The sequence below is a fragment of the Pseudomonas sp. BRG-100 genome, from assembly GCF_000737955.1.
GTDB lineage: Bacteria > Pseudomonadota > Gammaproteobacteria > Pseudomonadales > Pseudomonadaceae > Aquipseudomonas > Aquipseudomonas synxantha_A.
The window spans coordinates 2,989,958-3,041,453 of the sequence record NZ_JPRX01000001.1; the positions used below are offsets into that span (position 1 = coordinate 2,989,958).

The window sequence follows — 51,496 nt, forward strand, 5'->3', positions numbered from 1 at the left end:
CATCGGCAACGGCACTGCCAGCCGCGAAACCGATAAGCTGGCCGCCGAGCTGATCAAAAAATACCCGGCCATGAAGATGACCAAGGTCATGGTCTCCGAGGCGGGTGCTTCGGTGTACTCGGCTTCGGAGCTGGCGTCCAAGGAGTTCCCGGACCTCGACGTGTCGATCCGTGGCGCCGTCTCCATCGCCCGTCGCCTGCAAGACCCGCTGGCCGAGTTGGTGAAGATCGACCCCAAATCCATCGGCGTCGGCCAGTACCAGCACGACGTGTCGCAGCTTAAACTGGCACGCGGCCTGGATGCGGTGGTGGAAGACTGCGTAAACGCCGTGGGCGTAGACGTGAACACCGCTTCAGTAGCGCTGCTGGCGCGAATCTCGGGCCTCAACGCGACCCTGGCGCAGAACATCGTCAGCCATCGCGACGAAAATGGTGCGTTCAAAACCCGTGCTGCGCTGAAAAAAGTCGCACGCCTGGGTGAAAAAACCTTTGAACAAGCGGCCGGCTTCCTACGCGTGATGAATGGCGATAACCCGCTCGACGCCTCGGCGGTTCACCCGGAAGCCTACCCGCTGGTGCAACGCATTGCCGCCGAGACCGACCGTGATATCCGCTCGCTGATCGGCGACGCCGCCTTCCTCAAGCGTCTGGATCCAAAGAAGTACACCGACGAAACCTTCGGTGTGCCGACCATCACCGACATCCTGCAAGAGCTGGAAAAACCTGGCCGCGACCCACGTCCCGAGTTCAAGACCGCCGAGTTCCAGGACGGCGTCGAAGACCTCAAGGACCTGCAACCGGGCATGATCCTCGAAGGTGTAGTGACCAACGTGACCAACTTTGGCGCCTTTGTGGATATTGGCGTGCATCAGGACGGTTTGGTGCATATCTCCGCGCTTTCGGAGAAGTTCATCAAGGACCCGCGTGAAGCGGTCAAAGCCGGTGACGTGGTCAAGGTCAAGGTCATGGAAGTCGATATCCCGCGTAAACGCGTGGGCCTGTCGATGCGCATGAGCGATACCCCGGGCGAGAAGATCGACGGTGCTCGTGGCGCTCGCCCAGGTTCGGCACCGCGCCAGTCGCAGAACAACGCGCCGCGCAAGGACGCTACGACTGCCGCGCCGAGCAACAACGCCATGGCATCGCTGTTCGCCAATGCCAAACAGTTGAAGAAGCGTTGATGGAAATCCCGGCGGGTTTGACCCAGAGCGCGTTCAGCGAGCTGATCGGCTGCCGCCTGCAACGCCTGGATGAAGGCGTTGCCGAGGTGGCCCTGACCCTGGAGCCGCACCTGCGCAACCGTGCAGGCAAGCTCCATGGCGGGGCGATTTTCAGCCTGGTGGACATCACGATGGGCCTGGCCTGTTCCAGCGCCCATGGTTTCGACCAGCAGAGCGCCACCATCGAATGCAAGATCAATTATATTCGCGCCGTCGAAGACGGTGACGTGCTGTGCACCAGCCGGGTAATTCACGCCGGCCGGCGCACGTTGGTGGTCGAAGCCGACGTGTACCAGGGCGAAAGACTTGTCGCAAAAGCGCAGGGCACGTTCGCTGTCCTATAGCTCCCTACCCTCGATTTGAGTTAATTTCGGCGCTGCGATAACAGCGTCGGAATTTTCTCGCTGCGCTGTAGCCCAATTCATGGAGTGAAGTCGGCATTTTCAGAGCGGGTCAAATCGACTCAGAACCAGGCGATCACGCCAGTTTCCACTTCACCCTTGTAGACCGTCCTGCCCACCCCCATATTGGGGCGACTGACGCGTGAAGGAATCCAACTTGAGCGAACTTCTCAACCGCCGCCTGGCCCTGCTCGGCAAGCGCGAACACCTCTCCCTGCTAGAGCAGTGCTTGCACGGCATCGAGCGCGAATGCCTGCGCGTCACCAGCGAGGGTCGCCTGGCGCAAACGCCGCACCCTGAAGCCCTGGGCGCTGCGTTGACCAACGAACAGATCACCACTGACTATTCGGAATCGCTGCTGGAGTTCATCACCCCAGCCCTGCCCAACCCGGCCGAGACCCTGGGCAGCCTGGACAAGATCCATCGCTTTGCCTACTCCAAGCTGGGCAGCGAATACCTGTGGAGCCCCTCGATGCCGTGCCCGTTACCGGCCGAGGAAGATATTCCGATCGCCTACTACGGCACCTCCAATATCGGCCAGCTCAAGTACGTGTACCGCAAGGGCCTGGCCCTGCGCTACGGCAAGACCATGCAGTGCATTGCCGGCATCCATTACAACTTTTCGCTGCCGGAACAGCTGTGGCCGTTGCTCAAGGAAGCCGAAGGCTTTGTCGGTACCGACCGTGACTATCAGTCCACGGCCTATATCGCGCTGATCCGTAATTTCCGTCGCTACAGCTGGCTGTTGATGTACCTCTTTGGTGCCTCGCCAGCCCTGGACGCCGGTTTCCTGCGCGGCCGCTCGCACCAGCTTGAAGTCCTGGATGCCGACACCCTGTACCTGCCCTACGCCACCAGCCTGCGCATGAGCGACCTGGGTTACCAGAGCAACGCCCAGGCCGGCCTGACGCCTTGCTACAACGACCTGGCCAGCTACACCGACAGCCTGCGCGAAGCGGTGGCAACGCCCTACGCGCCGTATGTTGAAGTCGGCACGCACAAGGATGGTGAGTGGGTGCAGCTCAACACCAACATCCTGCAGATCGAAAACGAGTACTACTCCAATATCCGCCCCAAGCGTGTGACCTACACCGGCGAGCGGCCTATCCAGGCGCTGATGGCCCGTGGCATCCAGTACATCGAAGTGCGTTGCCTGGACATCAACCCGTTCCTGCCGATGGGGATCGACTTGCCGGAGTCGCGATTCCTCGACGCATTCCTGCTGTATTGCGCGCTGAACGACAGCCCGCTGTTCGCCAACAACGAGTGCGGCAACGCCACCTCCAACTTCCTCAGCGTGGTCAAGGAAGGTCGGCGTCCGGGCCTGCAATTGCAACGTGACGGCCAGCCGGTGGACATGAAGGAATGGGCTGCGCAGTTGCTGGAGAAGATTGCACCGTTGGCTGCCTTGCTCGACGAGAGCCAGGGCATGACCGAACACAGCGAAGCGCTGGATGCCCAACTGGCCAAGGTCAAGGACCCGTCCCTGACGCCGTCGGCCCAGGTGTTGGCGGCCATGGCTGAACGCAAGGAAAGCTTTGCGCAGTTCTCTCTGCATCAAAGCGAAGTACATGCCGAATACTTCCGCAAGGAGCCTTTGGCGCCTGAGGAACAAGCGCACTTTGAAGAATTGGCCCGTGCGTCGCTGGCGCAACAGGCGGAGCTTGAGCAGAACGAAGTGGGCGATTTCGATGTGTTTGTCGGGTCGTACCAGGCCAGCATCCTCGCCATCAGCAACTAACCGGAGCTCTACTCAGTTCCAATGTGGGAGGGGGCTTGCCCCCTCCCACATTTGGTCATCACCGGTACAAACATTTGCTTCAACCTTTCTACTCATAAGCTAATTCGAAAAGGTTATTTATTTTCGAGTTCTTAGATCATTTAGTCTCCTCACACGCCGACTCTCGGCCGCCTGATTGAGGAGCTTCCCCTTGAAACTGCTGACCCCTCTGCGCTTGCTGGCCGCGTTGTCCCTGGCCGGTGCCAGTCTGTTTGCCCAGGCGGCGGACGTGACTATCGCTTACCAGACCACCGTCGACCCGGCCAAAGTCGCCCAGGCTGACGGGGCCTATGAAAAAGCTACCAACGCCAAAATCGACTGGCGCAAATTCGACAATGGCGCCGACATCATCGCCGCCATTGCCTCCGGCGACGTGCAGATCGGCTACCTCGGTTCCAGCCCGCTGACTGCCGCGGTAACCCGCAAAGTCCCAGTAGAAACCTTCCTCGTCGCCACCCAGATCGGCGGGGCCGAAGCCCTGGTGGCGCGCAACGGATCGGGGATCAACAGCCCGCAGGACCTGATCGGCAAAAAGATCGCCGTGCCCTTCGTCTCCACCGGCCACTACAGCCTGCTTGCCGCGCTGAAACACTGGAACATCGACCCGGCCAAAGTCACCATTCTCAACCTGGCGCCTCCGGCCATCATCGCCGCGTGGAAGCGCGGTGATATCGATGCCACCTACGTGTGGGACCCGGCTCTGGGCGTAGCCAAGGAAAACGGCAAGGTGCTGATCACCTCCGGCGAACTGGCCAAGTTCGGCGCGCCAACATTCGATGCCTGGATCGTGCGCAAGGATTTTGCCGAGAAGCACCCGGACATCGTCACCGCCTTCGCCAAGGTCACCCTGGATGCCTACGCAGCCTACCGCAAAGACCCACAAGCCTGGCTCGCCGACACCGGCAACGTCGATAAGCTGGTGAAACTCTCCGGCGCCAAGGCCAGCGATATTCCCTTGCTGCTGCAAGGCAACGTCTACCCGCTGGCCGCTGACCAGGTGACCCTGCTGGGCGCGCCGACCACCAAGGCAGTCACCGACACTGCTGTGTTCCTCAAGGAACAAGGCAAGGTCGATGCGGTACTGCCCGACTACGCCCCTTACGTCAGCGCCAAGTTCATTTCTAACTGATCCAAGGAGTTCATCGCGATGGCCTTGCTACAGCTGGAGCGCATCAGCGCACAGTACCCAGGCGCCCCGGAACCGGTACTGTCCGATATTTCCCTGGACCTTGGGCCCCAGCAATTGCTGGTCGCCCTGGGCCCCTCCGGCAGTGGCAAGACATCGCTGTTGAACCTGATTGCCGGTTTCGTCGAGCCTTCTGCCGGGCGGATTACCCTCGACGGTGTGCCGGTCAAAGGGCCCAGCGCCGAACGCGGTGTGGTGTTCCAGGACGACGCCCTGCTGCCCTGGCAGGACGTGCTGGCCAACGTCGCCTTCGGCCTGGAACTGGCCGGCGTGCCCAAGGCGCAGCGTGAAGTACGCGCCCGCGAAATGCTCGCTCTGGTGGACCTGGCCGGTTTCGACAGCCGGCGCATCTGGCAACTCTCCGGCGGCCAGAAGCAACGCGTTGGCCTCGCCCGCGCCCTGGCGGCCGACCCTCGCGTATTACTGATGGACGAGCCCTTCGGTGCGCTGGACGCCTTCACCCGCGAACAAATGCAGGAGTTGCTGCTGCAAGTGTGGCGGCGCACGGCCAAGCCGGTGTTCCTGATTACCCATGACATTGAAGAAGCGGTGTTCCTGGCCACGGACCTGATCCTGCTGGCGCCCAACCCCGGCCAGATCGTCGAACGCCTGCAGCTGGATTTCGGCCAACGTTACGCTGCCGGTGAATCAGCCCGCGCAATCAAGTCCGACCCGCGCTTTATCGAAACCCGCGAGCACGTGCTGGGCAAAGTGTTCTCCCAACGGCAGGTGTACGCATGAGCAGCTACGAACTTCCCGCCACCGCCAGCAAGCCGGTGGCACCCGCCGTTATCCCGTTACGCCGCAGCCTGAGCACACGCTGGATCAGCGCACTGACCCTGGTCGCTTTGCTTGCCCTGTGGTGGGGGGTGACCGCCACCGGTTTGATCGAACCTTTGTTCCTGCCGCCCCCGTCCGCCGTGTTGCAAAAAGGCTGGCTGCTGGCGACCACCGGCTACATGGATTCCACCTTGTGGCAGCACCTGGGCGCGAGCCTGAGCCGCATCGGCCTGGGCCTGGGTTTTGCAGTGCTGACTGCCGTGCCGGTGGGGATTGCCATCGGTGCCAACCGCATTGCCCGAGGCATTTTCGATCCGTTGATCGAGTTCTACCGGCCGATTCCGCCGCTGGCCTACCTGCCGCTGATCGTGATCTGGTGCGGCATTGGCGAGCTGTCCAAGGTGCTGCTGATTTACTTGGCGATTTTCGCCCCGATCGCCATCGCCACCGCAACCGGGGTGCGCACCGTCGACCCGGCCAAGCTGCGGGCTGCGCAGTCGTTGGGCGCCACCCGTGCGCAACTGATTCGCCATGTGATCCTACCCAGCGCCCTGCCCGATATCCTCACCGGTGTGCGTATCGGCCTGGGTGTGGGCTGGTCGACCCTGGTCGCCGCCGAGTTGATTGCCGCCACCAGCGGCCTGGGTTTCATGGTGCAGTCGGCGGCGCAGTTTCTGGTCACCGATGTGGTGGTGCTGGGGATCCTGGTGATCGCCCTGATCGCCTTCGCCATGGAAATGGGCCTGCGCGCCCTGCAGCGTAAATTAGTGCCCTGGCATGGCCAGGCACACTGAGTGAAGAATCTACAATGAGCAGCCTGACCGTTACCCCATTAAGTACCGCCCTGGGCGCCCAGATCAGTGGCGTCGACATCACTCAGCCGCTGGCCCCTGAACAGCGCGACGCCATTGAACAGGCGTTGCTCGACTATTCGGTGCTGTTCTTCCGTGATCAGCCAATCACCCCGCAACAACAGGCACGGTTCGCGGCCAATTTTGGCGACCTGCACATCCACCCGATCTACCCCAACGTGCCGGAACAGCCCGAAGTGCTGATCCTCGACACCGCGGTCACCGACGTGCGTGACAACGCCGTTTGGCACACCGACGTGACCTTTCTGCCCACGCCTGCCCTGGGCGCTGTGCTCAGCGCCAAGCTGCTGCCGGCGTTTGGCGGCGATACCTTGTGGGCCAGTGGGATTGCGGCTTATGAAGCACTGTCTGAACCGCTAAAGCGCTTGCTCGATGGCCTCACCGCCACACACGACTTAACCAAGTCGTTCCCGCTGGAGCGCTTTGGCAACACCGCCGAGGACCTGGTGCGCTGGGAGGCAACTCGCAAGAAAAACCCGCCGCTATCGCACCCAGTCGTGCGCACGCATCCGGTAAGTGGGCGCAAATCGCTGTTCGTCAGCGACGGTTTCACCACCCGAATCAATGAACTGGAAGCGGCCGAAAGCGAGGCCATTCTCAAGCTGCTGTTCGCCCACGCCACCCGCCCGGAATTCACCATCCGCTGGCGCTGGCAAGAGAATGACGTGGCGTTCTGGGATAACCGCGTGACCCAGCATTACGCCGTGGATGACTACCGGCCACAGCGGCGGGTGATGCACCGGGCTACGATTCTTGGGGATGTGCCGTTCTAGTCGCCACACCGAAAACCAAATGTGGGAGGGGCGGTGCGACGATTCGACTTGCTCCCGATGGCGGTGGTTCAGTCAGCTCATCCGTAGCTGACCCATTGCTATCGGGAGCAAGTCGAATCGTCGCACCGCCCCTCCCACATTTTTGACCCAGTTGTGTCAGTTATTCAGCAGTGGATGGCTTTTCCCACAAGTTGATCCCGCCTTCCTGCGCAAACCGATCAATCTCCGCCAGTTCTTCAGCGCTGAAGCTCAAGTTCTGCAACGCCCCGACGTTCTCGATGATCTGCTCCGGCCGGCTCGCGCCGATCAGCGCGCTGGTCACCCGTGGATCACGCAGGGTCCAGGCCAGCGCCAATTGCGCGAGGCTCTGGCCGCGACGCTGGGCGATTTCATTCAAGCCGCGCACATGAGCGATGTTGGCTTCGGACAGGTGTTGGGCCTGCAACGAACCACCACCCGGACGATTGACCCGTGCATCGGCCGGTATGCCATTAAGGTACTTGTCGGTGAGCAAACCCTGGGCCAGCGGCGTGAAGGCGATCACCCCAGCGCCAAGTTCTTCGGTGGTGTCGAGCAGGTCCTTTTCCACCCAGCGGTTGAGCAGGTTGTAAGCCGGTTGGTGAATCAACAGCGGCACTTTCCACTCTTTGAGCAAGGCTGCGATTTCGCGGGTTTTCACCCCGGAATAGGACGATATACCGATGTACAACGCCTTGCCTTGTTGCACAGCGGTGGCGAGGGCGCTGGCGGTTTCTTCCAGGGGCGTGTCGGGGTCAAAACGGTGGGAGTAGAAAATATCCACGTAGTCGACGCCCAGGCGTTGCAGGCTCTGGTCCAGGCTCGCCAGGATGTATTTGCGCGAGCCACCGCCCTGGCCGTAGGGGCCGGGCCACATGTCCCAACCGGCTTTGCTGGAGATGATCAATTCGTCGCGGTAGTGCTTGAAGTCTTCACGCAGCAAACGGCCGAAATTGATCTCGGCGCTGCCGTAGGGCGGGCCGTAGTTGTTGGCCAGGTCGAAGTGGTTGATACCCAGGTCGAACGCCGTGCGCAGCAAAGCTCGCTGGGTGTCGATCGGGGTGCTGTCGCCAAAGTTGTGCCACAGCCCCAGGGACAGTGCCGGCAGCACCAATCCACTGCGGCCTACGCGGCGATAGGGAATAGATTCATAGCGGTTTTCGGCAGCAATGTACGTCATCGAATCCTCTCTGGACTGAGGGTTAAAAGGCCCGGGAATAAGGTTATTCCCAAGCCTTTTAACCCGCTGAATCGCTTAAGTCTGCCTCTTCCTTTTACAGCAAAGACCTACTTGAGAGGAACGGTATCAGCGCACCAAATGCAGGAACTGCAGATGGCGCTCGTACTGGTCGAGGATGTCGTTGATGATCTGCTCCTTGGTATAGCCCACCAGGTCATAGTCCTGGCTACCCTCACTCAAGTGCACCTCCGCACGATAGTAACGGCGGTTGTTGATCTCTTTGGAACCCATGCCACCGCGGGCAAACGACGGCGTGAAATAGCCGCGCATCTGCACCTGGTAGATGAACGGATGCTCCTCGCCATGGCCGATTTCCAGGCTGACGCTGTCGTTGGACGGGTCCGGCTGAGTGACTACATTCAGGCCCTTCTCGACAAACACCGCCGTCACTTCTTCGATCGCCGGGCGCACCGTCGATTCAAGGAAGCGATACACCTCATCACGTGACGGGAAATGCACCGCCTGGCTCAAGCGCTGGCGCCAGCCGCCACGGCCTTTGCGTGAAGCCGATATTGGCGCCAGGGAATGCAACTGCGCGATCTGCTTTTGCGACTCCAGGTAAAACGCCTTGTGCAGCCCCCACATCATCAGCAGCAGAATCAGCGAGAACGGCAGCGAGGTCAGGACCACCGCAGATTTCAACGAATCGATACTGCCGGCGAACAGCAGGGCACTGGTCACCAGTGCTGTCATCGCACCCCAGAACACCCGCAGCCACTTCGGCCCGTCTTCATCAGCGTTGCCGCCTTTGGACGACAGGGTGGACAGCACCACCGTGCCTGAGTCCGCCGAGGTCACAAAGAACACAAAGCTGATAAACACCGTGACCGCAATCACCGTCTTGCTCCACGGGTAGGTTTCCAGCAGCAGGTAGAGGCTCATCGACGGGTCATCGATGGCCGACTGGCCCAGCGCGGCCATGCCATGGTTGAGCACTTGGTCGATGGCGCTGTTACCGAAGATCGACATCCACGCCAGGGTAAAGCCCAGCGGAATCAGCAGCACGCCAAACACGAATTCGCGGATGGTACGGCCACGGGAGATACGCGCAATAAACAGACCTACGAACGGCGACCATGCGATCCACCAGGCCCAGTAGAACACTGTCCAGCCGCCCAGCCAGTCGCTTGGCTTGTCGTAGGCGTACACATCGAAACTCTTGGTCGGCAGCGCGCCCAGGTAGTCCCCGATGTTCTGGATCAAGGTGTTGAGCAGGTGCTGGGTAGGCCCGGCGAATAACACAAACAGCAACAGCGCACAGGCCAGCAGCATGTTGATGTCGGACATCACCCGTACGCCCTTGTCGACGCCGGCTACCGCAACAATGATCGCCGCGCCCATCATCAACGTGATCAGGCCCACCTGGATCCACTGGGTGTGAGCAATGCCAAACAGGTAGTCCAGGCCGGAATTGAGGTGCAACACGCCAAAACCCATGTCAGCGCCCAGGCCGAACACCGTCGCGATGATACCGAAGCCATCCACCGCATAACCGATAGGGCCATTGATGCGCTTGCCGATCAGCGGGTACAGCGCCGAACGCAATGCCAGCGGCAGGTTATGCCGGTAGGCGAAATACGCCAGGGCCATGCCCACGAACGCGAACACACCCCAGCCATGCAGGCCCCAGTGCAGGAACAGCACCTGCATGGCCTGGCGCGCTGCATCGGCGTTCATCGCTTCGCCTTGGGGCGGCTGCACCAGGTGCGTCAACGGCTCCGAGACGCAGAAGAAGAACAGCGTGATGCTGATCCCGGCGGCGAACAACATGCCGGCCCAGGACAGGTAACTGAATTCGGGCTCGTCGTGGTCGGCACCGAGTTTTATCTTGCCGTAGCCCGATAGCGCGGTGACCACCACGAAGACCAGATACAGGGTCATCGCCAGCATGTAGTACCAGCCGACCGTATTGGCCGCCCAGTTTTGCGCCGCCAGCAGCCAGGCTCCGGCCTGTTGCGGGATAGCGATGACCGTGATGCCAAACAGCAGGATGAAGGTGGCGGCAAAGTAGAAAACGGGCGCATTCATGCGCACCATGCCGCTGGAAGGGGTGGACGATGCACTCATGAACGATGCACCTCAAGGTTGCGGGATATGGCTGTAAATAACGGACTCAGCAAAGGTAAGCCTCCTGTTGTGAGCGGGCAGCGAACCACCGGGTTTAACTTGAACGAACGTTCAAGTTAAACATGAATAGGCGGTCTGGGACTAATCGCAGGGCTGAGTGGTAGATGATTCCTACACTAGCTCAAGGATTGGTATGACGGATGAAGAAGGCAAATCGTTCAGCGACCCCACGTTGAAATACATACGAAATGTGGGAGCTGGCTTGCCTGCTCCCACACGGGTCGGCGGTTGGCTCAGGTATTACTTCTGCGCCCCATCGTCATGCTGCAAGTTCGCCTGAGTGATATTCGCCCCCGCCGGCACGCTGCGGGTCAGCCACACATTACCGCCAATGGTCGAGCCCTGGCCGATGGTGATCCGCCCCAAAATCGTCGCCCCGGCGTAGATCACCACATCATTCTCGACAATGGGGTGCCGCGGATGGCCTTTTTGCAGCTGCCCATCCTCATCGGCAGGGAAGCGCTTGGCGCCCAGTGTTACCGCTTGGTAGATACGCACGCGCTCGCCGATGATCGCCGTTTCGCCAATCACTACGCCAGTCCCGTGATCGATGAAGAAACTCGGGCCAATCTGCGCGCCGGGGTGGATATCAATGCCAGTGGCCGAGTGGGCGATTTCTGCACTGATGCGCGCCAGCAGCGGCAAACCTGCGCGATACAGGTGGTGGGCCAGGCGATGGTGAATCACCGCCAGGATGCCCGGGTAGCACAGCAGCACTTCATCCACACTGCGTGCAGCCGGGTCGCCGTGGTAGGCGGCCAGTACGTCGGTATCCAACAGGCTGCGCAGAGCCGGCAATGCCAGGGCAAAATCCTGGATCAGCCGAATGGCATGGGCATCCACACCGCTGTCGTCTCCGCCGCCCTGGCGTGCGGCGTAGCGCAACTCCAGGCGCGCCTGGGCGAGCAAGGCGTTGAGCGCCACGTCGAGGGTATGCCCCACGTAGAAGTCTTCGCTTTCTTCACGCAGGTCCACCGGGCCCAGGCGCATGGGAAATAGTGCGCCGCACAAGGCTTCGAGGATTTGCGCCACCGCCTCGCGGGACGGCAATTCACGGCCACCGTGCTCGCCGCTCAAGCGACCGTTGCGCGTTCGCCACTGGTCCCGCGCGCCGCGCAGCTGGCTGACGATGGTCTGCAATTGCCAATGACTGGAACGCTCACTCACGGTATTCACTCCTGACGAAATGGCCATCACTTTACGGTATGCACCCTGGCAGCTCTTAAGAACCAATGGTGTGGTCGTAAGAACTATTGTTCATAAGCGATTGACGGTTGCCCGATGAAAAGTGCCTGCCTATAGTCCTCCCCATCATTCAGTCACCGTGCGTAGCCATGATCAAACAACAGCTCGAGCGCTTTAACCGTCTGGAACTACTGGGCGGTGCCACCGCTCTGGAAAAACTTGAACGGCTGTCGGCCTGGCTAGGCAGGGACATTTACGTCAAGCGCGATGACACCACGCCCCTGGCCATGGGTGGCAACAAGCTGCGCAAACTCGAATACCTGGCGGCCGACGCCATTGCCCAGGGCGCCGACACCTTGGTCACCGCCGGCGCGATCCAGTCCAACCACGTCCGCCAGACCGCCGCACTGGCCGCCAAACTCGGCCTGGGCTGCGTTGCTCTGCTGGAAAACCCTACTGGCACCGAAGACGCCAACTACCTGGCCAATGGCAACCGCCTGCTGCTGGAGCTGTTTGACGCCAAAGTGGAACTGGTGGAAAACCTCGACAACGCCGACGCCCAACTCGCCGCCCTCGCCGACCGCCTGCGCAGCAATGGCAAGAAGCCCTACCTGGTGCCTATCGGTGGTTCCAATGCACTCGGCGCTTTGGGTTACGTGCGCGCAGGGCTGGAACTGGCCGCGCAGATTGAAGACAGCGGGATTGAGTTCGCCGCCGTGGTGCTCGCCTCAGGCAGTGCCGGCACGCACAGCGGCCTGGCCCTGGCCTTGAGCGAAGCACTACCGCAGTTGCCGGTGATCGGCATCACCGTGTCGCGCACCGAGCAAGCGCAGTTGCCCAAAGTGCAAAGCCTGGCAGAACGCACTGCCGAGTTGCTCGGAGTGGCTATTCCCGACGCCTTCAAAGTGATCCTGTGGGACGAGTATTTCGGCCCCCGTTATGGCGAACCGAATGCCGGCACACTTTCCGCGATCAAACTTTTGGCCAGCCAGGAAGGTCTGCTGCTGGACCCGGTCTATACCGGCAAGGCCATGGCCGGTTTGCTGGACGGCATCGGGCGCCAGCGGTTTGAAGAGGGGCCGATCATTTTCCTGCATACCGGTGGGGCGCCGGCATTGTTTGCCTATGACTCAGTATTCAATTGATTGAATACGCATATATTCTCAAAAGAAATATGAAATTGTTTTTTTATTATTTTCAAGTCTTAAAAACCCGCTTTATCATCGCGCCGAAGGCGAAGACGCGCTTCGCGCTTTAAGGCAGGATACGACTACTGCGTCACCTGCTTCGCTCACCATAAAAACACAGGGGCTCTTCATGACTATTTCTGTATTGCGTCGCACGCTGCTGGTCAGCACTTTGGGCCTGGCGCTTGGCGCCGGTTGGTTGGGCCAGGCGGTTGCCGGCGAGCAGTTGAACACCATCAAGAAGGCCGGCGAGATCAAGATCGGTCTGGAAGGCACCTACCCACCGTTCAGCTTCGTCGACGAAAGCGGCAAGCTCAGCGGTTTCGAAGTGGAACTGTCCGAAGCACTGGCCAAGGAGCTGGGCGTCAAGGTCAAGCTGCAAGCTACACCGTGGGACGGCATTCTCGCCGCACTGGAATCCAAGCGCCTGGACGCCGTGGTCAACCAGGTGACCATCTCTGAAGAGCGTAAGAAAAAGTACGATTTCTCCAAGCCATACACCGTGTCCGGCATCCAGGCACTGGTGCTGAAAAAGAACGTCGACTCGATCAAGAAAGCCGACGACCTGGCCGGTAAAAAGGTCGGCGTGGGCCTGGGCACCAACTACGAACAATGGCTCAAGGACAATCAACCCAAAGCCATTATCAAGACCTACAACGACGACCCAACCAAGTTCCAGGACCTGCGCATCGGCCGTATCGACGCGATCCTGATCGACCGCCTGGCCGCCCTCGAATACGCCAAGAAAGCCCCCGACACTGCCGCTGCCGGCGACGCCTTCTCCCGTCAGGAGTCCGGTATCGCCCTGCGCAAAGGCGAGCCTGAATTGCTCGATGCGGTCAACACGGCCCTCGACAAACTGCGCGCCGACGGCACCTTGAAGAAGCTGTCCGAGAAGTACTTCAACGCTGACGTCACTCAATAATGGAAGCAGGTCTTCAACTCGCGCTGGACTCCGCGCCCTTTCTGCTCAAGGGCGCGTACTACACGGTAATCCTCAGCCTGGGCGGGATGTTTTTCGGCTTGCTGCTGGGCTTCGGCCTGGCCTTGATGCGCCTGTCGCGCTTCAAGTTGCTGAGCTGGACGGCCCGAGTCTACGTGTCGTTCTTTCGCGGTACGCCGTTGCTGGTGCAGCTGTTCCTGATCTACTACGGCTTGCCGCAAGTGGGCATCGAGCTGGATCCGATCCCGGCGGCCATGATCGGCTTTTCGCTGAACATGGCCGCTTATGCGTGTGAAATCCTGCGGGCCGCCATCGCCTCCATCGAGCGTGGCCAGTGGGAAGCCGCCGCCAGTATTGGCATGACCCGCGCGCAAACCCTGCGCCGGGCCATTCTGCCGCAAGCGATGCGCACGGCATTGCCGCCCCTGGGCAACAGCTTCATTTCGCTGGTCAAGGACACTGCGCTGGCCGCCACCATCCAGGTGCCCGAGCTGTTCCGTCAGGCCCAACTGGTATCGGCGCGGACCTTCGAAATTTTCACCATGTATCTGTCCGCAGCCCTGATCTACTGGATCCTGGCGAGCATCCTGGCGCATCTGCAAAATCGTCTGGAAGACCGGGTCAACCGGCATGACCTGGAGTCCTGAAGCATGATCGTGGTTGAAAAACTGACCAAACAATTCAACGGTCAAGTGGTGCTTGACGGCATCGACCTTGAGGTCAAGGAAGGCGAAGTGGTCGCCATCATCGGCCCCAGCGGTTCCGGCAAGACCACCTTCCTGCGCTGCCTGAATTTCCTCGAAGAACCCACCAGCGGCCGCATCAAGGTGGGGGATATCCAGATCGACGGCAGCAAGCCGCTCAACCAGCAACAGGGGCTGGTGCGTCGTCTGCGCCAGCACGTGGGCTTTGTGTTCCAGAACTTCAACCTGTTCCCCCACCGCACTGCGCTGGAAAACGTCATCGAAGGCCCGATTGTGGTCAAGAAGATGCCACGGGAAGCGGCCACCGAACTGGGGCGCAAGCTGTTGGCCAGGGTCGGCCTGGCGGGCAAGGAGGCGTCCTACCCAAGGCGGCTGTCCGGCGGCCAGCAACAGCGTGTGGCGATTGCCCGTGCGTTGGCCATGGAGCCGGAGGTGATTCTGTTCGACGAACCCACCTCGGCTCTCGACCCGGAACTGGTGGGCGAAGTGCTGGCAACCATTCGCAGCCTGGCCGAAGAAAACCGCACCATGGTCATCGTGACCCACGAAATGAGCTTTGCGCGGGACGTGGCCAACCGCGTGATCTTTTTCGACAAGGGCGTGATCGTTGAACAGGGTGAAGCCAAAGCGTTGTTCGCCAACCCCAGGGAAGAGCGCACCCGGCAGTTTCTGAGCAAATTCCTCGCCCACTGACCCTCCCTCTGTAGGAGCGAACTTGCTCGCGAAAAACGCCCAGGCAACTCGGTCGATCTGAATCACCGCGTTACCGTTTACGTTCTTCGCGAGCAAGCTCACTCCTACAACGGGTTACCATTTCAGCGCATAAAATACCCCCGCCGTCCCCCCCTTAAAATCCCCCTCCCCGTCAGACCCTTCTGAATATCCTCAAACCCGCCGTTTAGCCTTTTGCCTCCATTGACGCTCCCCGGCCAACCCTCTTATCTAGCGCCTTGAGGATTGGATCCCATCCCGGCTACTGACTGAATCGTTCCTTTCGAATCGCCCTGTGCCTATGCGCCGAAGGTTCGGAACGATGACTGCTGGCTGCAACAAGGAGATTACTTATGACACACACCCAAACCCTGGCCATGCTGCCTGCCCCGAAGCTGCCCCAGGCGGTAGGAAACGGCATCAGCGCCCTGGCTTCCACCCATCTGCAGGTCGACATATCCCCCTACTCGGGCATGGAGGAAGGCGACCTGATCGAACTGTTCTGGAACAACTGCTTTGCCGCCTCGCGCAAGGTGACGGCGTGCAAGATCGGCACGTTCACTCATCTGTGGGTACCGGAAAGCTTCGTGCAGGACGGGCCGGCACGCGTCCACTACCAGGTCCTGCAAATCGGCCATGGCCCGATGCGCTCGGCCGTCGCCCTGGTGCGGGTCAAGACCAACTACCCCGGAGGCCAGCCTGCGCCATGCCTCAACCACGAAAGTGATGAAAACCAGAATCTCGCCCCCGTGGGTTTGCCCGAGACGATCCGCCGCCATGGCGTCAATCGCAACCAGGTTCGGCGCGGCATTCCGCTGACCATCGAACCTTACTTGAACATGAGTGCCGGCGATGCCATCACACTGCGATGGGGTGATGTACGCCTGGACCTGCCGAAAATCCAGGCCAAAAACGTCGGCCTGGCAGTGCAGGTGTGGGTACCGTCCCAGATCATTGTCGAAGCGGGCGACGACTGCCGATTGGAAGTCACGTACTGCATTCTCGATCGCGTGGGCAATAATTCACGCTGGGCACCGGCCCGCACGCTACGTATCGCCGCTTGCACGCCAGTCGTGCCAACCCCACCAGCCTCGCCCGCGCCGGGCTATCAACCGCGTCGCTTCGGCTCACCCTGTGAACCGGGGTGACAGCCCTTCTATGCATATTCCTAAAAGTTAGTTTATTTAAAGAATTAACACGCTTAGGGTATATGCACCGGACCACCGGACATTCCTGATTTTTCTGTTTTTATTTCATTGAATGCGAGGTCGGTATGGTCAGAATTACCCCGGTGCATAACGCCAGGGCATTGCGTGCAGCCAAGGAGCGGCGCTGATGTCTAACTTGGCTCTAACACCCCCCCAGAGTGATCTGGACGTAGCCCCCCTGTTGTTGCCCGCAACGGTGCTGCGCAACGACGCCCAGGCACTGAGTGCGGCTCATGAGCTGGCCCAGGCTGCGCGCCTGCAGGCCGCTACGCGCGACCAGCAGCGCAAACTGCCGTGGGCGCAACTCGAACAATTCACCCGCAGCGGCCTGGGCAGTATTTCCATTCCCCGCGAATACGGCGGCCCACAGGTGTCGTTTGTGACCCTGGCCGAAGTCTTCGCGATCATCAGCGCAGCCGACCCGGCCCTCGGGCAGATCCCGCAGAACCATTTCGGCATCCTGCACGTGTTGCAGGGCACCGCGACCGAGCGCCAGAAAAAGCAGCTGTTCCAGAGCGTGCTCGACGGGTGGCGCATCGGCAACGGCGGCCCGGAACGCGGTACCAAAAACACGCTGGAGCTCAAGGCACGCCTCACGGCCGAAGGCGATGGGTTCGTGGTCAGCGGCCAGAAGTTCTACTCCACCGGCGCACTATTTGCCCACTGGGTCGCGATAAAGGCATTGAACGATGACGGCAAGCAAGTCATGGCCTTCGTGCGGCGCGGCAGCGAGGGGTTGCGCATCGTCGATGACTGGTCCGGTTTTGGCCAACGCACCACTGCCAGCGGCACGGTACTGCTCGACCGGGTGGCGGTAGACCCGGAGTTGGTCATCGACAACTGGCGCCTGGGCGAAAGCCCGAATATCCAGGGTGCCGTGTCGCAACTGATCCAGGCAGCCATTGACGCCGGCATCGCCCGTGGTGCCCTCGACGACACTATCGCCTTTGTACGCGAGCGTTCACGCCCCTGGATCGACGCCAAGGTCGAGCGGGCCAGCGATGACCTGTATGTGATCGCCGATATCGGCAAGATGAAGATCGAACTGCACGCTGCCGAAGCACTGTTGCGCAAGGCCGGCCAGGTGCTGGACCAGGTCAGCGCGGCGCCGATCACCGCGCAGTCCGCCGCGCGCGCCTCGATTGCCGTAGCCGAGGCCAAGGTGCTCACCACCGAAGTGGCATTGCAGGTTACCGAAAAGCTCTTCGAACTGGCCGGCAGCCGCGCCACCCTCGCCGAATTCAACCTTGACCGTCACTGGCGCAACGCGCGGGTGCATACCCTGCACGATCCGGTGCGCTGGAAGTATCACGCCATCGGCGCGTATCGACTGAACGGCACCTTACCTGCTCGTCATTCCTGGATTTAACCGACCAGAACACTTTTTCCACGAGCTTCTGGAGAAACTCATGACCCTTTCTCACCACGTCGCGGTTATCACCAGCGATGAGCAAGCCCTTATTGTCGCCAGCGACCTCGCTGAAGATTTGCGCCGCGACAGCGCCCAGCGCGACCGCGAACGCCGCCTGCCGTGGCCCGAGCTGGACGTGTTTTCGCGCTCCGGCCTGTGGGGTATCACGGTGCCCAAGGCATTCGGCGGCGCGGGCGTATCCAATGTCACCCTGGCCAAGGTGATTGCACTGATTTCCCAGGCCGATGGTTCCTTGGGCCAGATCCCGCAAAATCATTTTTATGCCCTTGAAGTGCTGCGCGTAAACGGCAACCCCGAGCAGCAAAAGCGCCTGTACGCCGAGGTGCTGGCCGGTCAGCGCTTTGGTAACGCCTTGGCGGAACTGGGCACCAAGACCGCCCATGACCGCGTGACCAGCCTCACCCGCGACGGCGACGGTTTTCGCATCAACGGGCGCAAGTTCTACGCCACCGGCGCGATCTATGCCCAACGCATTCCCACCTCGGTGGTGGATGAAAACGGCATCCAGCAACTGGCGTTCGTACCCCGTGACAGCGAGGGCCTGACGGTCATCGACGACTGGAGCGGCTTCGGCCAGCGCACCACTGGCAGCGGCTCAGTGGTATTCGATAACGTGTGGGTCGCAGCGCAGGACGTGATCCCATTTCAGAGCGCCTTCGAACGCCCGACCACCGTGGGCCCCTTGGCGCAGATCCTTCACGCCGCCATCGACACCGGCATCGCCCGCGCAGCGTTTGAAGATGCGTTGCATTTTGTGCGCACCAAGACCCGCCCGTGGATCGATTCCGGCAACGACAAGGCCACCGAAGACCCGCTGACTCTAAAGAGCTTCGGCCACCTGAGCATTCGCTTGCACGCCGCCGAGGCGTTGCTGGAGCGCTCCGGCGAATTCCTCGACCGCGCCCAGGCCGACAGCAATGCCCAGACCGTTGCCGCCGCGTCCATCGCCGTGGCCGAAGTGCGCGCCCTGAGCACCGAGATTTCCCTCGCAGCGGGCAGCACCTTGTTCGAACTGGCCGGCAGCCAGGCGACTTTGGCCGAGCATGGCCTGGACCGCCATTGGCGCAACGCCCGGGTGCACACCCTGCATGATCCGGTGCGCTGGAAATATCATGCGGTAGGCAACTATTACCTCAACGATGAAAACCCGCCGCTGCGGGGGACCATCTGATGAGCAAGAAAAAGATCCTGCTCAATGCCTTCAACATGAACTGCATCGGGCATATCAACCACGGTTTGTGGACTCACCCACGGGACAACTCGACCGAGTACAAGAGCCTCGAATACTGGACCGAATTGGCGCAGATCCTTGAGCGCGGGTTGTTCGATGGTTTGTTTATCGCCGATATCGTCGGCGTCTATGACGTGTACCAGAACTCGATTGACGTGCCGCTCAAGGAGTCCATCCAACTACCGGTCAACGACCCGTTGCTGCTGGTCTCGGCCATGGCCGCCGTCACCCGGCACCTTGGCTTCGGCCTTACCGCCAACCTGACCTACGAGCCGCCCTATCTGTTCGCCCGGCGCATGTCCACGCTCGATCACCTGAGCCGTGGCCGCGTCGGCTGGAACATCGTCACCGGCTATCTCGATAGCGCCGCCAAAGCCATGGGCCTCACCGAACAGGTCGAACATGACCGGCGCTACGACCAGGCCGATGAATACCTGGAGGTGTTGTACAAACTCTGGGAAGGCAGCTGGGAAGACGACGCGGTGCTCAACGACCCGCAAACGCGGGTGTATGCGCAACCGGGCAAGGTGCACAAGGTGGAGCACCACGGTGAGTTTTATCAGGTAGAGGGTTATCACCTGTGCGAGCCATCGCCGCAGCGTACGCCAGTGTTGTTCCAGGCCGGCAGTTCCGAGCGCGGGCTGCTGTTCGCCGGGCGCCACGCCGAGTGCGTGTTCATCAGCGGGCAGAACAAGGCCGCGACCAGGCTACAGGTGGACAAGGTGCGCGCCAGCGCAGTGGAGGCTGGGCGCAACCCGGATGACATCAAGGTGTTCATGGGCCTCAACGTGATCGTGGGCGCCACCGAGGAGCTTGCATGGGCCAAGCACGCCGAGTACCTGAGCTATGCCAGTGCGGAAGCCGGTGTGGCGCACTTTTCGGCGTCCACGGCGATTGATTTTTCTACCTACGAACTGGACGAACCGATCCAGTACGTGAAGAGCAACGCGATCCAGTCGGCCACCAAGAACCTGCAAAACAACGACTGGACCCGGCGCAAATTGCTCGAACAGCACGCCCTGGGTGGGCGCTATATCACCTTGGTGGGCTCGCCTGAACAGGTTGCCGATGAGTTGGAATCCTGGATCAGCGAAACCGGGCTGGATGGTTTCAACCTGACGCGCGTTGTGACGCCGGAGAGCTATGTGGATTTCATTGACCTAGTGATACCGGAACTACAACGACGTGGGTCGTACAAGACCGCCTATGAGCAGGGCACCCTGCGGGAAAAAGTTTTCCACGGCACCGCTCGGCTACCCGAACAACACACCGGCGCCACCTACCGTCACTGATCAAAAAATGTGGGAGGGGGCTTGCTCCCTCCCACATTGGATCTCCATTGTTTGTGCCTATACCTTATGACTGGAAATTGATTATGAAAAAAAAACTGCTCACCCACCCAGTCAAAGCACTGGCCCTGGCCTTCGGGTTATTCAGCACAGCGGTCTTCGCCGCCGACCCTCCCCTGAAAATCGGCACCACCGCCGCCTTCGCCATTCCGCTGGAAGCGGCCGTTGAAGAGGCCGGCAAACAGGGCCTGAAAGTCGAACTGGTCGAGTTCAGCGACTGGATCGCCCCCAACGTCAGCCTCGCCGCCGGCGATATCGACGTGAACTACTTCCAGCACATTCCCTTCCTGGAAAACGCCAAGGCCGCCGCCGGGTTTGACCTGGTGTCTTACGCACCGGGCATCATCAACAACGTCGGCCTGTATTCGAAGCAATACAAAAGCTTCAACGACCTGCCCGAAGGCGCCAGCGTGGCCATTGCCAACGACCCGATCAACAGCGGGCGCGGCCTGCAACTGCTGGCCAAGGCCGGGTTGATTACCCTCAAGCCGGGCGTGGGCTACAAGGCCACCGAAGAAGACATCGTCAGCAACCCCAAAAAGCTCAAGATCCTGCAGGTGGAAGCCGTGCAACTGGTACGCGCCTACGACGACGCCGACCTGGTGCAGGGCTACCCGGCGTATATCCGCCTGTCCAAGACCTTCGATGCGCAATCGGCGCTGCTGTTCGATGGCCTCGACCACCCGGAGTACGTGATTCAGTTCGTGATTCAGCCCAAGAGCAAGACCGACCCACGAGTGATCAAGTTCGTCGACATCTACCAGCACTCGCCGGTGGTACGTGCCGCATTGGATAAATCCCTGGGCAAGCTCTACCAAGTCGGCTGGGAAGATAAAAAATGACCGCCGCCAACGCCCAACTGCGCGACCTGGGCCATGCGCCCAGGGACGCCGAGCAAACTGAACTGCACCCGGACCTCAATCGCGCCCACGTGCGTTTTATCAACCTGGGCAAAACCTATGGCGGCACCGTGCACGCCCTGCAAGGCATCGACCTGGCGATCCAGCGTGGCGAAGTGTTCGGCATCATCGGCCGCAGCGGTGCCGGCAAGTCATCGCTGATCCGCACCATCAACCGCCTGGAACAACCCAGCAGCGGGCGCGTGCTGATCGATCAGGTGGACATCGGCGGCTTCGATGAAGACCACCTGGTAGCACTGCGCCGGCGCATCGGCATGATCTTCCAGCACTTCAACCTGATGTCGGCCAAGACCGTGTGGCAGAACGTCGAACTGCCTCTCAAGGTCGCCGGCGTGAACCAGGCACAACGCGTGCGTAAGGTGCATGAACTGCTGGAGCTGGTAGGTCTGCAAGACAAGCACAAGGCGTATCCGGCGCAGCTTTCCGGAGGGCAGAAACAGCGCGTCGGCATCGCCCGCGCGCTGGTGCACGACCCCGAGATTCTGCTGTGCGACGAGGCCACCTCGGCCCTCGATCCGGAGACTACCCAGTCGATCCTCGGCCTGCTGCGTGAGATCAACCAACGCCTGGGCCTGACCATCGTATTGATCACCCATGAGATGGCGGTGATCCGCGAAATCTGCGACCGCGTGGTGGTGCTGGAACACGGGCGCATCGTCGAGCAAGGCCCGGTGTGGCAAGTGTTCGGCAACCCGCAGCATGAGGTCAGCAAGACCCTGCTCGCACCGCTGCAACACGGCCTGCCGCCCGAATTGCAAAACCGCCTGCAACCGACACAAACCTCGGCTGATGCGGTGCTGGTGCTGCGCTTGCAGTTCACCGGCAGCGATACCGATGAGCCGGACCTGGCCGCACTGTTCAGCGCCCTCGGCGGCCGCGTGCGTTTGCTGCAAGGCGGTGTGGAACGTATCCAGGGGCACGCTTTGGGGCGACTGCTGCTGGCGGTGAATGGGTCGCCGCACAATGCCGAAGAGCTGCGTAACCGCGCCGGCAATTGGGCACAACGGGTGGAGGTGCTGGGCTATGTGGTTTGATCGTTTAGTACAGGGCGCTATCGACACCTTGTTGATGGTCGGTGTGTCGTCGCTGATCGCCTTGCTGGTCGGTATCCCGCTGGCGGTATTGCTGGTTACCAGCGACAAGGGCGGCATCTACCAGGCGCCGACGCTTAACCGCGTGCTGGGGGCGTTCGTCAATCTGTTCCGCTCCATTCCGTTCCTGATCCTGATGGTGGCGCTGATCCCGTTCACTCGGCTGATCGTCGGCACCACCTACGGTGTATGGGCGGCCGTGGTGCCGCTGACCATCGCCGCCACACCGTTCTTTGCACGCATTGCCGAAGTCAGCCTGCGCGAGGTCGACCACGGCCTGATCGAAGCGGCTCAGGCCATGGGTTGCCGGCGCTGGCACATCATCTGGCATGTGCTGCTGCCGGAAGCCCTGCCGGGGATCGTCGGCGGGTTCACCATCACCCTGGTTACCATGATCAACTCATCGGCCATGGCCGGTGCGATTGGCGCCGGTGGCTTGGGCGACATTGCCTACCGCTATGGCTACCAGCGATTTGATTCGCAGATCATGCTCACGGTGATTGTGTTGTTGGTGGTGCTGGTGGCGGTAATTCAACTGAGTGGGGATCGCTTGGCGCGGGTATTGAACAAGCGCTGAACTCACGGGCATTCGTCCAACTGCGCGACGCTGGCATGGGGCACGAAGCTGACGGTTTTTTCCTTGGCCTGCCAGGGGCGCACGATGTAGCTGCCGTCCGAGTCTGCCATTACCCGCAGTTTTACACTGCGCTGCGGGTTGTCGGCGTCTACCAGCACGCGAAGAACCTTGGCGTCGTCCGACCAGGTCATCAGCGTACACACGCGCCCTCCGGAGGCGGAGCCTTGCAATGGCAACCCACCCAGCTTCGACCCGCTTGCCGGGATCAGCCCGAGGAAGACGATGAGTGCAAAGGCTGCCAGTGATGCGAAGGCAACCGGGTTCTTGTGATCGCGCATGTACACCACAAGGCAGGCCCCACAGCCCTGGACCAGGAACAGCACGACCACCTCGGCAAACATGAACGGTGCAAAGAGCACAGCGCTGTCGGAATACTCAAGGAAGGCGCGGGAGACCGGCACGGTTACCATCAGGATTACCAGCATTTGAACCGCGCCAGCACCCACACTGGCCAGCCAGAACTCGCCGGATATGTCACGCAATCCAACCTGAGCAGGGCGTGCGCGCATGATGATGCCGACATAGGCGAGTACCGCCACCACGATCGCCACAATCCAACTGACAGTCAGCAAAGGCCCACTTTCGGCGTTCACCGACAGGTACACGGCGCACATCCAGAAGATGGCCATGACGACCAGGCTGGCAGCCCAGTGCAACAATAAACGCCGGTGCTGGGCCGTCAACTGAGGGGAAAGCGGACTGAGATTCAGCTGATCACTGAGGCGCACGCCCGTGTCGTTAAGGCGTTTGAACAAGATGAATGTAGGGATCAGGATCGACGCGCCCATCATGCCGATGACGAATACCAACATGGCGAACATGGCCGGCAATGCGGTGAACGCCGCGGCCGACAAAATACTCAGGGGTACTTTTTCCACCTGGATGTACTGGTACAAATACAAGCCTGCCACCGACAGGATCCCCACCGTCAGCGGCCAGGCGCGTTCATTGAGCCAGAACAGGCCGCTGCTGAGTTTCGTGGCGTATTGGTCCACCTTGTTTGCAGTGAATTTCTGACCCTCACGTGAACGTTTTTCTTCTTCCATGAATGTACAACCCTCTTTGAATGAGGGCCGAATCTTACCCAGAATCCTGCGGGGCGGTCTGTCGGATTCTCCCAACACGCACACAATGAACCGCCCTACACCAGATACACGTCTTTCAACTCAAGGGTGAGCCTGAGGTATAGTCCGACCACCTCAACCGCAGCGGTGCGCCACACCATGAAACTCGCCCCCGACGACCTCAACCAGATCACCTCCACCACCCTCGGCCATTACAACAAAGTCGCCGAAGACTTCCGTGAAGGCACCCGTGATCACGATGTGAGCCAGAACATCGACGCGCTGTTGCGACATATCCAGGGCTCGGCGCCGTTTACCGTGCTGGATTTCGGCTGCGGGCCGGGGCGGGATTTGCAGACTTTTACGCGCATGGGGCATATCGCCGTGGGGCTGGATGGCTCCGAGCGGTTTGCGCAGATGGCGCGGGACGACAGCGGCTGTGAGGTATTGCAACAGGATTTTCTCAAGCTGGACCTGCCACCCGAGCGCTTCGATGGCGTGTTTGCCAATGCGGTGCTGTTTCATATTCCCAAGCAGGAATTGCCGCGGGTTCTCAAGCAGCTGCATGGCACGTTGAAGCCTGGAGGCGTGCTGTTCAGCTCCAACCCTCGAGGTGAAAACCAGGAGGGTTGGAATGGGCCGCGGTATGGCTCTTATCACGACCTGGAGGCGTGGCGGGGCTTGCTGACCGAGGCCGGATTTGAAGAGCTGGAGCACTACTACCGGCCGGCCGGGTTGCCGCGGGAACAGCAGCCTTGGTTGGCGAGTGTGTGGCGTAAAATTTAGTGCCGCATCGCCTGTACGGGCCTCATCGCAGGCAAGCCAGCTCCCACATTCGGAATGCATTTCACTGTGGGAGCCGGGCTTGCCCGCGATGGCGCCGTAACGGGCAGCGTTATTTCACCTGATACACCACCGGCTTCTCCCCCTCCACGAGCGCCGTCACACTGCGCCCGGCATACCCATCTTTCTGCGCGTCCGAAAAATTCGCCACCAACCGCGTCCCATCGGCGAAGGTGGTTTGCTGCAACAGTTTGTCCGCTGTCAGCCAGCGAAACTCAGTCATTGCCTGAGTCCCCAACCGTTGATGCAGCGGCCGAAAGAACCGCTCCTGGCGCTGAATCACCGGCAGCCTGTCCTTGAGTGTCGTCGCGCTCAGGTGATACAGCGGCGGTACGTTGTAGAGCAGTTGGGCCAGTTCATTTTCAGCCCGTACATTGCTCAGCTTGAGGTTGTCGAACAGCCAGTGATGAGTGGTGATCACCGAGCCATGGAACACCGCCTGATACAACGGCAGCCGCATCGTCGGGTCGAAATACACCGTGCGCAGCGACGCTTTCAACGGCACAGGCTTGAAGAACACCGCCGGCTGTTCCGCCGGGTACCAGTTGCCGACGTAATAGGGCGACTGCCGGTCGCGGGTCATGTCCCGGTCACCCCAGCCAATCACCGGAGTTTGCATACCATGGGCAAACATAATGCCCTGAGCGGTGACGGCGTTGCCGTCTTCGGAACCTGCGGGCAGTTTTAGCGAAGTGTTGATCCAGCGCGAGGCGTCGATATTGCCCTGGGCATTCTGCACCTGACTCATGGAGGCGCCGTCGCGGTAGCTGTCAAAGATCATGCTGGTGGCGTACGCATCGAGGAACCAGGCATTGAATCCGGCTGCGGCCTGCACCGCCTTTACCCGTGCTTCCAGCAACGGTCGCACACAGCGCGGGTCCGTGTAGTGGCCGGATTGTTGGAAACCGGCTTTCGGCTGGCCGTTCTTCAATATGATTGCGCAGTCACGGTACGCCTTGCCGCCCAGGTGGGCAGTGGCCCAGTCCGGATTTTCGCTGGCCGACAGCGCCGTTTCATACGAATCGTAAGGCGCCATCAGGTACCCGGCATCCACGCCTGCGCGAATCGCTTCGGGATGCCAGAGCCCGCCTTCCCAGCCATCACCCAGGGTCAACAGCAGACGCGAGAGCCCCGCGTCACGCAAGGCTTGGATAGTCGAATGCCCCCAGGTTTCGGGGCGATCACTCAAAGCTGAGACGAAATCCACGGCCAGCTCGCTACGCAACTCGCCGTAGCGAGTGGCAAGGCGACTCATGTCGGGCTCTTCCACTTGCCAGGCTTGCCGGGCCTTCTGGTTGATGGCCGCATTGAGGCCGCGCAGCAACACGGTTTGCTCATAACGATTCAATGCGGTTGTCTGTGCAAGCACCTTCGCAGACTCTTTGTCCAGCAGCCTGCCAAGCTCATGGGTGCGCAGCCGTTTGATCAACGTTGGCCAATCACGGACATCATCCAGCGTCAGCAAGCCGTTGCCCCAGAGGTAAACGTGACTGGCGCCGAGCAATTTAACCGCCTCGGGGGTTTGCCGCAGCTTGTCCGCCAGCGGCTCGTAACGGCCCTGCTCCACCAACCATTGGCGATAATGCTTGGCCCCGGCCAATGGGTCTGCATCGCCCAGGTACAGGCGCAGCGTCATCGGTGCGTCGGGGGCAAGGGTGGTGAATTCATGGGCCGCTGACAACGCCAGGCCCTGGCCGTCCGCTTGCCATTCAAGGCGATTGTTGTAGGGGTTGGTCAGCAGCCAGTTAAGCGTGAAGCGCCCGTGATCCAGGCCCCACAAGGGCAAGCTCAGGTCCTGGGTGGTATTGACTTCGCCGTGCTCAAGCAGGAACGCCTTCCACACGGGGTTATCAAAGGGCACATAATGCCCTTCAGCCAACGGCCAGATCAGCGCCTGGCCCATGGCCGTGGCCGGCTGGCGCAGCAGGGCCAATTCACCCGGCTCGCGAGCACTGATAGACAGGGACAGTTCGCGCTGCTCAAGCCGGGCCGTCAGGCGGTAGGCGCCGCTATCCCATTGCCAGGAGACCTGTGCGGCATCAGCTTGCAACGCACTGACAGCGTGCGCGGCGACACCGCTGGAGGCTTGTACCGGGGCCTCCCCCGCTGGCGTGACACGCAGCGCCAGGGTTGCAGGGTCGAGGTCAACGCGCCACAGGGCGTTTTCCAGCACGGTGGAGGCAAAGACTGAGGGCGCAAGAACAAGCGCACAGAGCACAAAGATGAGGCGCAGGCACTGCATGGGAATCGACCTGGACGGAGAAGTTAGGTCGAGAGGGTAAAACATGCAGACAGTGGCCGGGGCAACAAGTGGATCTTTCGGAAGCTTCCCACAGCCTCAAGCGAGATGAAGATCCAAATGTGGGAGGGGCGGTGCGACGATTCGACTTGCCCCCTCCCACATTTTTAACCGCGCTGTTCCTGATGCTCTTGTTTGGGTTCGCGGATTTTGTACCAGGCCACATACAGCGCCGGCAAAAACAGCAGCGTCAGCAACGTGGCGATGATAATCCCGCCAATCATCGCGTAGGCCATCGGCCCCCAGAACACTTCCCGGGCAATCGGGATCATGCCCAGGCTCGCCGCTGCCGCCGTAAGCAGAATCGGCCGACGCCGGTGTTCGGTCGCTTCCACCACCGCATCCCACGGCGTATAGCCCGCCACTTCATACTCATGAATCTGTGTGACCAGGATCACCGAGTTGCGGATGATGATACCGATCAGCGCCAGGATCCCCAGGATCGCCACAAACCCCATCGGCGTACCGGTGGGGATCAACGCCAGCACCACGCCGATCAGCCCCAGCGGTGCAACGCTGGCCACCAGGAACATTTTCTGCACGCTGTGCAACTGGATCATCAGGAACGTGGCCATCAGGAACAGCATCAACGGCACCACACTGGCAATCGGGCCCTGGGCCTTGCCGCTTTCTTCCACGGTGCCGCCGGTGGCGACTTTGTAGCCCACCGGCAGGCCGTCACTGAATTTCTGGATGGTCGGCGCCAGTTGCTTGACCAGGTCGGTCGGCTGCATCTCATCGCGCACCGCGGCCTTGATGGTAATCGTCGGCTTGCGGTCACGACGCCACACCAGCGGCTGCTCCAACTCGTAACGCACCGTGGCAAACGCGAGCAACGGGATCGAGGTACCGTTGGGCGTAACGATCTGCAGGTTCTGCAAGGTTTCCGGCGTGCCGCGCTCGGCATCTTCGGCGCGACCGACCACGTTGATCAGGTAGATATCGTCGTGCACCTGGGTCACCGCCGCGCCGCTGACCACGCTGTTCATCAACTGCGCCACGTCTTCCGACGACAGCCCCAGTTGCCGCGCCTTGTCCTGGGCGATGTCGACGCGTAGCACTTTGCCCGGCTCGTTCCAGTCGTAGATGATCTCGCCCAAGTGGGTGTTCTGGTCCAGCAAGGTCGCCAGTTCGATGGCGTGCTTGCGCACCTGGTCGGTGTCTTTACCGGAGACGCGGTACTGAATCGGCCGCCCGACCGGCGGGCCCATTTCCAGCGGCTGCACATAGCTGCCGATACCGACAAAATCATCGCGCAGGCGTTTCTGCAATCGCGCAATCAAGGCGCTGCGCTCTTCCAGGCCCTTGCTGACGATCACCAACTGCGCGTAGTACGGGTTCTCCAGTTGTTGGTCCAGCGGCAGGTAAAAACGGATCGCGCCCTGGCCGATGTAGGTGCTCCAGCGAGAAATGTCAGGGTCGTCCTTGATGATCGCTTCGAGGCGGTCAACCGCCTTGCGCGTCTCGTTGATCGAGGCGTTTTGCGGCAGGTTCAGATCAACCAGGATTTCCGGGCGATCCGATGACGGGAAAAACTGGTTCTGCACAAACTGCATGGAAAACACCGAGGCCGCAAACAGCGCCACAGTGATACCGATGGCCCACCAGCGGTTGCGCATGGCCCAGAGCATACCGCCATTGAACGCGCGGCCGATGCGCCCAGGCTCGGCGTTATGCGGCTTCACATTGGCGCTGAGAATATGCACGCCGATCACCGGCGCAAACAGTACCGCCACCACCCACGACACCAACATCGCCACGGCAATCACCGCGAACAGAGTAAAGGTGTACTCGCCCGCCGAACTGGCATTGAGGCCAATCGGCACGAAACCGGCCACGGTCACCAGCGTACCGGTGAGCATCGGGAACGCTGTTGAGGTGTAGGCGTAGGTGGCGGCCTGCTCCTTGGTTTCGCCTTTTTCCAGGCGCGTGATCATCATCTCCACGGTGATCATCGCATCGTCCACCAACAAGCCGAGTGCAATGATCAACGCACCCAACGATACCCGCTGCATGGTGATGCCGCTGTATTCCATAAACACGAACACCAGCGCCAGCACCAACGGAATCGAGCACGCCACCACCAGCCCAGCGCGCATACCGAGGCTGATAAAGCTCACCACCAGCACGATAATCACGGCTTCGAACAACGCGCTGGTAAAGCCGCCGACGGCCTCTTCCACCACTTCGGCCTGGTCAGACACCTTGTGCACACCGACGCCCACCGGCAGGTCGGCAGTCAGCTCATCCATGCGCCCGTGCAGCGCCTTGCCGAACGACTGGATATTGCCGCCCTTTTGCATGGCGATCGCCAAGCCAATCGCCGGCTTGCCATTGAAACGGAACATCGGCCTTGCCGGGTCGACGTAACCGCGACTGATGTCAGCGATATCCGCCAGCCGATAGAAGCGGTCATTGAGCCGCAGGTTGACGTTGGCCAGGTCTTTCTCCGAAGCGAACTGCCCGGAGGTGCGCACCGATATGCGCTCCGGCCCGGCCTCGATCACCCCGGCAGGCGTTACCGCATTCTGCGATTGCAGGCTTTGCACGACCTGGCGTTGATCAATGCCCAATGCCGCCAGTTTGCGCGTGGAGAAGTTCAGGTAGATCACTTCATCCTGCTGGCCGATCATCTCGACCTTGCCCAGCCCCGGCACCGAGCGGATTTCGGCGCGCACCTGCTCCACGTAGTCGCGCAACTGGCGCATCGACAAGCCGTCGCCAGTAAAGGCGTACACCGAGCCGAACACATCACCGAACTCATCGTTGAACGACGGCCCCTGCAGGCCCTGGGGGAAGGTGCCGCGAATATCATCGATCTTCTTGCGAACCTGGTACCAGATCTCCGGAATGGCCTTGGCGCTGGTGGTGTCCTTGAGGAACACGAACACCGTGGACTCACCCGGTCGCGTATAACTTTTCACGTAGTCTAGGGAGTCGAGCTCTTCGAGTTTTTTCTCGATGCGATCGGTGACCTGCTTGAGGGTTTCCTCCTGGGTAGCGCCCGGCCAGCGGGTCTGGATCACCATGGTCTTGATGGTGAATGAGGGGTCTTCCTCGCGGCCCAGGTTCATATACGAGAACACGCCCATCAGCAGCGCGACGAACATCAGGTACCAGACGAAGGACTGATGCTTGAGTGCCCAGTCGGATAAGTTGAAGCTCCCTTTCATCGCGGGCTGTCCTCGTCGATTTTGACTTTTTGCCCGGGTTTCAGGCTGTTCACGCCGGCGGTGACGATGCGTTCACCGGCTTTGATGCCGCCATTGACCAAGGCGCTGTCAGCATCCCGGCTGACCACACTGACGTCGCGTGGCTGCACGGTCTGGCTCTGGGTATCAAGCAGCCAGATGCGCGTCTTGCCGTCGACGTCCTGCAAGGCGCTCAAGGGCAATTCGATACGCGGCGTAATGGCGCTGCTCAAGGTCACGCTGATGGCGGTGCCCAGGCGGAACGCGGCGGGAGTGTCGGTCAGGCTCAGACGTGCGCGGCGGGTGCGCGTGGCACTTTGGGCCTGGGGTTCGATCTCGCGCACGATGGCGGTGGTATGCACGCTGGGGTCCAGTTGCCCGGCGACCAGAAACACCACATCCGTCGGCAGGCGCTCGGCCAGGCCGGCAGGCAGGTCGATCACCGCCTCCTTGATGTCCGGGCGAGCCAGGGTCACCACCTGCTGCCCCGCGCTGACTACCTGGCCAGCCTCGGCATTCCAGGCGGTGACGATACCGGCGTGGTCGGTGTGCAGTTCGGCGTAATTGAGCTGGTCCTTGGCTTGATTGACCGAGGCGCGGGCCTGATCAAGGGTGGCCTGGGTGGTTTTCAGGTCAGTCTGCGCCACATCCAACTGAGCCTGGGCGCCGACGCCCCGGTTGAACAGTTCCTGCTGGCGACGGGCATTGGCCTGGGCATTGATGAACTGTGCCTGCACGCGGGCGAGGTCGCCCTGGGCAGCACGCAGTTGGTTCTGCTGGTCGGTGGGGTCGAGCACGGCAAGCAAGGCCCCCTTCTCCACCTCGGCGCCCACGTCGACGGCGCGACGGGCGATGCGGCCCGACACCCGGAAACCCAGGTTGCTTTCGTAGCGGGCCTGGATAGTGCCGGCGAAGCGGCCGAGGTTTTCCTGATCTTCAGCCTTCACTTGCATGGACAACACCGGGCGCACAGGCTCAGGCGGCGCCTCTTCCTTGGAGCAAGCCATCAGCAACAGGCTGGCGGCGACGATAACCGTCAGTTGCTTCATGGCTGGGCTCCTTGCTGGGCGATCTCGACCACCATGCCGGGGTGCAGCAATTGCCCACCGGCCACTACGACTTTTTCGCCGCCTTTAAGGCCCTCGCCAATAATCACCTTGCCGGTGAGGTAACGGGCCACCTTGACCTTGTGCAGCTGCGCCTTGCCGTCGGCATCCACCAGCCATACGGCAGGCTCGCTGAGGTCTTTGGTCAAGGCCGCCCAGGGTAATTCGATGCTGGCCTTGGCCGGGCCGTTGGCGGTGGCGCTCACCACCGAACCCAGCTCCATGCCTTTAGGCAGGTTTTGCAGGGCGATCTTCACTTGTATGGTGCCGGTATTGGCCGCCACTGCCGGGGTCACTTCCCGCACCTTGCCCACGGCTTTGATGCTCGGGTTGTCCAGCAGGCTGACGGTAATCGGCGCATCCGGCGGCGGCTCCACCAGCAGGGATTCATACACGTTGAACACCGCGTCACGTTCGCCATCACTGGCCAGGCTGAAGATCGGTACGGTGGCTTGTACCACTTGGCCGACTTCGGCCTGGCGCGCCGTGATGATCCCCGGTGCATCGGCGACCAGCGCCGTGTAGCCAAGTTGCTCACGGGCGTTGGCCAATTGCGCCTGCGCGGCGGCCAGGGCACTTTGGCTGCTGCGCAACGCGGCCTGGGCGGCATCGTATTCGCTGCGGCTGGTGTAGCCCTTGGGCAAGAGTTTTTCCTGGCGCACGAAGGCGGCGGCGGTCTGCTTGACCCGCGCCTGTTCGGCCACAACCTGGGCCTGGGCGGAATCGACGTTGGTTTGCAGGTCCTTGGGGTCAAGCTTGGCCAGTACTTGCTTGGCCGTTACTCGGTCGCCCACGTCCACCATGCGCTGAATGATCTTGCCACCCACGCGAAAGGACAAATCGGTCTGCACCCGCGCCTGGATATCGCCCGTCAGCGTGACCGCCGCGGCAAAATCCGCCGGCTGCACGGTTTGCACAAATACCCGTGAATGCTGCTTGGGCTCGGCTTTGTCTTGGCCACAGCCGCTCAGCAGCGCCAGGAGGCCAAGGCTGAAAATTAATGTCGAAGCGCGACCGCCCATGCAGGCTCCTTTTGCGTGATGCTCACGTACAAGTGTGTATGCGACTGTGAGCTTAGAACAGGGTTCCTTATCTGCATGGAGGATCCCATACTCCAATGGTTCCCCAGCCGATTAAATGCATATGCTGAAAACCCTCGCGGTGGCCAATTACCGCTCGATCAACAAATTGGTAGTCCCGTTGGACCGCTTGAACCTGATCACCGGGCCCAATGGCAGCGGCAAATCCAACTTGTACCGCGCGTTGCGCCTGCTGGCAGAAACCGCCCAGGGCGGGGTGATCAATGCCCTGGCCCGTGAAGGCGGGCTGGATTCGACCTTCTGGGCCGGGCCGGAAACCATCAGCCGGCGTATGCGCACTGGTGAAGTACCGATCGAATCCAATGTGCGCCAAGGCGTCAAACGCCTGCGCCTGGGGTTTGCCGCCGAAGATTTCAGCTACGCAATCTCTCTGGGATTGCCGGAAAAAACCTCGTCGTTCTTCAGCCTCGACCCCGAAGTGAAGAAGGAATGCATCTGGGCCGGCCACATCTACCGCCCGGCCAGCCTGTTGGTGCAGCGCTCAGGTGCCATGGTGCGTGCCCGCGAAGGCCGTGCCTGGGATGTACTGGCGCAGCACACACCCAACTACCACAGCCTGTTCGATCAGGTCGGCAGCCTGCGCGGCTCGCCGGAAGTGCTGCTGTTGCGTGAAAGCATTCGTGGCTGGCGCTTTTATGATCACTTTCGCAGCGACGTGGACGCGCCAGTGCGCCAGCCCCAGTTGGGCACGCGTACGCCGGTGTTGCATCACGATGGCCGCGATTTGGCGGCCGCGTTGCAGACCATCCGCGAGATCGGCGACCCCGAGGCGCTGCAACGTGCCGTAAGCGATGCATTCCCGGGGGCGCGCCTGAACATTGAACCGTTGCAAGGCGGACGCTTTGCCATTGAGTTCTATCAGGAAGGCTTGCTGCGGCCGTTGTCGGCGGCGGAGCTGTCGGACGGCACCTTGCGCTACCTGCTGCTGATCGCAGCGCTGCTGACGCCACGCCCACCGACCATGATGGTACTGAACGAACCTGAGACCAGCTTGCATCCGGACCTGCTGCCCGCCTTGGCGCGCCTGATTATCGAAGCGTCGAAGCAGTGCCAGGTGTGGGTGGTGTCCCATGCCAGCCGCTTGATCGCGGCGTTGCAGCAGGATGAGGGGTGCAATTCGATTGTGCTGGAGAAGGTGTTGGGGGAAACGCGGATCGTGGGGCAAGGGATTCTGGATGGGCCGGCCTGGCATTGGCCGGAGTAGGTGGTGACTGTACCGGCCTCATCGGGAGCAAGCCCCCTCCCACATTTTGACCTGTATTCACACATCGGAATGTGTGAACCCGATCCAGTGTGGGAGGGGGCTTGCTCCCGATGAGGCCGGTGCAGCCAACACAAAAAGTCAGGTTTCAGCCCTGCCACTTCCCACCTTCAACAATCACATTTTCAGGCTTGGTGTCATCGCTCAGTTCTTTGCGCACATATTGGTCATAGAGCTTGAGCAGAAACTTCTCCTCGCCCAGCTTCGCCAGCTCGGCATTCACCCAGTCGCGCAGTTCGGTATTGCCCTTCTTCACCGCCGGAGCAATCGGTGCTTCATCACCCAGCTTTTCTTCCAGCACACGGTAGCCCGGGTTCTGCTTGGCCCAGCTGAACAGCACCAGGTTGTCCTGGGCATAGGCATCGCCACGCCCGGCCGACAGCGCTTGCAGCGACTCGGAGTTTTTCTCGAACTTGAGCAGCTTCCAGTCAGGATGGTTTTTGGTCAGCCAGATGTCGGCGGTGGTGCCGGTGGTGACAATGGTGGTGCGAGTGGCCAGGTCATCCAGGCTTTTTACCGTGCTGTCATTCGGTACAAGGGCCTGCACCGCGACTTTCAGGTTGGGGTTGGTAAAGTCCACCGCTTCCTTGCGCTCGGGCGTCACCGTCATGTTGGCGAGAATCAGGTCGACCTTGTCGCTTTGCAGGAACGGAATGCGGCTGGCGGGCTCAACGGCGACAAACTCCACCTTGTTTTCGTCGCCCAACAGGTCCTTGGCGAATTGACGGCCAATGTCAGTATCGAAGCCGACGTAGCGGCCAGCCTCGTCGACAAAGCCAAACGGTGGCTTGTCCGTGAAGACGCCAACGATCAGCTTGTCCCGCGCTTTTATTTTGTCGATGTAGCTGGCAGCCGCGGGTTTTACCGGCTCTTCGGCCTTTTTATCGCAGCCGGCCAGCAAGGCGACGGCAAACAGTGGCAGCAGTAACTTTTTCATATCAGCTCCAGTTCCTTGATCTTTTTGGGCAGTGTTGAAACGAAGGAGAACTTCTCCAGGAACTGCTGCGCGCGTGCGGTCTGCGGGTTCGTAAAGAATGCCTCGGGGGTGTTGTGTTCGAGGATGCGACCGGCCTCCATGAACACCACGCGGTCAGCGACGGCGCGGGCGAAGGCCATTTCGTGGGTGACGATCAGCAGGGTCATGCCATCGCGGGCCAGGCCCTGGATCACTTCCAGCACTTCCTTGACCATCTCCGGGTCAAGGGCCGCCGTGACCTCATCAAAGAGCATGACCTGGGGGTTCATGCACAACGAACGCACGATGGCGATGCGTTGCTGCTGGCCGCCGGAGAGCTGGCGCGGGAACGCGTCGCGCTTGTCGGCCAGGCCCACGCGCTCCAGCAGTTTTTGCGCCTGCTCACGAGCCTCGCGGGGGTCACGCTTTTGCACTTTCAGCGGGCCGAGCAGGATGTTGTCGAGCACGCTCATGTGCGGGAACAGGTGGTAGCTCTGGAACACCATGCCGATGTCCTGGCGCACCTGGCGCCAGTCGGTGTTTTTATCCAGCAGCTCAACGCCTGCAAACCGCAGGCTGCCGCTGTGCGCGACTTCCAGCCCATTGAGGCAGCGCAGCAAGGTGCTTTTGCCACAGCCGCTGGGGCCGAGGATCACCACCACCTCGCCGCTTTGCACGCTCAAGTCGATGCCCTTGAGCACCTGTGCCTGGCCAAAGAATTTGTTGAAACCCTGGAACTCGATCAATGCGCTCATGCGTGGGCCCAGCGCCGTTCCAGCACCTTGGAGGCGGCCGACAACGGGTAGCAGATAAAGAAGAAAAACAGGAACAGCGCGCCGTAGATCAATACCGACTCGTAGGTACGCTCGATGATTTGCTGGCCGACCTTGATCACATCCACCACGCCAATCAGCACCGCAAGGGAACTGGTCTTGATGATGCGCGTGTAGACGTTGATGGTCGGCGGCGTCATGCGTTTAAGGGCCTGGGGCAGCAGCACGTAGCCGTACAACTGCGGGTCGGACAGGCCAATCGACAAGCCCGCTTCACGCTGGCCACGCGGCAGCGAATGCAATGCACCGCGCACCACCTCGCCGACTTCGCTGGCGCCCCATAGCGACAACACCAGCACCGCGCACCAGAAGCTCGGCAGGCTCACACCAAAGAAAATCGGCAGGCCGAAAAACAGCAGGTACAACCACACCAGCACCGGAATCGCCCGGAACAGCTCCAGGTAGATGCGCAGCACACCCTTGATCACCTTGTTATTCAAGGTGCGCAGCACGCCATACAGCACGCCGCCGACCGTACTGAAAGCGATGCTCAAAAACGAAATCGACAGGGTTTGCGCAGCGCCTTTGCCCAGTTGTGGCAACGACACCCACAGCAACTCAAGACCCGAACTGGCCATGCTGGAGCCTCCTTTCCAAACGGCTGAGCAGCAACGACAACGGCAAAAACAGCAGCACGCAAATCAGCGTCAGCACGGCGAGCATCTCGTAGGTCTTGTAGTAGAGGGCGATGTAGCTCTTGGTGGTGTAGAGAATCTCCGGCACCGCCACCGCGGAAACCACCGTGGTTTCCTTGAGCAGAAAGATGAAATTGGCGAACAACGCCGGCAGGCTGAGGATGCCGGCCTGGGGCAGAATCACATGGCGCAACAGCTGCCAGTCGGACAGGCCAATGGACTTGCCCGACTCGATCTGCGCCAGCGGCACCGCTTCCACACCGGCGCGCAACACTTCAGTGAGGTAGGCGCCGCCGAGAAAGGTCATGGTGATGATTGCCGCCCAGAACCCGGAGATATTCAAACCCAGGGCCGGCAGTGCGAAGTAGACGAAAAACAGTTGGATCAACAGCGGCGTGTTCCGCGCCAGCTCCACATACAGCGCTACCAGCCGTGACAGGTACGGCGTGCGAAACACCAACAAGGCTGCATTGATCAGCGCCACCAGCAAGGAGGTGCCGATGGCGATCAGGCCCACTTGCAGGGTTACGCCCACCGCTTGCAGGAACGCCGGCAAGGTGCTGAGGATAAAAGCGAAATCGAAGGTCATGTGCAGTCCATATCGCCGCATGGGTAATGCTGCGAGCGCAATCCGTTCCGGCGTGGATAACGTCGGGTAGCGCGAACTTTAAAGGTATAAAAAGCAAAATTTAAATACCGAAATAGCATATTGATATCACCCAAAAAACTAACCTTCGCCAGGGCGATCAATGTGGGAGGGGCAAGCCCCCTCCCACAAAAAAAACGCCGACGCTGTAGTAGCCGTCGGCGTTGAAACCTTGAAGGGGGTTTTGAGTTACATCAGAACGCCGGCACGACTGCGCCGTTGTACTTCTTCTCGATGAAAGCTTTGACTTCCGGGCTGGTCAGGGCCTTGGACAGTTTCTGGATAGCGTCGCTGTCCTTGTTGTCCGGGCGCGCTACCAGGAAGTTCACGTAAGGGGATTTGGCATCTTCGATGATCAACGCGTCCTTGGCCGGGTTCAGGCCGGCTTCCAGGGCGTAGTTGGTGTTGATCACATCCAGATCAACCTGATCCAGCACGCGTGGCAGCAGGGCCGATTCCAGCTCTTTGAATTTGAGGTTTTTCGGGTTGTCCTTGATGTCTTTTGGCGTGGACAACGCGTTGGTCGGGTCTTTCAGGGTGATCAGCCCGTTCTTCTGCAGTAGCAACAGGGCGCGTCCACTGTTGGAGCCTTCGTTCGGGATGGCCACGGTCGCGCCGTCTTTCAGATCTTCAATTTTCTTGATCTTTTTCGAGTAGCCGCCGATGGGTTCAACATGCACACCGACTACCGTGACCAGGTTGGTGCCCTTGCCCTTGTTGAAGTTTTCCAGGTACGGCAGGGTCTGGAAGTAGTTGGCGTCCAAGCGCTTCTCAGCGACTTGCACGTTTGGCTGCACGTAATCGGTGAAGACTTTGATCTGCAGGTCCACGCCTTCCTTGGCCAGGGTCGGCTTGATCAACTCCAGGATCTCAGCGTGCGGAATCGGCGTGGCCGCTACCACCAGCTTTTCGTTGGCCTGGGCGAAGCCGGCAGTCAGGGCAGCCGCCAGGGCGGTAAACAACAGAACCTTTTTCATGCAGTGTCCTTTTCTAACGACCATTTTTTATGTGAGGTGCCAGCGAAATGCTATCGCGGCGTAGGAAGGACAATACCTAGATTTTTTATTCCCGAACAATATCTTTTATTCACGTTGATATTCCATTTTGTTCATACAGGAAGGTACGCAGCGATTCGCGCTCGGTCGCACTGGCGCTGGCAAAAATTCGTCGCACTTGCTCCAGCGGCGAACCTGCCACCGGCAGGTTCAAATGCTCGGGCAAGATTTCATCGCCACTGCTCACCAGCAAGGCAAAGTGAATGACGTTTTCCAGTTCGCGGGTATTGCCCGGCCAGGTGTGACGCTCCAGTACCTGCTGAGCGGCGTCGCTGATAAGCGGCACCGGCAGGTCCAGGCGCTGGCTGTAGATGCCGAGGAAATACTCGGCCAGAGACAAAATATCCCCCACCCGCTCGCGCAACGCCGGCAGGTCCAGCCGGCCTTCGCTCAAGTAATGAAACAGGCGCTCGTGAAACTTGCCAACGGCCACAGCCTGGGCCAGGTCGATGCTGGTAGCGGCCACCAGACGTACGTCTACCGGGCTGGGTTGATGGGCACCGACGCGGGTGACCTCATGATTTTCCAGGGCCGCGAGCAATTTCACCTGGATCGGCAACGGCAAGTCACCAATCTCATCCAGGTACAAGGTGCCGCCGTTGGCAGAGCCAAACCAGCCAGCCCGACTGCTCGCTGCGCCGCTGTGGCTGCCGGCGGCATAGCCAAACAACTCGGCATCCGCATAGGTAGGACTGATGGCGCCACAGTTGACCGAGACAAACAGGCCAGTACGGTCACTGCCACGGTGGATGTGTCGCGCCAGCAGTTCTTTACCACTACCGGTTTCACCGCGGATCAATACGGGTAAGGCGCGCGGCGCAAGGCTTTCCAATTCTTCACGCAGTTGGCGTGAGCGTGGGTCGACGAACACCAACGCCTTGGCGCGGATGCTCAGTGGGCTCTTTTCGGCATCGGGAAAGGTCAGCAAAGGCTGGCCGTAGGTTTCATGCAAACTCATGGCAGGCTCCCGCCCCAATCCACTCAGGGACGGGGCGTTGAAAAAATATCAGGCACTACGCCGAGCATGGTGCTCGAGGCGGCTCTGCAGGCGATAGAGATAGGCGAAACCCTGCTCCCAGCGGCGGTGGCCGGACTTCACATTGATATGCCCGGCGCCGGACAAAATGCCGGCTTCGGCCCCCCATTGACGCGCCAACTCCAGAGCCCGGGGCGCGCTGACGGCGCTATCGTTGTCGGAGCTGACCACCTGGCTGGGAAACGGCAGCAGGTCGGTGGGAATTGGTGCGAAGTTACGCAGGGCCGGGGCACAGGCTGCGCGCTCGACATCGGCTGGGGCTACCAGCAAGGCGCCGCGAACCTGACGCAAGAAATGCACGGGGGCAGTGGCCGCCCAATGAGCCACGGTGATGCATCCCAGGCTATGAGCAATCAGGATTACCGGTGTGCTGTCGGCGGCAATCGCCTCAGCCAGTGCAGCTACCCAATCCTCTCGACGCGGCGTCAGCCAATCGGCCTGCTCCACGCGAGCGCTGTTGGGCAGGCTGTGCTGCCAATGGGTTTGCCAATGATCTTCTGGCGATCCTTGCCAGCCCGGCACGATCAGATAACGAATCGACTCGCTGTGCATGGGTGTGCCCTCCTGCAGCTTTTAACGTTGCTGACCAGTATAGGGGCGCCCCAACAATCAAATAAGGAATAAAAAGGAATTTATTAATAACCAAAAACTCATCACATCATTTATTCGAATCCCACTCCCTTCCACATTCCTGGAAACCCAACCATTGTGCCCCCCGACGCCATGGCATCGGGGGCCGGTAATGTTGAGTTGGATAACCCAATGCTCAACGACCGCTACCGCTATACCGAATCAACGAGAATGATGCATAGAGTGCTCCGAGCCGATATCGACCCCAAATTTACGATTCATGGGCATATAGAAATCGCGTACTTCCATGTACTTTTTTCCGAAATATTCGGGCAAAAGGAGACGCGCATTCAAAAGTTCAGTCATGTCATCAACAAACGGGAAAAAACCATATTCCTCTTGCGCCACTACATCACCAAACATTCTCGGCCCGGTAACCTCGAAGATTTTCGTCTCGTACTCTTTATAGGCTTGCCGTTCTATGTCTGTCGAACCTTCTCTTAAAAACGGACGATTATTGTTAAACCACGACTCGTTGGCTTTGAACCGCTGATATGACTCCTCCAGAATCTTGTCAAATAATGGATTGTCTGCATGGCTTGCGAAATTACTTGTATTGAACCCATTGAAATCCGCTCCCTCATAAGTAATGGGCGAGTTCATCAATAGATCACTTGGTGTGGCTTTCAGCGTGACATCCCCCACGTTGAAGGTCAGCGTGTCATCCGTATCCAGGTATATTCCACCGTGCTTCTTTATCAGTGCAACGCGCATCACATCCGATGAAGCCGCTAAATTTTGCCCTTGACCTGATCTAAAATACTGATACATCTCTCCATATTTACTTGCCGTTAGCTCTCGAAAAGCTTCATCCTCTTTCAGATCATGCACCTCCAGCCCACCCACTTTGTGATCCAGAGCAGATTTTATTTTCTGAAACGCACTCCCGCTGTTTGCATCCACGTGAACGACAGACTTGTAACCCGGGCTTTTCCTGGCGTTCTCAATAATGTTCTGGATTAAATGCTCCGGCATTTCATTGCCAGCCCAAAAATAATGAATGACTTTGGGCACTTCTGTCGTACCGGACGGCAGCGACGGCAACCGTGGTAACTTAAGCGTTTTATTTATAACTGATGGAGGTACGTTCTTATTCCCTTCGATCGCTTCGGTTTTAGTACCACCTAACCATCTTCCTCGGCCATTACGCCAATAGAATATATCATTCACTTGACCATCTTCGTTGAGCCCACGCCAGAGGCGTGCCTCAACGTCATAAGTGACTTTAGTACCGTACTGCCCGACAAAAACCATGTAGTCCTGAGAAAACATTCGCTGCACGTCGTCCATGGGGACCGTGAACTCATCGAGGATAACGGGAGGCGTAGTAGGCCCCATTGGGTAGCCGATATGCCCATTGACTCGTCGTGGGGGATTGAAGAATGGACGCTCCTGTTCAGCCACTTGAGTGGGCGCCTGGGCTGCGGCGTCAACCCCTGCTGTAACGCCCCCGTTGGCCATTCTCTCTGTCATCGCTTTCGCCAGCGGCGCCCCCGCATGGGTGACCAAGGGCGGTATCGCGTTCAGTACTCCAAATACAATCCGGTCAGAACCCGTGGCCTTTCCTTTGACGGCATCATCAATACCGATACCTGTTTGAGTGGCTCCGGCTGCCATGAAAAAAACATCCAAGCCTATCGCTACTTCCGGCATGACCAATGCCAGAGGCGTCATGAACATGGCAACCTTCGTGGCCTCTTCCACACCTTGCAAGACTTTGTTCTTGGTGTAGTCACCATCGCTGACGATCGCGTTTTCTGCATCCGAATAAGACCGCGCCTTTTGCCGGACCTTGACCGCTTCAAAAGGATCTCTGCGCAAAGGCTCAACCGAGATAAAGCGATCGGGCACCCAGCCGTTGATCCTTGCAAGGAAGCCGTTGCCAGATACTTGCGCATTGGACCAATGTGCCATCCCGTCCAAGGATTGACGCACACCGTCTGCCAACAGCTTTTGGGCTTGGTCCTTGAGGGAAAAATGCGTCAGCAGTGATTCAAGTTTCACAGGATCAGTGGCTTGCTTGGCCAGCCAGATATTCATTTGCTGTGGGTTATCGAAACGATGTATCGGCGAGGAGTTACCAGGGATGTAAAGCAAGGTCAGCTGGGTTTTGCGATCGGTCACACACATCAAGTCGGTTGACTGCAGGCCATTGATGCTCAGCAACCCGATATCCAGGTTCGGATCCTTGACGGCAGGTGCTGAAAAGTCCTGAACCGTCAGCTCGGACCATTGCTTTTGCGCAACAGGCCCCAACGCCCTCTGGGCGAGTGCCGCCTCGACTGGGCCAAGCGTGCCTTCCAAGCGCTGTAGGTTGATCGCTTTAACAAAGGATATTTTACTCAATGAAGCATAGGAACTACTGTGCTTGTCCCAAAACCCGTCAAGGGTGTTCTTGTAAAGTTTGGTTCGGTCTGTATCCCAGACCAAGGCTTTGAAGTCTTCAACAGGAATGGACACTTGAGTGTCTGCACTATACAGCGCAGAACTTGGGGAACTCGGCTCTCGGTAAATAGCTTGTCGACTGTGTGCTTCCTGCACCCAACCGTCAACTTTATTGTAAATATAAACTGCCGGCGAAAAATACTTGGCAATCTTTACAAACCAGCCCTCATTATCCTCAATCGTTACATCTTGTCTGTTTTTCAACGCCGCTTGTGTCAGCGTTATTTTTTCCACAACATCTTTATCATCTTTACCGTTATCTTTAAACGTAACCAGATACGTTTTATCAGGATCAACGTCGACGCCCCAATGTTGCTTTATTTTCGCCGACAGTATCGTCGAAATTTCTTTCTCGGGAGAAATGTAGTCAAAAGAGTGTGTGCTGATATAAGCATCTATTTCAGGGTTTGGTTTCAACACCGGCGCCCCGGCCTTTGGCGCTTTACTCTCTCGATAATCAGCGCGACTTAATGATTTTTTGGGACGCGGATGCTGCACACCCAGCCTATCAGGCCGCGAATAAATCCTTGCAGTGGGGGTTTCTTCGAGCTGAGGGGGAGTTAATTGTGGGTTAACAAATGCACTTACCGAATGAATAGGAAAGCGTACGCTCATGCAACTTCTCCATTAGTTAAATTTCTCCATGCGCCGACTAGAGTAATCATACTGTTGTGAATTGCACGCCCAGAAATATTCAAATACGTGAAAATTCTTTTCCTCTATAAACACTGTAACCACAAAATAAAAAAAGGCCGCACCCTGCCAAGGAAACGGCCTAAAAAACGTGTCGCGGCGGATGAAACTAACGTGCGGTAATCACCGACAATTTGGTAATCCCCGCACGTTCAATCGACGCCATGGCGCGTGCCACTTCGCCGTAGTTCACTCCATCGTCAGCCTGCAATTGCACCCGCACATCGGGGTCCTTGGCCTTGGCCGCCTGCAGGTTGAATTCCAGCAGGTCCGGCTGGATTTCGTCCTTGTTGATAAACAGTTTTCCCGCGCCGTCGATGCTCACCACCAGCGGGTCTTTCTGCTCGACAGGCGCCACGGTCTGGGTCTTGGGCAGGTTGATCGGGATCGAGTTGGTCAACAGCGGAGCGGTGACGATAAACACCACCAGCAGCACCAGCATCACATCCACCAGGGGCGTGACGTTGATCTCGCTCAGCACCTCATCACTGTCTTGCGTGGAGAAGGCCATGTCAGGACGCCTCCTTCACTTTTTGCGGGCTGGCGGCGCTGGCTTTGGTCAGTGTCGGGTGCAACAGCACGCGGAATGAGTTCTTCTGCGCCAGGCTGTAGAAGTCGTGGGCAAAGTCATCCAGGTCTGCCGCTGTCAGCTTCAGGCGGCGCAGGAAATAGTTGTAGACAAGCACCGCAGGCACCGCGACGGCGATCCCCACACCGGTCGCGACCAACGCCGCACCAATCGGCCCCGCCACGGTTTCCAGGCTGGCGGACCCGGCGGCGCTGATCCCCTTCAGCGCTTCCATGATGCCCCACACGGTGCCAAACAGGCCGATGAACGGCGAGGTGCTGCCGATACTGGCGACCACAGCCAGGCCGGTCTCCAGGGAGCGGCGCTCGCGCACGATTTGCTGGCGCAGGGCGCGTTCGAGGCGGTCCTGATGATTGATCGCCTGGCTTAGATCCGCAGCGTGAGGGGTATCGCCCACCTGGATTGCGGCATAGCCGGCCTGGGCCACACGCGCGGCGGCGCCGGGCTGGGTTTCGGCGAGTTCGGCGGCTGAATCGAGGCTCGATGCCGCCCAGAACTGTTTGTGAAACTTGCGATCCTGGGCCTTGAGGCGACCGAACTGCACGCCCTTGAGCAAGGCCAGGCCCCAGGTGGCGACCGAAAAGATCACCAGCAGCCAGATCACCGCGCTTTCGATGGATTCAAGTGGAGACGCTAATGCCATGATGTTTTCCCTCTTTTGCAGGTCGCGGCGTGTGCACACCGCGGCCGAATAATTAATGAATCTTGAAGTCGATCGGTACGCTGACCCAGCCGTCCTGGGCCACATCCCCCTGCTTGGCCGGTACGAAGCTCCAGCGCTTTACGGCGGCCAGTGCGGCGTCATCGAGCTGCTGGCGCCCGCTGCTTTTCTGCACCTGAATCTCACCCGGTTTACCGCTGGCCAGCACATGCACCCTTAACAACACCGTGCCTTCCCAACCGCGTCGCTGAGCCAGTGACGGGTACTCCGGTGCCGGGTTTTTCAGGTACGCGGCGTTGGCCGAAGCCGGCGTCACCGGCGCTGGCGCTCGCGCCGCAGGTGCGGGCGGAGCAGGTGGGGCTGGCGTCGGTGGCGCAGGCGGCTGCTCGACGGCTTTGGGGGCCGGCTTGGGCTCAGGTTTCGGCGCGGGCTTGGGCTTGGGTTTCACAATAGGTTTGGGCGGCGCCGGCTTGGCCGCCAACTCATCCACCACCGGCGGTGGCTCGACCACAGGCGACGGCGGTGGTGGCGGTACAGGCGGTGGCGGTTCAACCACCGGCGGCGCCGGCTGGGAAAATTCGATGGTCATCGGCGGAATTTCCGGCGGCACAATCGGCAGCACCGGCGTGGGTTTCTGGCTCACCCAATAGATCACAGCGCCGTGCAGCGCCAACACCAGCAACCCGAGCAAAATCCCTTCGCGGCGGCTGGAAAAACGCTTCGGGGTCTTCTGCAGGCGCAATTGCCCCAACGGCGCGCGATGCGGCCGGCCAAGGTCGACCAACTCACCACTCGGTGCCTGGCGCCATTGCGCCTCGGGTGCACTGGCGGCGGTCTGGACATTGCCCATTGATTCACTCCCTACGGTTTTGAAAAACCGACGGGCCAGCGTGCAGCCCCGTCGAGGGCTGAATCATCGGGGCCAGACACTTATCTCTTAAAGTAATCTTTAAAGTTATATATAGAACAAAAACGCATAAATGAAACAACCGCTGACGTCAAAGCCACGTGACTCGGGGCCTGGCGCCAGACCCTTGTTTTTCAATGCTTTAAAGGCATACAAAATATTCAGCAAAGGTATGGCTCAGTGCGGGTTTCCACTGCACAACGCCAGCAATTCTCCCAACAAACTCTGGCCCGCTGCGCCCAAACCACTGCGGCCATACAGGGCCAATCGCACACCATGAACAGGCGGCAGGCCACTCTCTGGGCCGAGTATGCAATGGCCCGGTTGCAACACCCGCTCCGGCAACAGGCTGATGCCCAAGCCTGCCGCCACCGCTGAACACACGCTGGCCAGGCTGGCGCTGGAGTAGCCGATGCGCCAACGCCAGCCGGCCCGCTCAAGATGGTGAAGCATGTCGTTGCGGTACAAGCCGCCCACCGGGAAAGCCACCAGCGGCAGCGGATCGCGGCCCAGCGCTGGGGTGCTCAGGCTGTCGACCCAATACAAGGGCTCCGGCCACGACGCCACACAGTCGTCGCTGTCGCCCATCTGCTTGACCAGCAACACATCGAACTCACCGCCCCGGTACTGGCGCTGCAATTCAGGGCCCAGACCGCTGGTGACTTCCAGCCGCACCCGTGGATACGCCACGACAAACGCTGAAAGCAGCGGCATCAGGCGCTCGGCGGCAAAGTCCTCCGGCACGCCAAGGCGTAACACACCGTCGCTCTGCTGGTTGATCAGCACGTCAGCGGCTTCTTCGTGCAGTGCGAGAATGCGGCGCGCATACGCGAGCAGACGCTCACCCTCGGCGGTAGCCACCACGCGGCGCTGGTCGCGGTCCAGTAACTGACAAGCCACTGCGTCTTCCAGCCGGCGGATCTGCTGGCTGACAGTGGACTGGGTCAAATGCAGGCGCTCGGCGGCGCGGGTGAAATTGCCGCAGTCCACCACGGCGACAAAACTGCGCAACAACACGGGATCGAACAACGTCATCACCATTGCGTTTGCCACTGATTGGCATGTTTATATTTAATTTCAGCATACCCCGGTGGCTGACCATACTTCACCTTTCATCGCGCCCGGGGGGGCTTGTATGACCAACGATCAACCACACCTGCAACGCGCTATCGCCTTGGCCCGCGCCAACGTTGCCCAAGGCGGCCGACCCTTCGGCGCGGTGCTGACGCGCAACGGTGAAGTGCTGGTGGAAGCCGTGAATGAGATCCACCTGACCCAGGACCCTACCGCCCACGCCGAGCTGCTGGCGATCCGCGCAGCGAGCCGGCTGCTGGGTGCACGCCTGGACGGCTGCGTGATCTACGCCAGCGGCCAGCCTTGCCCGATGTGCCTGAGCGCCATGTACCTGTGCGGTGTAGAACGGGTGGTGTTTGCCGCCAGCAACGAAATGGCCGAGCCGTTCGGCCTCTCGACCGCAGCCATTAGCCAACAGGTCGGCTTGCCCATCGGCGCGCAACGCCTGCCCATCCAGCACCTGCCCGACAGCGCAATGACTGCGCTGTATCACCAGTGGAAAGCTCTGCATGACCCTGAATAAATCCCTTGCCGGCTGGGGCCTGCTGGTGGTGCTCGGCCTGAACCTGCGCCCCATCCTCAGCTCCATCAGCCCGTTGCTCGGCGAGATTCGCCAGGCCACCGGGCTGAGCTTCCAGAGCAGCGCCCTGCTCACCAGCCTGCCGGTGATCTGCATGGGGTTGGTGGCACTGGTCGGCGTGCGCGTGGAGGCTCGCTTGGGCGAACGTCGCGGCATCGCCTTGGGCTTGTTGATGATTTTGCTGGCGTGCCTGGCGCGCTGGTTGATGGGCCAGGCTTCGGCGCTGTTGGTTACCGCACTGCTCGGCGGCGCGGGCGTGGCGCTGATCCAGGCGCTGGTGCCGGCGATGATCAAGCGCGAATTTCATCACCGCGTGCCGGTGGCGATGGGCGTGTATTCGGCCTCGCTGATGGCCGGGGGTGGGCTGGCGGCGCTGCTTAGCCCTGTGGTGGCCATGCATTTCCAGCAATGGCAGGCAGGCCTGGGGGTGTGGTTGTTGCCGGCGCTGGGGGCATTGCTGCTATGGGCCTGGCTGCCGCTGGGTGCCGCGCGAAACCCACAACAGGCACCTGCGTTCAAAGGGTTGCGCAACCGGCGCGCCTGGCTGCTGGCGCTGTATTTCGGCCTGGTCAATTGTGGCTACATGAGCATGGTCGCGTGGCTGCCCGCCTACTATCAGCAACTGGGCTGGGGCGTGTTGCCCAGCGGCTCGTTGCTGGCGTTCATGACCATCTTCCAGGTGATCGCCGCATTGCTGATGCCAGTGCTGGCACAACGCGGCATTGACCGGCGCCCACTGCTCAGCATCAGCCTGCTGGCGCAAACCGTCGGCTACCTCGGCCTGCTGATGGCGCCACAGCAATTCCCGCACCTGTGGGTAGCGCTGATCGGCTTCGGCCTGGGCGCATGTTTCGCCCTGAGCCTGCTGCTGACCCTCGACCACCATCGCGATCCACGCCAAGCCGGGCAACTGGCAGCATTCGTGCAAGGCGTAGGCTTTCTGATCAATGCACTTTCGCCGTGGCTGACCGGCGCGCTGCGCGAGCTCACCGGCAACTTTGTCAGCGCCTGGGTGGTGCTGACGGTGACCGTGGTGGCGATGCTGCTGGTGACGCGGGTGTTCAGCCCGGCCACCTATCGCACTGACTTAGAAGTCGTAGCGCCCAGTCACGCCTAGGGTGCGCGGCGTGCCCAACAGGCCCTCGTAACCGCCGTTACCGCCGGTCCACAGGGTGGTGTAGTAGGTTTTGTCGAAGGCGTTTTTCAGCCACAGCGACACGTCCCACTGCCCCTGCTCATAGTCACCGCGCAGGCCGGTGGACAGGTTGACCACCGCATACGCCGGGATCTGCCCGTAGTCGGAATCTTCCACCGTGCCCACCGCCTTGGAACGGAACGCGTAGCTGGCGGTTACGTAGGGTTCCAAACCGTTAGCCAGGTTCCATTTGTATTCGCCGTTGGCATTGGCGATCCACTTGGACGCGCCCACCACTTGATGGCCCGTGAGGTCGCAGGACGCCGGAGCACCAGGGCGCAGGCTGGTTTCCGGCGGGCACGGTGCATCCTTGTACGACAGGTAGCTCACGTCGTTGAACGAGCCGTTGATATTCAGGGTCAGGCCCTTGATCGGCACCAGGGTGCTTTCCACTTCCACGCCTCGCGAGCGCACGGAACCGGCGTTGGTCAGGTATTGCACGCGGTTGTCCTGGTCGTAGGCGTTGGTCTGGTAGCCGTTGACCTGGGTCCAGAACAGGTTGGCGTTGAGTTGCAGGCGGCGGTCCCACAACGTGCTCTTGAAACCCAGCTCGGCGTTGTTGGCGCGCTCGGTGCCGATCAGTAACGAGTCGGCCCCGGCCGTGGGCGCAGACCCTACCGCCAGGTTGACCCCGCCAGACTTCTCGCCATGGGACAGCGTCGCGTAGCCCAGCAGGTTGTCATTGAAGTGATAACTGAGGTTGAGCAGCCCCGATGGGGTGGCGCTGTACTGCGTCAGGTCGCCCGAGTCATACGCCCCGGTGCGCCCCCGCCGTGCAGTGGCCCCCGCACCGCTCACCGCAGCACCGCCCAGCGGCGCATTGCGCGTGACCCAGGCGCTTTTTTCTTCGTAGGTGCCGCGCAGGCCGGCGGTGAAATCCAGGCGCTCGGTGAGGTGCCAGGTGCCTTGGGCGAACAGGGCAAAACTGTCGGTGCGGATATGCCCGTTGCCGACGCTGCTCACATTGCTCAAAGCGCCGTTCGGCGTGCCGTTCCAGATATCGGCCTTGGGGCCGTAATAAGCGAAGGATTTGTTGTCCAGGTCGGAGCCGAAGTAATAGGCGCCGAGCACGTAATCGAAGAAGCCGCCGGTAGGCGATGCCAGGCGAAACTCCTGGGACCACTGCTTATCTTCCACTGAGACCCCGGCGTTATACGACGCCGGTACGTTGAGGCCGTCATCATTGCGTGGGGTGAAATTCCACCAGCGATAGGCACTCACCGACGTCAGGGTGAAGTCACTAGGCAGCGTCCAGTTGGCCTCCAGCGAGGTACCACCCTGGAACACGGTGACATGCTGGTCGTTGTCCAGGTTGACCTTGCGATGGGTGCCATCCACCAGGGTCGCCCCCGCTGCGTTGGCCCGGGATTGATACAGGTTGGTGCCATTGATGGTCGGCCCGGTGCTGTACAGCACGCGGGTGCCGGCGCTGGAATCCTCTTCGTTGTAATCACCGATCCAGCGCAGGTTGAACGCCTCGTTGGGCTTGTACAACAGTTGCCCGCGAAAGCCCTGGCGCGAACCGCCGTTAAGCTCATGGCCGTCGTGCTCGTTCTTGATGTCGCCGTCGCTGCGGGTGCGATAGGCCGAGAAACGCCCCGCCAGGTCCTCGGTGAGTGGGCCGGAGATCGTGCCCTTGGTCTGGAAATAACCGTCCTCGCCCAGAGAGGTTTCGATGCTGCGCTCCGGGGTAAAGCTCGGTGCGCGGGTGCTGATGTTGATGACCCCGGCGGTGGTGTTCTTGCCGAACAACGTCCCTTGCGGGCCACGCAGTACTTCAAGCTGCTCGATGTCCATCAGGTCGAACACCGCCATGCCCGGGCGCCCGAGATAGACGTTGTCGATGTACAACCCCACGCTGCCTTCCAGGCCATCGCTGGCCGGGTTGTTGCCCAGGCCGCGAATCGACACGCTGGACTGGCGCGCGTGCATGTAGGCGACGTTGACGCTGGGCACCAGTTGCTGCAAATCCTGGATGCGGTACACCCGCTGGGTTTCCAGCGCCTGGCCGCCGACCACGCTCATGGGCGTTGGCACGGCCTGGGCACTTTCGGTACGCCGCCGGGCCGTCACGGTGACGGTTTCCAGTTGGCCACTGGCGCTTTCGCCCTTGCCGGCAGGCGCGGGTGTTTCAGCGGCCTGGGAAGGCGACCAACTGCTGCTACCGGCCACCAGCATCGCCAGCGGCAAGGACTTGAACAGACTCATAAGCGGCTCCAGAACCCGGAGATATCCGTCGCCAGATATTCCTAAAGGTTATTTATTTATGTTTTTACGAACATTTACTGCATAAGAGATAGCATTTATAAGGAGTCGACCTAATGCATAGCCAATGCATTTCCCGGATATTTTTGATGTGAAAAATGCATATCGATTTGCGCCAGCTTCGCCACTTCATCGCCCTCGCCGAGCAACGCAGTTTTGTCGCGGCAGCCTTGGCCGTGAACCTGTCGCAGTCGGCGTTCAGTCGCAGCATCCAGGCCCTTGAACACAGCGCCGGCTGCCAGCTGGTAGACCGTGGCCGCAAGGACCTGGCGCCCACCAAGCAAGGTCAGGTACTGCTCGAACATGCCCGGCGCCTGGTCAGCGGCGCCCAGCAATTGGCCAACGAGATCAGCCAGTTCAACGGCCTGGAAGCCGGCGAGCTGCGCTTCGGCTGCGGCCCGGCCCCGGCAGGTGGGTTGATCCCGCGCGCCATCGGCAGTTTTATCGGGCGCTACCCCAAGGCCCGCGTGCAGTTCCAGGTGGATGACTGGCAAAGCCTGGGCAAACGCCTGCTCAGCGAAGAGTTCGAATTCTTCGTCGCCGACACTCGCCACTTCGAAGCCAACCCCGACTACCACACCCACCGCCTGCGCGCCCGTCGCTGGTATTTCTGCTGCCGCGCCGGCCACCCCCTGGCCGGCCGCGAAAGCATCCGCGCCGATGAACTGATGAGTTATCCGCTGGCGGTCACCATTCGCCCGCCGAACCTGCGCAAGGTCATCGCCGACCTCAGCGGCCGGCCCGATTACCAACCCAATGTGGAGTGCGAAAACGGCTATAGCCTGATGGGCGTGGTGCTGCGCTCGGATGCCATCGGCATCGTCAGCGCCAACAGCGATGTGCTGCACATGGCGCGGGGCGAGCTGGTGTGTTTGAAGATCGATGGCCTGGATGAAAACCTGGAGGAGCGTTACACCCGCTACGGGATTGTCAGCCGTGCGGGGTATCGATTGTCGCCGTTGGCGGAGGCGATGATTGAGCAGATCAAGGAGATTGATGAGAGGGACGAGGATGCTTATGCGTTGGAAAATATTGCGGTCTGAGTCAGTGGTGAACGGAGGCCCGCCACCTCCTATGGGAAGACCAGACTCACATAGCCTTTCTCTCCATATTTCCCAACACGCCGGGGTTCAGTGTCGTTATCCCCAAAACCCATCATGGCAGCTACGCGTTTGCCGAACCGGACACCGCGCTGTGTGACTTGGTCATCGCAGCCAAGAAGACGGCGCAGCTTTTGGACGAAGCGCTAAAAGGTGTGGCTAGAACGGGCATGATTCTGGAGGGTTACGGCGTCGATCATCTGCACGCCAAATTATTCCCGATGCACGGGACCGGGGAAGACGATAAAGAGCTGGCAGAGCTGGCTGCTCACATCAGGTCCTTCGCCGAGTAAGCCCGCTCCCACAGGCTGATCGTGGGGCGTCAGGTAGATGAGTGTC

At 60.2% G+C, this 51,496-nt stretch carries 44 protein-coding genes and 1 pseudogene (1 of these 45 only partly in view); 24 read left to right on the forward strand and 21 right to left on the reverse strand.

The annotated features are described in order from the left end of the window. From JH25_RS14105 to tauD, 7 genes are all read left to right on the forward strand, one after another. Positions 1-1,180: the 3' portion of a Tex family protein gene (locus tag JH25_RS14105; RefSeq protein WP_032878409.1), read on the forward strand. It extends 1,145 nt beyond the left edge of the window; 1,180 of the gene's 2,325 nt are visible here — the last part of the coding sequence; the start codon falls outside the window, past its left edge; its stop codon occupies positions 1,178-1,180. After that, positions 1,180-1,563 (forward strand): PaaI family thioesterase, encoded by a 384-nt coding sequence (locus JH25_RS0127165; RefSeq protein WP_050549370.1) that lies wholly within the window; start codon positions 1,180-1,182, stop codon positions 1,561-1,563. The genes JH25_RS14105 and JH25_RS0127165 overlap by 1 nt, the downstream gene beginning before the upstream one ends. Before the next feature lie 214 nt (positions 1,564-1,777). Continuing rightward, on the forward strand, positions 1,778-3,361 hold the full coding sequence (gene gshA / locus JH25_RS14100; RefSeq protein ID WP_032878410.1) for a glutamate--cysteine ligase: 1,584 nt from the start codon (positions 1,778-1,780) through the stop codon (positions 3,359-3,361). A 190-nt stretch (positions 3,362-3,551) separates the two neighbouring features. Further along, positions 3,552-4,529, forward strand: a complete 978-nt coding sequence (tauA, locus tag JH25_RS14095) for a taurine ABC transporter substrate-binding protein (RefSeq protein ID WP_032878411.1) — start codon at positions 3,552-3,554, stop codon at positions 4,527-4,529. Between the two features lie 18 nt (positions 4,530-4,547). After that, positions 4,548-5,327 (forward strand): taurine ABC transporter ATP-binding subunit, encoded by a 780-nt coding sequence (gene tauB / locus JH25_RS14090; RefSeq protein ID WP_032878412.1) that lies wholly within the window; start codon positions 4,548-4,550, stop codon positions 5,325-5,327. Next, positions 5,324-6,160 (forward strand): taurine ABC transporter permease TauC, encoded by an 837-nt coding sequence (tauC, locus tag JH25_RS14085; RefSeq protein ID WP_032878413.1) that lies wholly within the window; start codon positions 5,324-5,326, stop codon positions 6,158-6,160. Before tauB ends, tauC begins: the two co-directional genes overlap by 4 nt. A 14-nt stretch (positions 6,161-6,174) precedes the next feature. Then, a complete protein-coding gene (gene tauD, locus JH25_RS14080) occupies positions 6,175-7,011 on the forward strand; it encodes a taurine dioxygenase (protein ID WP_032878414.1) in 837 nt (278 codons plus the stop codon). A 160-nt stretch (positions 7,012-7,171) separates the two neighbouring features. Here the strand turns inward: tauD and mgrA are convergent, their stop codons facing one another. From mgrA to epsC, 3 genes are all read right to left on the reverse strand, one after another. Then, positions 7,172-8,209 (reverse strand): L-glyceraldehyde 3-phosphate reductase, encoded by a 1,038-nt coding sequence (gene mgrA / locus JH25_RS14075; protein WP_032878415.1) that lies wholly within the window; start codon positions 8,207-8,209, stop codon positions 7,172-7,174. Between the two features lie 126 nt (positions 8,210-8,335). Next, positions 8,336-10,297: a choline transporter BetT gene (gene betT / locus JH25_RS14070; protein WP_164366000.1), complete on the reverse strand. Its 1,962-nt coding sequence runs from the start codon at positions 10,295-10,297 to the stop codon at positions 8,336-8,338. Positions 10,298-10,636: 339 nt separating this feature from the next. Then, positions 10,637-11,563, reverse strand: a complete 927-nt coding sequence (gene epsC, locus JH25_RS14065) for a serine O-acetyltransferase EpsC (RefSeq protein ID WP_032878417.1) — start codon at positions 11,561-11,563, stop codon at positions 10,637-10,639. Positions 11,564-11,730: 167 nt separating this feature from the next. On the opposite strand from epsC, the gene JH25_RS14060 reads away from it, so the two are divergent. From JH25_RS14060 to JH25_RS14010, 11 genes are all read left to right on the forward strand, one after another. After that, entirely contained in the window at positions 11,731-12,726 is a 996-nt protein-coding gene (locus JH25_RS14060) for a D-cysteine desulfhydrase (protein WP_032878418.1), read from the forward strand. 172 nt (positions 12,727-12,898) lie between these two features. Then, complete coding sequence (tcyJ, locus tag JH25_RS14055) at positions 12,899-13,693, forward strand: cystine ABC transporter substrate-binding protein (protein ID WP_032878419.1); 795 nt, start codon at positions 12,899-12,901, stop codon at positions 13,691-13,693. Then, positions 13,693-14,358 (forward strand): cystine ABC transporter permease, encoded by a 666-nt coding sequence (gene tcyL, locus JH25_RS14050; protein WP_032878420.1) that lies wholly within the window; start codon positions 13,693-13,695, stop codon positions 14,356-14,358. Before tcyJ ends, tcyL begins: the two co-directional genes overlap by 1 nt. Before the next feature lie 3 nt (positions 14,359-14,361). Then, complete coding sequence (tcyN, locus tag JH25_RS14045) at positions 14,362-15,108, forward strand: L-cystine ABC transporter ATP-binding protein TcyN (RefSeq protein ID WP_005783788.1); 747 nt, start codon at positions 14,362-14,364, stop codon at positions 15,106-15,108. Positions 15,109-15,479: 371 nt separating this feature from the next. Further along, positions 15,480-16,274, forward strand: coding sequence for a hypothetical protein (locus JH25_RS14040; protein WP_032878421.1), 795 nt, complete (start codon positions 15,480-15,482; stop codon positions 16,272-16,274). 187 nt (positions 16,275-16,461) lie between these two features. Continuing rightward, positions 16,462-17,703 (forward strand): SfnB family sulfur acquisition oxidoreductase, encoded by a 1,242-nt coding sequence (locus tag JH25_RS14035; RefSeq protein WP_032878422.1) that lies wholly within the window; start codon positions 16,462-16,464, stop codon positions 17,701-17,703. Positions 17,704-17,743: 40 nt separating this feature from the next. Continuing rightward, positions 17,744-18,937: an SfnB family sulfur acquisition oxidoreductase gene (locus JH25_RS14030; protein WP_005783783.1), complete on the forward strand. Its 1,194-nt coding sequence runs from the start codon at positions 17,744-17,746 to the stop codon at positions 18,935-18,937. Continuing rightward, positions 18,937-20,289: an LLM class flavin-dependent oxidoreductase gene (locus JH25_RS14025; protein WP_032878423.1), complete on the forward strand. Its 1,353-nt coding sequence runs from the start codon at positions 18,937-18,939 to the stop codon at positions 20,287-20,289. Before JH25_RS14030 ends, JH25_RS14025 begins: the two co-directional genes overlap by 1 nt. 83 nt (positions 20,290-20,372) lie before the next feature. Next, complete coding sequence (locus JH25_RS14020) at positions 20,373-21,188, forward strand: MetQ/NlpA family ABC transporter substrate-binding protein (protein ID WP_032878424.1); 816 nt, start codon at positions 20,373-20,375, stop codon at positions 21,186-21,188. After that, the gene (locus JH25_RS14015; RefSeq protein WP_032878425.1) at positions 21,185-22,300 is read left to right on the forward strand and encodes a methionine ABC transporter ATP-binding protein; all 1,116 of its coding nucleotides are present in this window, start codon (positions 21,185-21,187) and stop codon (positions 22,298-22,300) included. Before JH25_RS14020 ends, JH25_RS14015 begins: the two co-directional genes overlap by 4 nt. After that, positions 22,290-22,934 (forward strand): methionine ABC transporter permease, encoded by a 645-nt coding sequence (locus tag JH25_RS14010; RefSeq protein ID WP_032878426.1) that lies wholly within the window; start codon positions 22,290-22,292, stop codon positions 22,932-22,934. The genes JH25_RS14015 and JH25_RS14010 overlap by 11 nt, the downstream gene beginning before the upstream one ends. A 2-nt stretch (positions 22,935-22,936) precedes the next feature. Here the strand turns inward: JH25_RS14010 and JH25_RS14005 are convergent, their stop codons facing one another. Then, entirely contained in the window at positions 22,937-24,040 is a 1,104-nt protein-coding gene (locus tag JH25_RS14005; RefSeq protein WP_032878427.1) for a hypothetical protein, read from the reverse strand. Between the two features lie 177 nt (positions 24,041-24,217). Between JH25_RS14005 and JH25_RS14000 the strand changes: the two genes are divergently transcribed. Continuing rightward, positions 24,218-24,844 carry a class I SAM-dependent methyltransferase gene (locus JH25_RS14000; protein ID WP_032878428.1) on the forward strand — a complete coding sequence of 209 codons (627 nt, stop codon included), beginning with the start codon at positions 24,218-24,220 and terminating at the stop codon, positions 24,842-24,844. A gap of 109 nt (positions 24,845-24,953) precedes the next feature. Here JH25_RS14000 and JH25_RS13995 read toward each other — a convergent pair whose 3' ends face one another. The 4 genes from JH25_RS13995 to JH25_RS13980 all read right to left on the reverse strand — a co-directional run bounded on the left by JH25_RS13995 (position 24,954) and on the right by JH25_RS13980 (position 32,519). Beyond that, on the reverse strand, positions 24,954-27,143 hold the full coding sequence (locus JH25_RS13995; RefSeq protein ID WP_032878429.1) for a glycoside hydrolase: 2,190 nt from the start codon (positions 27,141-27,143) through the stop codon (positions 24,954-24,956). Positions 27,144-27,307: 164 nt separating this feature from the next. Further along, positions 27,308-30,373: an efflux RND transporter permease subunit gene (locus tag JH25_RS13990; RefSeq protein WP_032878431.1), complete on the reverse strand. Its 3,066-nt coding sequence runs from the start codon at positions 30,371-30,373 to the stop codon at positions 27,308-27,310. After that, complete coding sequence (locus tag JH25_RS13985) at positions 30,370-31,440, reverse strand: efflux RND transporter periplasmic adaptor subunit (protein ID WP_032878432.1); 1,071 nt, start codon at positions 31,438-31,440, stop codon at positions 30,370-30,372. The genes JH25_RS13990 and JH25_RS13985 overlap by 4 nt, the downstream gene beginning before the upstream one ends. After that, positions 31,437-32,519 carry an efflux RND transporter periplasmic adaptor subunit gene (locus JH25_RS13980; protein ID WP_032878433.1) on the reverse strand — a complete coding sequence of 361 codons (1,083 nt, stop codon included), beginning with the start codon at positions 32,517-32,519 and terminating at the stop codon, positions 31,437-31,439. The genes JH25_RS13985 and JH25_RS13980 overlap by 4 nt, the downstream gene beginning before the upstream one ends. A 121-nt stretch (positions 32,520-32,640) precedes the next feature. Between JH25_RS13980 and JH25_RS13975 the strand changes: the two genes are divergently transcribed. After that, positions 32,641-33,801: an AAA family ATPase gene (locus JH25_RS13975; RefSeq protein ID WP_032881152.1), complete on the forward strand. Its 1,161-nt coding sequence runs from the start codon at positions 32,641-32,643 to the stop codon at positions 33,799-33,801. A 145-nt stretch (positions 33,802-33,946) separates the two neighbouring features. Here JH25_RS13975 and JH25_RS13970 read toward each other — a convergent pair whose 3' ends face one another. The 12 genes from JH25_RS13970 to JH25_RS13915 form a co-directional block, all read right to left on the reverse strand. Continuing rightward, positions 33,947-34,795 carry a transporter substrate-binding domain-containing protein gene (locus tag JH25_RS13970; protein WP_032878435.1) on the reverse strand — a complete coding sequence of 283 codons (849 nt, stop codon included), beginning with the start codon at positions 34,793-34,795 and terminating at the stop codon, positions 33,947-33,949. Further along, complete coding sequence (locus JH25_RS13965; protein ID WP_005783763.1) at positions 34,792-35,568, reverse strand: amino acid ABC transporter ATP-binding protein; 777 nt, start codon at positions 35,566-35,568, stop codon at positions 34,792-34,794. Before JH25_RS13965 ends, JH25_RS13970 begins: the two co-directional genes overlap by 4 nt. Beyond that, positions 35,565-36,224, reverse strand: a complete 660-nt coding sequence (locus JH25_RS13960) for an amino acid ABC transporter permease (protein ID WP_032878436.1) — start codon at positions 36,222-36,224, stop codon at positions 35,565-35,567. Before JH25_RS13960 ends, JH25_RS13965 begins: the two co-directional genes overlap by 4 nt. Further along, positions 36,205-36,870, reverse strand: coding sequence for an amino acid ABC transporter permease (locus tag JH25_RS13955; protein WP_005783759.1), 666 nt, complete (start codon positions 36,868-36,870; stop codon positions 36,205-36,207). Before JH25_RS13955 ends, JH25_RS13960 begins: the two co-directional genes overlap by 20 nt. A 251-nt stretch (positions 36,871-37,121) precedes the next feature. Then, entirely contained in the window at positions 37,122-37,904 is a 783-nt protein-coding gene (locus tag JH25_RS13950; RefSeq protein WP_032878438.1) for a MetQ/NlpA family ABC transporter substrate-binding protein, read from the reverse strand. A gap of 109 nt (positions 37,905-38,013) precedes the next feature. Further along, positions 38,014-38,940: a sigma 54-interacting transcriptional regulator gene (locus tag JH25_RS13945; protein WP_032878439.1), complete on the reverse strand. Its 927-nt coding sequence runs from the start codon at positions 38,938-38,940 to the stop codon at positions 38,014-38,016. Between the two features lie 48 nt (positions 38,941-38,988). Beyond that, positions 38,989-39,570 (reverse strand): alpha/beta hydrolase, encoded by a 582-nt coding sequence (locus JH25_RS13940; protein ID WP_032878440.1) that lies wholly within the window; start codon positions 39,568-39,570, stop codon positions 38,989-38,991. 240 nt (positions 39,571-39,810) lie between these two features. Further along, positions 39,811-42,708, reverse strand: a complete 2,898-nt coding sequence (locus JH25_RS13935; RefSeq protein ID WP_164699524.1) for a glycosyltransferase family 32 protein — start codon at positions 42,706-42,708, stop codon at positions 39,811-39,813. Positions 42,709-42,895: 187 nt separating this feature from the next. Continuing rightward, positions 42,896-43,297 carry an ExbD/TolR family protein gene (locus tag JH25_RS13930; protein ID WP_032878441.1) on the reverse strand — a complete coding sequence of 134 codons (402 nt, stop codon included), beginning with the start codon at positions 43,295-43,297 and terminating at the stop codon, positions 42,896-42,898. A 1-nt stretch (position 43,298) separates the two neighbouring features. After that, complete coding sequence (locus tag JH25_RS13925; RefSeq protein ID WP_103734064.1) at positions 43,299-44,021, reverse strand: MotA/TolQ/ExbB proton channel family protein; 723 nt, start codon at positions 44,019-44,021, stop codon at positions 43,299-43,301. A gap of 49 nt (positions 44,022-44,070) precedes the next feature. After that, the gene (locus JH25_RS13920) at positions 44,071-44,886 is read right to left on the reverse strand and encodes an energy transducer TonB (protein WP_032878443.1); all 816 of its coding nucleotides are present in this window, start codon (positions 44,884-44,886) and stop codon (positions 44,071-44,073) included. Positions 44,887-45,120: 234 nt separating this feature from the next. After that, positions 45,121-45,972 carry a LysR family transcriptional regulator gene (locus tag JH25_RS13915; protein WP_032881155.1) on the reverse strand — a complete coding sequence of 284 codons (852 nt, stop codon included), beginning with the start codon at positions 45,970-45,972 and terminating at the stop codon, positions 45,121-45,123. A 106-nt stretch (positions 45,973-46,078) separates the two neighbouring features. On the opposite strand from JH25_RS13915, the gene JH25_RS13910 reads away from it, so the two are divergent. Then, positions 46,079-46,540, forward strand: coding sequence for a nucleoside deaminase (locus JH25_RS13910; RefSeq protein WP_032878444.1), 462 nt, complete (start codon positions 46,079-46,081; stop codon positions 46,538-46,540). Further along, positions 46,527-47,714: a CynX/NimT family MFS transporter gene (locus JH25_RS13905; protein WP_032878445.1), complete on the forward strand. Its 1,188-nt coding sequence runs from the start codon at positions 46,527-46,529 to the stop codon at positions 47,712-47,714. Before JH25_RS13910 ends, JH25_RS13905 begins: the two co-directional genes overlap by 14 nt. On the opposite strand, the gene JH25_RS13900 is transcribed toward JH25_RS13905, so the two are convergent. Next, positions 47,685-50,000 (reverse strand): TonB-dependent receptor, encoded by a 2,316-nt coding sequence (locus tag JH25_RS13900; protein WP_032878446.1) that lies wholly within the window; start codon positions 49,998-50,000, stop codon positions 47,685-47,687. The genes JH25_RS13905 and JH25_RS13900 overlap by 30 nt on opposite strands. Before the next feature lie 155 nt (positions 50,001-50,155). On the opposite strand from JH25_RS13900, the gene JH25_RS13895 reads away from it, so the two are divergent. Together JH25_RS13895 and JH25_RS0127170 are read left to right on the forward strand one after the other, a co-directional pair. After that, positions 50,156-51,100 (forward strand): LysR family transcriptional regulator, encoded by a 945-nt coding sequence (locus tag JH25_RS13895; RefSeq protein ID WP_032878447.1) that lies wholly within the window; start codon positions 50,156-50,158, stop codon positions 51,098-51,100. An 11-nt stretch (positions 51,101-51,111) separates the two neighbouring features. Next, positions 51,112-51,450, forward strand: a pseudogene (locus JH25_RS0127170) (HIT family protein); the annotation flags it as partial. Positions 51,451-51,496: the final 46 nt, after the last annotated feature.

Coding starts and splice junctions, on each gene's coding strand:
- JH25_RS13960 (WP_032878436.1), bottom strand. CDS start 36,224: ATGGCCAGTTCGGGTCTTGAGTTGCTGTGGGTGTCGTTGCCACAACTG.
- JH25_RS13995 (WP_032878429.1), bottom strand. CDS start 27,143: ATGCAGTGCCTGCGCCTCATCTTTGTGCTCTGTGCGCTTGTTCTTGCG.
- JH25_RS13950 (WP_032878438.1), bottom strand. CDS start 37,904: ATGAAAAAGGTTCTGTTGTTTACCGCCCTGGCGGCTGCCCTGACTGCC.
- tcyL (WP_032878420.1), top strand. CDS start 13,693: ATGGAAGCAGGTCTTCAACTCGCGCTGGACTCCGCGCCCTTTCTGCTC.
- JH25_RS14015 (WP_032878425.1), top strand. CDS start 21,185: ATGACCGCCGCCAACGCCCAACTGCGCGACCTGGGCCATGCGCCCAGG.
- JH25_RS13985 (WP_032878432.1), bottom strand. CDS start 31,440: ATGAAGCAACTGACGGTTATCGTCGCCGCCAGCCTGTTGCTGATGGCT.
- JH25_RS14010 (WP_032878426.1), top strand. CDS start 22,290: ATGTGGTTTGATCGTTTAGTACAGGGCGCTATCGACACCTTGTTGATG.
- JH25_RS13895 (WP_032878447.1), top strand. CDS start 50,156: ATGCATATCGATTTGCGCCAGCTTCGCCACTTCATCGCCCTCGCCGAG.
- JH25_RS13990 (WP_032878431.1), bottom strand. CDS start 30,373: ATGAAAGGGAGCTTCAACTTATCCGACTGGGCACTCAAGCATCAGTCC.
- JH25_RS13940 (WP_032878440.1), bottom strand. CDS start 39,570: ATGCACAGCGAGTCGATTCGTTATCTGATCGTGCCGGGCTGGCAAGGA.
- JH25_RS13965 (WP_005783763.1), bottom strand. CDS start 35,568: ATGAGCGCATTGATCGAGTTCCAGGGTTTCAACAAATTCTTTGGCCAG.
- JH25_RS14060 (WP_032878418.1), top strand. CDS start 11,731: ATGATCAAACAACAGCTCGAGCGCTTTAACCGTCTGGAACTACTGGGC.
- JH25_RS14020 (WP_032878424.1), top strand. CDS start 20,373: ATGAAAAAAAAACTGCTCACCCACCCAGTCAAAGCACTGGCCCTGGCC.
- tauD (WP_032878414.1), top strand. CDS start 6,175: ATGAGCAGCCTGACCGTTACCCCATTAAGTACCGCCCTGGGCGCCCAG.
- JH25_RS14005 (WP_032878427.1), bottom strand. CDS start 24,040: ATGGAAGAAGAAAAACGTTCACGTGAGGGTCAGAAATTCACTGCAAAC.
- mgrA (WP_032878415.1), bottom strand. CDS start 8,209: ATGACGTACATTGCTGCCGAAAACCGCTATGAATCTATTCCCTATCGC.
- JH25_RS13905 (WP_032878445.1), top strand. CDS start 46,527: ATGACCCTGAATAAATCCCTTGCCGGCTGGGGCCTGCTGGTGGTGCTC.
- JH25_RS13910 (WP_032878444.1), top strand. CDS start 46,079: ATGACCAACGATCAACCACACCTGCAACGCGCTATCGCCTTGGCCCGC.
- JH25_RS13900 (WP_032878446.1), bottom strand. CDS start 50,000: ATGAGTCTGTTCAAGTCCTTGCCGCTGGCGATGCTGGTGGCCGGTAGC.
- JH25_RS13920 (WP_032878443.1), bottom strand. CDS start 44,886: ATGGGCAATGTCCAGACCGCCGCCAGTGCACCCGAGGCGCAATGGCGC.
- JH25_RS13970 (WP_032878435.1), bottom strand. CDS start 34,795: ATGAAAAAGTTACTGCTGCCACTGTTTGCCGTCGCCTTGCTGGCCGGC.
- tauB (WP_032878412.1), top strand. CDS start 4,548: ATGGCCTTGCTACAGCTGGAGCGCATCAGCGCACAGTACCCAGGCGCC.
- JH25_RS13930 (WP_032878441.1), bottom strand. CDS start 43,297: ATGGCCTTCTCCACGCAAGACAGTGATGAGGTGCTGAGCGAGATCAAC.
- tauC (WP_032878413.1), top strand. CDS start 5,324: ATGAGCAGCTACGAACTTCCCGCCACCGCCAGCAAGCCGGTGGCACCC.
- JH25_RS14040 (WP_032878421.1), top strand. CDS start 15,480: ATGACACACACCCAAACCCTGGCCATGCTGCCTGCCCCGAAGCTGCCC.
- JH25_RS14025 (WP_032878423.1), top strand. CDS start 18,937: ATGAGCAAGAAAAAGATCCTGCTCAATGCCTTCAACATGAACTGCATC.
- JH25_RS13975 (WP_032881152.1), top strand. CDS start 32,641: ATGCTGAAAACCCTCGCGGTGGCCAATTACCGCTCGATCAACAAATTG.
- betT (WP_164366000.1), bottom strand. CDS start 10,297: ATGAATGCGCCCGTTTTCTACTTTGCCGCCACCTTCATCCTGCTGTTT.
- tcyJ (WP_032878419.1), top strand. CDS start 12,899: ATGACTATTTCTGTATTGCGTCGCACGCTGCTGGTCAGCACTTTGGGC.
- JH25_RS14030 (WP_005783783.1), top strand. CDS start 17,744: ATGACCCTTTCTCACCACGTCGCGGTTATCACCAGCGATGAGCAAGCC.
- JH25_RS13945 (WP_032878439.1), bottom strand. CDS start 38,940: ATGAGTTTGCATGAAACCTACGGCCAGCCTTTGCTGACCTTTCCCGAT.
- JH25_RS13980 (WP_032878433.1), bottom strand. CDS start 32,519: ATGGGCGGTCGCGCTTCGACATTAATTTTCAGCCTTGGCCTCCTGGCG.
- JH25_RS14035 (WP_032878422.1), top strand. CDS start 16,462: ATGTCTAACTTGGCTCTAACACCCCCCCAGAGTGATCTGGACGTAGCC.
- JH25_RS13955 (WP_005783759.1), bottom strand. CDS start 36,870: ATGACCTTCGATTTCGCTTTTATCCTCAGCACCTTGCCGGCGTTCCTG.
- tcyN (WP_005783788.1), top strand. CDS start 14,362: ATGATCGTGGTTGAAAAACTGACCAAACAATTCAACGGTCAAGTGGTG.
- JH25_RS0127165 (WP_050549370.1), top strand. CDS start 1,180: ATGGAAATCCCGGCGGGTTTGACCCAGAGCGCGTTCAGCGAGCTGATC.
- JH25_RS13935 (WP_164699524.1), bottom strand. CDS start 42,708: ATGAGCGTACGCTTTCCTATTCATTCGGTAAGTGCATTTGTTAACCCA.
- JH25_RS14000 (WP_032878428.1), top strand. CDS start 24,218: ATGAAACTCGCCCCCGACGACCTCAACCAGATCACCTCCACCACCCTC.